Source organism: Methylobacterium oryzae (genome assembly GCF_036441375.1).
In the GTDB taxonomy this organism is placed as follows: Bacteria; Pseudomonadota; Alphaproteobacteria; order Rhizobiales; family Beijerinckiaceae; genus Methylobacterium; species Methylobacterium oryzae_A.
Genome location: NZ_MLCA01000011.1, coordinates 54,543 through 108,269, shown reverse-complemented (window position 1 = coordinate 108,269; position 53,727 = coordinate 54,543). Strand labels below are relative to the sequence as shown.

The 53,727-nt window shown below is 71.1% G+C and carries 58 protein-coding genes, 1 tRNA gene and 1 pseudogene (1 of these 60 cut by a window edge); 28 read left to right on the top strand and 32 right to left on the bottom strand.

Annotated elements, in window-relative coordinates:
• Positions 1-400: 400 nt before the first annotated feature.
• Positions 401-1,096 carry a DUF4142 domain-containing protein gene (locus MOTC310_RS23225; protein ID WP_331293200.1) on the bottom strand — a complete coding sequence of 232 codons (696 nt, stop codon included), beginning with the start codon at positions 1,094-1,096 and terminating at the stop codon, positions 401-403.
• A 333-nt stretch (positions 1,097-1,429) separates the two neighbouring features.
• On the opposite strand from MOTC310_RS23225, the gene MOTC310_RS23220 reads away from it, so the two are divergent.
• Positions 1,430-2,494: a LacI family DNA-binding transcriptional regulator gene (locus MOTC310_RS23220; protein WP_331303447.1), complete on the top strand. Its 1,065-nt coding sequence runs from the start codon at positions 1,430-1,432 to the stop codon at positions 2,492-2,494.
• 43 nt (positions 2,495-2,537) lie between these two features.
• Here the strand turns inward: MOTC310_RS23220 and MOTC310_RS23215 are convergent, their stop codons facing one another.
• The 3 genes from MOTC310_RS23215 to MOTC310_RS23205 are packed head-to-tail and all read right to left on the bottom strand — an operon-like array spanning position 2,538 to position 6,374.
• Positions 2,538-4,286: an ABC transporter ATP-binding protein gene (locus MOTC310_RS23215; RefSeq protein WP_331303446.1), complete on the bottom strand. Its 1,749-nt coding sequence runs from the start codon at positions 4,284-4,286 to the stop codon at positions 2,538-2,540.
• 13 nt (positions 4,287-4,299) lie between these two features.
• A complete protein-coding gene (gene fhuF, locus MOTC310_RS23210) occupies positions 4,300-5,118 on the bottom strand; it encodes a siderophore-iron reductase FhuF (protein WP_331303445.1) in 819 nt (272 codons plus the stop codon).
• The gene (locus MOTC310_RS23205; RefSeq protein WP_331303452.1) at positions 5,115-6,374 is read right to left on the bottom strand and encodes an MFS transporter; all 1,260 of its coding nucleotides are present in this window, start codon (positions 6,372-6,374) and stop codon (positions 5,115-5,117) included. Before MOTC310_RS23205 ends, fhuF begins: the two co-directional genes overlap by 4 nt.
• 246 nt (positions 6,375-6,620) lie before the next feature.
• Between MOTC310_RS23205 and MOTC310_RS23200 the strand changes: the two genes are divergently transcribed.
• The 3 genes from MOTC310_RS23200 to MOTC310_RS23190 all read left to right on the top strand — a co-directional run bounded on the left by MOTC310_RS23200 (position 6,621) and on the right by MOTC310_RS23190 (position 11,660).
• Positions 6,621-6,839 carry a hypothetical protein gene (locus MOTC310_RS23200; protein WP_331293205.1) on the top strand — a complete coding sequence of 73 codons (219 nt, stop codon included), beginning with the start codon at positions 6,621-6,623 and terminating at the stop codon, positions 6,837-6,839.
• A 153-nt stretch (positions 6,840-6,992) separates the two neighbouring features.
• On the top strand, positions 6,993-9,881 hold the full coding sequence (locus MOTC310_RS23195; protein ID WP_331303444.1) for a hybrid sensor histidine kinase/response regulator: 2,889 nt from the start codon (positions 6,993-6,995) through the stop codon (positions 9,879-9,881).
• 48 nt (positions 9,882-9,929) lie between these two features.
• Complete coding sequence (locus MOTC310_RS23190) at positions 9,930-11,660, top strand: sensor histidine kinase (RefSeq protein ID WP_331303443.1); 1,731 nt, start codon at positions 9,930-9,932, stop codon at positions 11,658-11,660.
• Positions 11,661-11,836: 176 nt separating this feature from the next.
• Here the strand turns inward: MOTC310_RS23190 and MOTC310_RS23185 are convergent, their stop codons facing one another.
• From MOTC310_RS23185 to MOTC310_RS23175, 3 genes are all read right to left on the bottom strand, one after another.
• The gene (locus MOTC310_RS23185) at positions 11,837-12,226 is read right to left on the bottom strand and encodes a phage holin family protein (protein ID WP_331303442.1); all 390 of its coding nucleotides are present in this window, start codon (positions 12,224-12,226) and stop codon (positions 11,837-11,839) included.
• Positions 12,227-12,305: 79 nt separating this feature from the next.
• Positions 12,306-12,728 carry an RNA polymerase sigma factor region1.1 domain-containing protein gene (locus MOTC310_RS23180; RefSeq protein ID WP_331303441.1) on the bottom strand — a complete coding sequence of 141 codons (423 nt, stop codon included), beginning with the start codon at positions 12,726-12,728 and terminating at the stop codon, positions 12,306-12,308.
• An 86-nt stretch (positions 12,729-12,814) separates the two neighbouring features.
• Entirely contained in the window at positions 12,815-13,909 is a 1,095-nt protein-coding gene (locus tag MOTC310_RS23175) for an acyltransferase family protein (protein WP_331294173.1), read from the bottom strand.
• Positions 13,910-14,086: 177 nt separating this feature from the next.
• Between MOTC310_RS23175 and MOTC310_RS23170 the strand changes: the two genes are divergently transcribed.
• From MOTC310_RS23170 to MOTC310_RS23160, 3 genes are all read left to right on the top strand, one after another.
• Positions 14,087-14,163, top strand: a tRNA-Arg gene (locus MOTC310_RS23170).
• Between the two features lie 184 nt (positions 14,164-14,347).
• The gene (locus MOTC310_RS23165; protein ID WP_331303440.1) at positions 14,348-15,034 is read left to right on the top strand and encodes a transporter substrate-binding domain-containing protein; all 687 of its coding nucleotides are present in this window, start codon (positions 14,348-14,350) and stop codon (positions 15,032-15,034) included.
• Positions 15,035-15,458: 424 nt separating this feature from the next.
• Positions 15,459-15,977, top strand: a complete 519-nt coding sequence (locus MOTC310_RS23160) for a hypothetical protein (RefSeq protein ID WP_331291484.1) — start codon at positions 15,459-15,461, stop codon at positions 15,975-15,977.
• 324 nt (positions 15,978-16,301) lie between these two features.
• Here the strand turns inward: MOTC310_RS23160 and MOTC310_RS23155 are convergent, their stop codons facing one another.
• From MOTC310_RS23155 to MOTC310_RS23145, 3 genes are read right to left on the bottom strand one after another with little or no spacing between them, the layout of a single operon-like run.
• On the bottom strand, positions 16,302-17,081 hold the full coding sequence (locus tag MOTC310_RS23155; protein WP_331291414.1) for an alpha/beta fold hydrolase: 780 nt from the start codon (positions 17,079-17,081) through the stop codon (positions 16,302-16,304).
• 56 nt (positions 17,082-17,137) lie between these two features.
• On the bottom strand, positions 17,138-17,911 hold the full coding sequence (locus tag MOTC310_RS23150; RefSeq protein ID WP_331303439.1) for an SDR family NAD(P)-dependent oxidoreductase: 774 nt from the start codon (positions 17,909-17,911) through the stop codon (positions 17,138-17,140).
• A gap of 31 nt (positions 17,912-17,942) precedes the next feature.
• Complete coding sequence (locus MOTC310_RS23145; RefSeq protein WP_331303438.1) at positions 17,943-18,635, bottom strand: SDR family NAD(P)-dependent oxidoreductase; 693 nt, start codon at positions 18,633-18,635, stop codon at positions 17,943-17,945.
• A gap of 110 nt (positions 18,636-18,745) precedes the next feature.
• Here MOTC310_RS23145 and MOTC310_RS23140 point away from each other — a divergent pair, with 110 nt between their 5' ends.
• Positions 18,746-19,663 carry a LysR family transcriptional regulator gene (locus MOTC310_RS23140; RefSeq protein WP_056529446.1) on the top strand — a complete coding sequence of 306 codons (918 nt, stop codon included), beginning with the start codon at positions 18,746-18,748 and terminating at the stop codon, positions 19,661-19,663.
• Here MOTC310_RS23140 and MOTC310_RS23135 read toward each other — a convergent pair.
• Entirely contained in the window at positions 19,660-20,376 is a 717-nt protein-coding gene (locus MOTC310_RS23135; protein WP_331291411.1) for an SDR family oxidoreductase, read from the bottom strand. The two genes, MOTC310_RS23140 and MOTC310_RS23135, sit on opposite strands and share 4 nt — an antisense overlap.
• A 37-nt stretch (positions 20,377-20,413) precedes the next feature.
• Complete coding sequence (locus MOTC310_RS23130) at positions 20,414-21,088, bottom strand: peroxiredoxin-like family protein (protein ID WP_331291409.1); 675 nt, start codon at positions 21,086-21,088, stop codon at positions 20,414-20,416.
• 120 nt (positions 21,089-21,208) lie between these two features.
• On the opposite strand from MOTC310_RS23130, the gene MOTC310_RS23125 reads away from it, so the two are divergent.
• Both MOTC310_RS23125 and MOTC310_RS23120 read left to right on the top strand, forming a co-directional pair.
• Positions 21,209-22,114 carry a LysR family transcriptional regulator gene (locus MOTC310_RS23125; RefSeq protein ID WP_331291408.1) on the top strand — a complete coding sequence of 302 codons (906 nt, stop codon included), beginning with the start codon at positions 21,209-21,211 and terminating at the stop codon, positions 22,112-22,114.
• Between the two features lie 97 nt (positions 22,115-22,211).
• Positions 22,212-22,982, top strand: a complete 771-nt coding sequence (locus tag MOTC310_RS23120; RefSeq protein WP_331303437.1) for an enoyl-CoA hydratase/isomerase family protein — start codon at positions 22,212-22,214, stop codon at positions 22,980-22,982.
• 68 nt (positions 22,983-23,050) lie between these two features.
• Here MOTC310_RS23120 and MOTC310_RS23115 read toward each other — a convergent pair whose 3' ends face one another.
• Both MOTC310_RS23115 and MOTC310_RS23110 read right to left on the bottom strand, forming a co-directional pair.
• Positions 23,051-24,031, bottom strand: coding sequence for an alpha/beta fold hydrolase (locus MOTC310_RS23115; RefSeq protein WP_331303436.1), 981 nt, complete (start codon positions 24,029-24,031; stop codon positions 23,051-23,053).
• Positions 24,032-24,333: 302 nt separating this feature from the next.
• Positions 24,334-25,251, bottom strand: coding sequence for a LysR family transcriptional regulator (locus tag MOTC310_RS23110; RefSeq protein WP_331303435.1), 918 nt, complete (start codon positions 25,249-25,251; stop codon positions 24,334-24,336).
• Between the two features lie 129 nt (positions 25,252-25,380).
• Between MOTC310_RS23110 and MOTC310_RS23105 the strand changes: the two genes are divergently transcribed.
• Positions 25,381-26,235: an alpha/beta fold hydrolase gene (locus tag MOTC310_RS23105; protein ID WP_331303434.1), complete on the top strand. Its 855-nt coding sequence runs from the start codon at positions 25,381-25,383 to the stop codon at positions 26,233-26,235.
• A gap of 216 nt (positions 26,236-26,451) precedes the next feature.
• Here the strand turns inward: MOTC310_RS23105 and MOTC310_RS23100 are convergent, their stop codons facing one another.
• Positions 26,452-27,027: a TetR/AcrR family transcriptional regulator gene (locus MOTC310_RS23100; protein WP_331303433.1), complete on the bottom strand. Its 576-nt coding sequence runs from the start codon at positions 27,025-27,027 to the stop codon at positions 26,452-26,454.
• Between the two features lie 109 nt (positions 27,028-27,136).
• Between MOTC310_RS23100 and MOTC310_RS23095 the strand changes: the two genes are divergently transcribed.
• The gene (locus MOTC310_RS23095; RefSeq protein WP_331303432.1) at positions 27,137-27,835 is read left to right on the top strand and encodes a glutathione S-transferase family protein; all 699 of its coding nucleotides are present in this window, start codon (positions 27,137-27,139) and stop codon (positions 27,833-27,835) included.
• 253 nt (positions 27,836-28,088) lie between these two features.
• On the opposite strand, the gene MOTC310_RS23090 is transcribed toward MOTC310_RS23095, so the two are convergent.
• The gene (locus MOTC310_RS23090; protein WP_331291482.1) at positions 28,089-29,672 is read right to left on the bottom strand and encodes an MATE family efflux transporter; all 1,584 of its coding nucleotides are present in this window, start codon (positions 29,670-29,672) and stop codon (positions 28,089-28,091) included.
• A gap of 125 nt (positions 29,673-29,797) precedes the next feature.
• Complete coding sequence (locus tag MOTC310_RS23085; protein ID WP_331303431.1) at positions 29,798-30,088, bottom strand: PaaI family thioesterase; 291 nt, start codon at positions 30,086-30,088, stop codon at positions 29,798-29,800.
• 136 nt (positions 30,089-30,224) lie between these two features.
• Between MOTC310_RS23085 and MOTC310_RS23080 the strand changes: the two genes are divergently transcribed.
• Positions 30,225-30,458 carry a hypothetical protein gene (locus tag MOTC310_RS23080; RefSeq protein WP_331291400.1) on the top strand — a complete coding sequence of 78 codons (234 nt, stop codon included), beginning with the start codon at positions 30,225-30,227 and terminating at the stop codon, positions 30,456-30,458.
• Positions 30,459-30,655: 197 nt separating this feature from the next.
• Here the strand turns inward: MOTC310_RS23080 and MOTC310_RS23075 are convergent, their stop codons facing one another.
• Together MOTC310_RS23075 and MOTC310_RS23070 are read right to left on the bottom strand one after the other, a co-directional pair.
• Positions 30,656-31,177, bottom strand: coding sequence for a DUF1993 domain-containing protein (locus tag MOTC310_RS23075; protein WP_331291399.1), 522 nt, complete (start codon positions 31,175-31,177; stop codon positions 30,656-30,658).
• Between the two features lie 275 nt (positions 31,178-31,452).
• Entirely contained in the window at positions 31,453-32,016 is a 564-nt protein-coding gene (locus MOTC310_RS23070) for a TetR/AcrR family transcriptional regulator (RefSeq protein WP_331303430.1), read from the bottom strand.
• 112 nt (positions 32,017-32,128) lie between these two features.
• On the opposite strand from MOTC310_RS23070, the gene MOTC310_RS23065 reads away from it, so the two are divergent.
• The gene (locus MOTC310_RS23065) at positions 32,129-33,535 is read left to right on the top strand and encodes an amidase (RefSeq protein WP_331291397.1); all 1,407 of its coding nucleotides are present in this window, start codon (positions 32,129-32,131) and stop codon (positions 33,533-33,535) included.
• Between the two features lie 207 nt (positions 33,536-33,742).
• Here MOTC310_RS23065 and MOTC310_RS23060 read toward each other — a convergent pair.
• Positions 33,743-33,920: pseudogene (locus tag MOTC310_RS23060) on the bottom strand (helix-turn-helix transcriptional regulator); the annotation flags it as partial.
• On the opposite strand from MOTC310_RS23060, the gene MOTC310_RS23055 reads away from it, so the two are divergent.
• Positions 33,920-34,171 carry a 3',5'-cyclic-nucleotide phosphodiesterase gene (locus MOTC310_RS23055; RefSeq protein ID WP_331303429.1) on the top strand — a complete coding sequence of 84 codons (252 nt, stop codon included), beginning with the start codon at positions 33,920-33,922 and terminating at the stop codon, positions 34,169-34,171. The pseudogene MOTC310_RS23060 and the gene MOTC310_RS23055 sit on opposite strands and share 1 nt — an antisense overlap.
• 291 nt (positions 34,172-34,462) lie before the next feature.
• Positions 34,463-34,711 (top strand): hypothetical protein, encoded by a 249-nt coding sequence (locus tag MOTC310_RS23050; RefSeq protein WP_331291396.1) that lies wholly within the window; start codon positions 34,463-34,465, stop codon positions 34,709-34,711.
• 27 nt (positions 34,712-34,738) lie between these two features.
• Here the strand turns inward: MOTC310_RS23050 and MOTC310_RS23045 are convergent, their stop codons facing one another.
• Both MOTC310_RS23045 and MOTC310_RS23040 read right to left on the bottom strand, forming a co-directional pair.
• The gene (locus MOTC310_RS23045; protein ID WP_331303428.1) at positions 34,739-35,128 is read right to left on the bottom strand and encodes a heme utilization protein; all 390 of its coding nucleotides are present in this window, start codon (positions 35,126-35,128) and stop codon (positions 34,739-34,741) included.
• 611 nt (positions 35,129-35,739) lie between these two features.
• Positions 35,740-35,919 carry a hypothetical protein gene (locus MOTC310_RS23040; RefSeq protein WP_331303453.1) on the bottom strand — a complete coding sequence of 60 codons (180 nt, stop codon included), beginning with the start codon at positions 35,917-35,919 and terminating at the stop codon, positions 35,740-35,742.
• Between the two features lie 206 nt (positions 35,920-36,125).
• Here MOTC310_RS23040 and MOTC310_RS23035 point away from each other — a divergent pair, with 206 nt between their 5' ends.
• On the top strand, positions 36,126-36,356 hold the full coding sequence (locus tag MOTC310_RS23035; RefSeq protein WP_331303427.1) for a hypothetical protein: 231 nt from the start codon (positions 36,126-36,128) through the stop codon (positions 36,354-36,356).
• Between the two features lie 144 nt (positions 36,357-36,500).
• Positions 36,501-38,720, top strand: coding sequence for an SF1B family DNA helicase RecD2 (gene recD2, locus MOTC310_RS23030; protein WP_331291393.1), 2,220 nt, complete (start codon positions 36,501-36,503; stop codon positions 38,718-38,720).
• 249 nt (positions 38,721-38,969) lie between these two features.
• Here recD2 and MOTC310_RS23025 read toward each other — a convergent pair whose 3' ends face one another.
• On the bottom strand, positions 38,970-39,161 hold the full coding sequence (locus MOTC310_RS23025; RefSeq protein ID WP_331291392.1) for a hypothetical protein: 192 nt from the start codon (positions 39,159-39,161) through the stop codon (positions 38,970-38,972).
• 508 nt (positions 39,162-39,669) lie between these two features.
• Between MOTC310_RS23025 and MOTC310_RS23020 the strand changes: the two genes are divergently transcribed.
• The 7 genes from MOTC310_RS23020 (at position 39,670) to MOTC310_RS22990 (ending at position 43,361) form a co-directional block, all read left to right on the top strand.
• Positions 39,670-40,041: a hypothetical protein gene (locus tag MOTC310_RS23020; protein ID WP_331303426.1), complete on the top strand. Its 372-nt coding sequence runs from the start codon at positions 39,670-39,672 to the stop codon at positions 40,039-40,041.
• Positions 40,042-40,180: 139 nt separating this feature from the next.
• Complete coding sequence (locus MOTC310_RS23015; RefSeq protein ID WP_331291390.1) at positions 40,181-40,378, top strand: hypothetical protein; 198 nt, start codon at positions 40,181-40,183, stop codon at positions 40,376-40,378.
• Positions 40,379-40,421: 43 nt separating this feature from the next.
• Complete coding sequence (locus MOTC310_RS23010; RefSeq protein WP_331303425.1) at positions 40,422-41,168, top strand: transporter substrate-binding domain-containing protein; 747 nt, start codon at positions 40,422-40,424, stop codon at positions 41,166-41,168.
• A gap of 270 nt (positions 41,169-41,438) precedes the next feature.
• Positions 41,439-41,615, top strand: coding sequence for a flagellar basal body-associated FliL family protein (locus MOTC310_RS23005; protein WP_331291388.1), 177 nt, complete (start codon positions 41,439-41,441; stop codon positions 41,613-41,615).
• 191 nt (positions 41,616-41,806) lie between these two features.
• Positions 41,807-42,310 carry a hypothetical protein gene (locus MOTC310_RS23000; RefSeq protein ID WP_331303424.1) on the top strand — a complete coding sequence of 168 codons (504 nt, stop codon included), beginning with the start codon at positions 41,807-41,809 and terminating at the stop codon, positions 42,308-42,310.
• A gap of 25 nt (positions 42,311-42,335) precedes the next feature.
• The gene (locus tag MOTC310_RS22995; protein ID WP_331291386.1) at positions 42,336-42,776 is read left to right on the top strand and encodes a DUF421 domain-containing protein; all 441 of its coding nucleotides are present in this window, start codon (positions 42,336-42,338) and stop codon (positions 42,774-42,776) included.
• A gap of 315 nt (positions 42,777-43,091) precedes the next feature.
• Positions 43,092-43,361 carry a GCG_CRPN prefix-to-repeats domain-containing protein gene (locus tag MOTC310_RS22990; RefSeq protein WP_331291385.1) on the top strand — a complete coding sequence of 90 codons (270 nt, stop codon included), beginning with the start codon at positions 43,092-43,094 and terminating at the stop codon, positions 43,359-43,361.
• A 454-nt stretch (positions 43,362-43,815) separates the two neighbouring features.
• On the opposite strand, the gene MOTC310_RS22985 is transcribed toward MOTC310_RS22990, so the two are convergent.
• The 6 genes from MOTC310_RS22985 to MOTC310_RS22960 form a co-directional block, all read right to left on the bottom strand.
• Positions 43,816-44,682, bottom strand: a complete 867-nt coding sequence (locus MOTC310_RS22985; protein ID WP_331303423.1) for an outer membrane protein — start codon at positions 44,680-44,682, stop codon at positions 43,816-43,818.
• Between the two features lie 481 nt (positions 44,683-45,163).
• Complete coding sequence (locus MOTC310_RS22980) at positions 45,164-45,358, bottom strand: hypothetical protein (protein ID WP_331291383.1); 195 nt, start codon at positions 45,356-45,358, stop codon at positions 45,164-45,166.
• A gap of 381 nt (positions 45,359-45,739) precedes the next feature.
• Entirely contained in the window at positions 45,740-45,949 is a 210-nt protein-coding gene (locus MOTC310_RS22975; protein WP_029359298.1) for a hypothetical protein, read from the bottom strand.
• Positions 45,950-46,078: 129 nt separating this feature from the next.
• Positions 46,079-46,402: a polyhydroxyalkanoic acid system family protein gene (locus tag MOTC310_RS22970; RefSeq protein ID WP_331303422.1), complete on the bottom strand. Its 324-nt coding sequence runs from the start codon at positions 46,400-46,402 to the stop codon at positions 46,079-46,081.
• Positions 46,403-46,519: 117 nt separating this feature from the next.
• A complete protein-coding gene (locus MOTC310_RS22965) occupies positions 46,520-46,828 on the bottom strand; it encodes a hypothetical protein (RefSeq protein WP_331303421.1) in 309 nt (102 codons plus the stop codon).
• 157 nt (positions 46,829-46,985) lie between these two features.
• Complete coding sequence (locus MOTC310_RS22960; protein ID WP_331303420.1) at positions 46,986-47,216, bottom strand: hypothetical protein; 231 nt, start codon at positions 47,214-47,216, stop codon at positions 46,986-46,988.
• A 625-nt stretch (positions 47,217-47,841) separates the two neighbouring features.
• Between MOTC310_RS22960 and MOTC310_RS22955 the strand changes: the two genes are divergently transcribed.
• Complete coding sequence (locus MOTC310_RS22955; RefSeq protein ID WP_331291379.1) at positions 47,842-48,159, top strand: hypothetical protein; 318 nt, start codon at positions 47,842-47,844, stop codon at positions 48,157-48,159.
• Between the two features lie 139 nt (positions 48,160-48,298).
• Here MOTC310_RS22955 and MOTC310_RS22950 read toward each other — a convergent pair whose 3' ends face one another.
• Positions 48,299-48,553: a hypothetical protein gene (locus MOTC310_RS22950; RefSeq protein ID WP_331303419.1), complete on the bottom strand. Its 255-nt coding sequence runs from the start codon at positions 48,551-48,553 to the stop codon at positions 48,299-48,301.
• 32 nt (positions 48,554-48,585) lie between these two features.
• On the bottom strand, positions 48,586-48,840 hold the full coding sequence (locus MOTC310_RS22945) for a hypothetical protein (protein WP_331303418.1): 255 nt from the start codon (positions 48,838-48,840) through the stop codon (positions 48,586-48,588).
• Positions 48,841-49,268: 428 nt separating this feature from the next.
• Between MOTC310_RS22945 and MOTC310_RS22940 the strand changes: the two genes are divergently transcribed.
• A complete protein-coding gene (locus MOTC310_RS22940; protein WP_331303417.1) occupies positions 49,269-50,084 on the top strand; it encodes an SDR family NAD(P)-dependent oxidoreductase in 816 nt (271 codons plus the stop codon).
• 672 nt (positions 50,085-50,756) lie between these two features.
• Positions 50,757-52,139: a mercuric reductase gene (locus MOTC310_RS22935; RefSeq protein WP_331303416.1), complete on the top strand. Its 1,383-nt coding sequence runs from the start codon at positions 50,757-50,759 to the stop codon at positions 52,137-52,139.
• Between the two features lie 3 nt (positions 52,140-52,142).
• On the opposite strand, the gene MOTC310_RS22930 is transcribed toward MOTC310_RS22935, so the two are convergent.
• A protein-coding gene (locus MOTC310_RS22930; protein WP_331303415.1) for an MFS transporter crosses the window boundary here: on the bottom strand, positions 52,143-53,727 show its 3' portion. 941 nt of this gene lie beyond the right edge of the window; 1,585 of the gene's 2,526 nt are visible here — the last part of the coding sequence; its start codon lies off the right edge, out of view; it ends in the stop codon at positions 52,143-52,145.

The following is a 53,727-nucleotide window of genomic DNA, read 5'->3' as shown; positions in this document are numbered from 1 at the left end:
CACCCGAGCGCCGAGACGGCGGCGCTCCGCAAGGACAAGCTGCGCGCGCACATCCGGGGCGTTCTGTCGACGATCCGGTCCCATCATAGGGGCCGCGGGGCGTCGTCGATCCGGGCCACCGGCTACGTCTTTGGAGGGTGGTTCTGCGGCGCCGCCGCGGCATCGATCCCACTTTTTACGTAGCAACGGTCCGTCCAAGGGATGTGTTTCATGAGGCGCCGCAATCCGGCGCTTCGAACGGCGTCCCATGGCAGAGAACACCCAGCTCCGATCCCATATCCGCGGCGTGCTGCTCAGGTTGATGCAGAGGCTGCGCGAGCGGGCCGGCTGACGGGGACCTCTCGGAACCTGGCCGGAGCCCGGTCCGCCGGGCGGCGGACCGGGCGCGTCGGCCGGTGGCTCAGCCCGCCTGACCGCCCATCATCGCCTGCATCCGCGTGAGCCGGGCGATGTGGAGGTTGATCAGCGGCAGGGCGCCGCGGGCGATCGCGCGCAGGCCGGGATCCTCGCCCGACTGGGCGTAGGAGCCGTGGATGCCGAGCGCCTCCTGATGGCCCTGGAGCGAGGCGTTCACGAAGGTGGCGTCGTATTGCGGTCCCGGCGGCATGGCGCTGAGCTGTGCCAGGATCTGCGCCTTCTGCGCGTCGGTGGTCATGCGCTGGGCCGGGGCCGGGCCCCCGAGCACGCCGCCCGCGACGCCGCCCGCGATCCCGGTCGCCGCGTTCACGGCGGTGCCGGCCACCGCCACCGGCGCCGCGACGAGGCCGCCGATCAGGCCGCCCGGGCCCGCCGCGGCCGGGCCGGGAATCGGGGCGCCGCCCGTATAGGCGTTGATCTTGCGGGCGAGATTCACCTGCTCGACCACCTCGGCGCGGGCGAACTTCTTGACGCCGGGATTGCCGGTCTTCGCGTGGGCGTCGCGGGCCGTGTTCTCCAGGAACAGGCCGCCGCTGGTGGCCATCTGGAGATAGGCGCCGGTCGGGATCGCGCCGGCCGGCGTGACTTGCGCGATGGCAGTGCGCGTGACCGCAAGGGCCGCGGTGGCCCCCAGCATCGTGGTGAGGAGATCGCGGCGGTGCAGGCGACGGTGCATCATGGGATTGGCTTCCGGATTGGGTGAGGCACCCGACGCCCCGATCATCGCTTGAGGTGCTGCCCGGCGAACCGCACAGGGCGGACAAGGTTCCTGCCCGGCGGACCTGCCGAACCGCGGGACCGGGGCTCCTGAAGACCGCCGGACAGACCGGATTTCGCCCGCAAATGATCGGTCTTGCTAAGCCTTGGCGCCGGAAGGTGCCGTCTTCGCTGCCCTGCCCGCGGCTTTATCTCCGATCGATACAGATCTAGATTGTCGCACCGGACGAGGTGGCGCTGCGCGCCCCGCCGGGCTGCGGCCGTGCGGCCGGGCGGACCGGCTCTCGAGGTGACGATGGGCCAGACGACGATCAAGGACGTCGCCCGACGGGCCGGCGTGAGCTTCCAGACGGTCTCGCTGGTCCTGAACCACCCGCAGAAGGTCGCCCGGACCACGCGCGAGACCATCGAGACGGCCATGCGCGACCTGGACTTCGTGCCCAGCCTCGCCGCCCGGTCCCTGCGCAAGAAGCCCAGTCGCAGCATCGCCTGCGTGTTCCCCCTCGCGCCGGAGCCAGCCGCCGACGCGTTCCGCGCGCACGCGGAGGCCGAGCACGGCCACGTCCTGCAGACCTTCGGCACCGTCACCGACGAGCAGGGCTACACCCTGGTCCACCGCTGCCGCCGCGGCGACGACCCGGACGGCCTGAGTCGGATCGCCAGCCTCGTCAGCGAGGCCCGGGTCGACGGCCTCGCGGTCTTCGCCGAGGGCCGGGACGACCCGCTGATCGGCCTGCTCCAGGCCAAGCGGTGCCCGTTCGTCGTGTTCGGCCTGGACGTGCCCGGCACGCACTTCGCCGCGCGGGCCGAGCGCGACGCGGTCCACGGGGCCGTCCGCCACCTGATCGCGGCGGGGAGCCGGTCGATCTGCCTGCTCGCGGGCGACGGCCGCTGCCCGCCCGCCGTCACCGAGCGGTTCCGCGGCTACCGGGACGCCCTCGCGGAGGCCGGGCTGCCGCTGCGCGACGATCTCGTGGTTCCTTGCGACGGCACGTCCGCGGGCGGCTACCGGGCCGCGCGGGCGCTGCTGGAGCGGCCGGAGATCGGGGCCGGCTCCCGGCCGGACGCCGTCGTGGCCGCCAGCGACCGGGCGGCGTTCGGCGTGCTGAAGGCGCTGCACGAGGGCGGCGTGCGGGTTCCCGCGGAGATCCGCGTCGTCGGCTTCGGCAACCTCACCCAGGCGGCCTACGCGGTCCCGAGCCTGACCTCGGTCGATGTCCCGACCCTCGACATGGTGCGCTTCGCCTTCGCGACCCTGGTCGAGCTGATCGAGGGGACGCGCGCGCCGGACGACCTCGCCCAGAAGCTGTTTCCCACGCGCCTCGTCGTGCGCGAGTCGAGCGGGGCGCCGCCGCCCTAGCGGGGCCCGCGGCCGGTTCTCGCTTCGGTTCCTACCCCGGCTCTCACTCCGCCGCGAGGACGCCCGCCCCGGCTTCGCCCCGCCCGAACTGCGCCGCGTGCAGGCGGCTGTAGGGGCCGCCGGCGGCGAGCAGCGCCGCGTGCCGGCCCTCCTCGACCACGCCGCCCTCCCCCAGGACCACGATGCGGTCGGCGTCCCGGATGGTGGCGAGGCGGTGGGCGATCACCAGGGTCGTGCGCCCGCGGGCGAGTTCGGCGAGCGCCCGCTGGATCTCCCGCTCGGTCTCGGTGTCCAGCGCAGAGGTCGCCTCGTCGAGGATCAGGATCGGCGGGTTCTTGAGGAAGACCCGCGCGATGGCGATGCGCTGCTTCTGCCCGCCCGACAGGCGCACGCCGCGCTCGCCCACCACCGTGTCGAGCCCCTCGGCCAAGCTGTCGATCAGCCCGCCGAGCCGGGCGCGCCGCGCGGCGGCGTCGATCTCGGCCTCGGTGGCGTCGAGGCGGCCGTAGGCGATGTTCTCCCGGATCGTGCCGGCGAACAGGAACACGTCCTGCTGCACGATGCCGATCTGGCGGCGCAGGCTCGCGAGCGTCAGGTCGCGGATGTCGATGCCGTCGACCGTGATCCGCCCCGCCTCGACCTCGTAGAAGCGCGGCAGCAGGGCGCAGAGGGTGGTCTTGCCGACCCCCGAGGGGCCGACGAACGCCACCGTCTCGCCGGCCGCCACCGCGAGGTCGAGGCCGCTGAAGACCGGGCGGCCGGGGCCGTAGCCGAAGCCCACGCCCGCGAAGCGGATGTCGCCGCGCAGGGATTCCGCCGCGCGGGCGTCCGCCCGGTCGGTGATGTCGGGCGCTGTGGCCAGCAGTTCCTGGTAGCGGCGGAAGCCCGCGACCCCTTTCGGATAGGTCTCGACCACGGCGCCGATCTTCTCCAGCGGCCGGTAGAACACGCCCACCAGCAGCAGGAAGCCCACGAAGCCGCCGGGCGTCAGGTCGCCCCGGACCACGAAGGCGGCGCCCCCGAGCAGCACCGCGATCTGGACGAGGCGCAGGCCGAGATAGTTGATCGACAGGCCCGCCGCCATCAGCCGGTAGGCCTCGAGCTTGGTGTCGCGGTAGCGGGCATTGTCGAGGGCGAACAGGGCGCGCTCGTGCGGCTCGTTGGCGAAGGCCTGCACGACCCGCATCCCGCCGACATTCTCCTCGATCCGCGCGTTGAAGGCGCCGACCCTTCCGTACTGGGCCTGCCAGTTGCGGGTCATGCGGCCGCCGTAGCGGAGCGACACGAAGGCGATCAGCGGCAGGATCGCCGCGGTGATCAGCGCCAGCGGCGCGTGGACGTAGAGCATCAGCGCGAAGGCGCCGAACAGCGTCATCACGGCGATGAACAGGTCCTCGGGGCCGTGATGGGCGACCTCGCCGATCTCCTCCAGGTCCTTGGTCACCCGGGCGACGAGGTGGCCGGTCTTCTGGCCGTCGTAGAAGCGGAACGAGAGCTTCTGCAGGTGGTCGAAGGCCCGGGCCCGCATGGTGGTCTCGATGTTGATGCCGAGCACGTGGCCCCAGTAGGTGACCACCACCATCAGGCCGGCATTGGCGACGTAGACCAGCGCCAGCGCCGCCGCGGCGAGCAGGATCAGGCCCCAGTCCTGCCGCGGCAGCAGGCTGTCGATGAAGCCCTTCACCGCGACGGGAAAGCCGAGCTCCAGCAGCCCCGACAGCACCGCGCAGCCGAAATCGACCAGGAACAGCGTCCGGTACGGCCGGTAATAGGCGAGGAAGGCCTTCAGCATCGCGCGGCTCGGATCAGCGTTGGGCGGCGCACTCGACGGGGCAGAGCGCGCCGCAGGACGGGACCCCCGGCAGGCGGTGGCGCAGGCAGCAGACGCGACGCCGACGGCAGCCCGACGCCCCCGGGCAGAGCGCCTGCGCAAGAGGACTCTCAAGCGGGCTCCTAGCGCAGCCGGGGCCGGCGCGCCATCCGAGGCAGGCCGCGACGTCGTCACAGGCGGCGGCGCGGGCGGTGGGGCAGGCCGTGGGGCCAGCGGTAGCACATGCGCTCGCGCAGGTGGTGCCGGCCCTCTCCCCGTCCCCAGCCGGCCCGGCGAGCGGGTCCCCGAGTTCCCGGGCGACGTAGTCGAGGATCACCGCGGCGTTGCCCCAGAGGACCCGGGGCGCGATCCCGCACCGGGCGTGGCACAGCTCCACGAACGGGCGCAGATGCGCCTCCACCAGCCCGGTCAGGCCGGGCGCCGGGCAGGCCGCGCAGCCGGACCCGTCCGCGGGCAGGCGGAAGCGGCACGGGCGGCCGGCCGCGTCGAGTTCGAGGCTCACCGCGTCGAAGGCGAGCGGCAGCGGCCGGCCGAGGCGGACCAGGGCGGTCAGCGCCGGCGTCGCCAGGGCCGCGAGGTAGAACTGGCTCCAGTACGAGACCCGGACCCGCGGGTCCGCACGCTGGAACTCCGCGCCGAACCCGGCCCCGAAGGCCGCGAGCGTCGCGTCGAACACGTCCGGGTCGCGCAGGGCGCCGAGGGGCAGCGCCTCCGGGCCGCCGGGGCCCTCGGCGATCCCGTCCCGGTAGGCCGCGAGCGTGTCGGGGACCTGGGCGGCGACCGCGGCGATCATCGCGCCGCCCCGTCGGCCCGCAGGGTCCGGTCGACCGCGACGGCGAGCCACGCCACCGCGGCCGCGTAGAGCGGCAGGGTGGCGGCGAAGTAGCCCGGCCAGCCGATCCAGCCGGCGAGCGCCGGGGCGGCCACCCGCAGCGGCATCGCGGCGAAGAAGGCGGCGCCGAACAGGAGCGCGTAGTCGGTGGCGGGCTTCGGCCCCTGGGCCCAGCGGTAGATCATGTTGAAGACCGGCACGCCCAGGAGCCCGCCCGCGACGAAGCTCAGCACCGCGGCGGCGATGCCGAGTTCCGCCGTCCGGCCCGCGCAGGCGACGGCCATCAGCCCCCCGGAGGCCAGGACGCCGACGGCGCCGACGGCGATCAGCCGGACCGTGCCGAACCGGGCGGCGAGCCACCCGGCCGCCAGCGCCATGACCAGGTTCACGGCCGGGAGCACGGTGCCGGTGAGCGTCCCGACCTGCCCGAGCGAGGCGCCGAGATCGAGGAGCGCCAGGGTGTTGGGCCCGGCCACGAGGTAGGAGGCGGCGAAGTAGGCCCCGAGCACGAGCACGCGCCCGGCCAGGCGGCGCAGCCGCCCCAGCGAGCCCGGCCAGCGCTCCGGGCCTCCCCCATCCCCGCTCCCCCCTGCCCCGCGCGGGCGCGCCTCCCCGTAGCCCAGGATCGGCAGGAGGCAGAGGGCGTCGAGGGCCGCGCAGGCCAGGACCGCCCCGCGCCAGCCCAGGCTGTCGTAGGAGCCGACCAGCACGCCGACCCCCAGGATCCCGCCGAGGGAGGCGCCGCACAGCTTGGCCGAGGCCACGAAGGCGCGCCGTTCCGCCGGCACGGTCTCGACCACCAGGGCCTCGAGGGCGATGTCCATGGTCGCCACGCCGGCGCAGGCGGCGATCGCCAGGGCGAGCAGTGCCGGGAGCGGCCACGTCTCGCCGAAACTCAGGACGACCAGCAGGAGCACGGAGGCGGCCTGCGCGGCCGCGATCCAGCCGATCCGATGGCCGAGGACCGGCAGGCGGAGCCGGTCGAGCAGCGGCGCCCACAGGAAGGTGAGCCCGACCGGCAGGTTGATCAGCTGCAGCAGCCCGACCTCGGCCAGTTCCACGCCCCGCGCCCGCAGGATCAGCGGCGCCCCGCCGGACAGGAAGCCGAGCGTCGCCCCGAAAGTCACGTACAGGCAGAAGAACGGCGCCAGCGGCCGCAGGCCCGCCAGGGCGTCGACGACCCGGGTGCCGATGGCAGGTCCGGCGGATCCGGTCACCGCGACGCGCACGCTGCGCCGAGATCCGCGCCGGCCCGGAGGCTGCAGTTTATAATCACACTAATCTATTGATTTGCCTCGGTTTTTGCTGTTTAGAGAGCTCGGTCTCCGGGATCAAGCCGGCGGATTTCCGCCGCGGTGGGGCCGCCGCGGACGCGGCGCGCCGTCACGCCCCCGACCGGCGGATACCCCGTTAACCTTTCGTCAACCATGCCCCCGACAGAGTCTCCGGCGGAGGGCTGAGCCATGACCCGACGCCGGGATTTCGACGCGCTGAGCGAGGCGCAGATCGCCGCGGGACGCACGCAGGGGCGCTGGGTCGAGCCGAAGGCGGGATTCCGTCCGGCCGCGCCGCAGGCCGTGGCCGATCTGCTCGACACGATCCAGCACGTGGCCGAGGCCGCGACCGGCGAGCGCAGCTTCCTGCACCTGCGACCGGAGGCCGGCCGGCCCCGCGGCCGCTGAGACGATCCGTCCCACGGTCCCGCCGCCCCGGCGGCGCGGCGCACTGGCAAGGGCCGGTCGGTTCTGCAACAACGCCGGTATGAGACGGCGTCCCGCCATCGAATCCGCCCGCCCGCGCCCGTCGATCGCGTCGGTTCGATCCGGCGGCGCTTCATGAGCGCCGACGAGGCGGCGGAACTCCGGCAGCGCAACCGCGCACTCGCTGAGGAGGTCGAGCGCCTGCGCGCCGCCCTCGTGGCGACCGGCGCTGCGACCGACCCTGTTACCGGCGCTCTCACCGGCACCCCGGACGCGGCGGCGGACGAGACCGCCTTCGGCCGCGCCTTCTGGCGCGCGCCCGCGCGGATCGCCGCGTCCCTGCCCGATCCGGACCCGGCACGGCTCGACGATTCCGAGTTCCGCCACCTCGCCGACCACCTGCCGATCCTGTGCTGGCTCGCCCGCAGCGACGGCTACCTGTTCTGGTACAATCGCCGCTGGCTGGACTATTGCGGCACCACCCAGGAGGCCATGGCGGGCTGGGGCTGGCAGACGGTCCACGATCCCGCCGAACTGCCCCGCGTCACGGCGGTCTGGGCCGCCTCGATCGCCACCGGCGAGCCGTTCGAGATGGTCTTCCCCCTGCGGGGGGCAGACGGCGTGTTCCGACCGTTCCTCACCCGCATCATCCCGCTCCGGGATGCCAGCGGCCGGGTGGTGCGCTGGTTCGGGGTCAATGCCGAGATCGGCGCGCAGGCCCAGGCCGAGGCGGCTCTCCGCGGCTCCGAGGCCCGCCTGCGCCGGGCGCAGGAGGCCGGCGGGGTCGGCGTCTTCTCCGTCGACATCGCCAGCGACAAAGTCCACGCGACGCCGAACTTCTTCCGCCTGTACGGCCTTCCGGAGGTCGACCGGCTGCCCGTCGACGCCGTCACGGGCCTCGTCAGCCCGGAGGATCTCGGCCTCATCGCCCGGCAGGCCGACCGCGCCGCCGGCCGCGCCGCCCGGGACGTCGCCTACCGGATCCGCCGGGCCGATACCGGCGCGGAGCGCTGGATCGCCCGCCGCGGCGAGTTCGAGCGCGACGGCGAAGGCCGCGCCGTCCGGTTCGTCGGGGCGGTGCGCGACATCACCGACCACAAGGAAGCGGAGCGGCGCGCCGAGGCGAACGAGCGGGAGCTGCGCCTCGTCACCGACGCCCTGCCGGTGCTGATCGCCTTCATCGGCCGGGACTACGTCTACCGCTTCGCGAACGCGGCCTACGAGGACTGGTTCTTCCGTCCGGCCTCCGAGATCGTCGGCCGGGACGTGCGCGACCTCCTGACCCCGGCGAATGCCGAGGTGCGCCGGGCCTCCATGGCGCGCGCGCTCGCCGGCGAGACCGTCCTGTTCGAGACGCCGTGGCCCCACGCGGACGGGCGCCACCGGGACGCCGAGATCCGCTACCTGCCCCGGCGCGACGCTGACGGGGCGGTCGACGGATTCCACGTGTTCGTCCAGGACATCACCGACCGCAAGCGGGTCGAGGCGGCGCTGGTCTCCGAGGTCACGCAGCGCACCCGCGAGCGCGACCGGCTGTGGGAGACCACCAACGACCTGATGGGCACCGCGGGGCTCGACGGTTTCCTCAAGAGCGTCAACCCGGCCTGGGCGCGCATGCTCGGCTGGACCGAGGCGGAGCTCCTCGGGCGCCCGTTCGCGCACCTCATCGATCCGGACGACCACGCCGAGGCGGCCGCCACGGTGGGGCGCCTCGCCGCCGGCGAGACGGTGACGGGCTTCGTCGACCGGATCCTGACCCGCGACGGCGACCGCCGCATCGTGATGTGGACCGCGGTGCCCGAGCCGGGGGCCGGGCTGTTCTACGTCGTCGGGCGGGACCTCACCGAGCAGCGCCGCGCCGAGGAGCAGTTGCTGCAGGCGCAGAAGATGGAGGCGATCGGCCAGCTCACCGGCGGCATCGCCCACGATTTCAACAACCTGCTCACCGGCATCATCGGCTCCCTCGACCTGATGCAGACGCGCATCCGGCAGGGACGCTCCGACGCGGTCGAGCGCTACGCCCGCGCCGCGACGGCCTCGGCCAACCGGGCCGCGGCCCTGACCCACCGGCTGCTCGCCTTCGCCCGGCGCCAGCCGCTGGCGCCGCAGCCCACCGCCGCCAACCCGCTGATCACCGGCATGGAGGATCTCCTGCGCCGCACCCTGGGCGAGCGGGTGCAGCTCGCGCTGATCACGGCGCCCGACCTGTGGCTGACCCTGTGCGACCCGCACCAGCTCGAGAACGCGGTCCTCAACCTCGCCATCAACGCCCGGGACGCGATGCCGGAGGGCGGCCGCCTCGTGATCGAGACCGGCAACACCCATCTCGACGCCGTCGACGCCCGGCTCCAGGCCGGCGCGAAGGCCGGCCCCTACGTCAGCGTCAGCGTCAGCGACACCGGGACCGGCATGAGCCCGGAAGTCGCCGCCCGGGCCTTCGACCCGTTCTTCACCACGAAGCCGCTGGGCCAGGGCACCGGCCTCGGCCTGTCGATGATCTACGGCTTCGCCCAGCAATCCGAGGGGCATGTCCGGATCGACTCGGGCCTGGGTCGCGGCACGACGGTGACGCTCCACCTGCCGCGGCATCACGGCCTCGCGTCGCCCGAATCCGCGGCCTCCGGCCTCGGCGCCTTGCACCGGGCCGCGCGGGGCGACACCGTGCTGGTCGTGGAGGACGAGCCGGTGGTGCGCGACCTGATCGTGGAGGTGCTGACCGACCTCGGCTACGCGGCGCTCCAGGCCGCGGATGCGCGCGCGGGCCTCGACCGGCTCCGCGCGCCGGGCCGGATCGACCTGCTGATCAGCGATGTCGGCCTGCCCGGCGGCCTCAGCGGCCGGGAGATGGTGGAGGCGGCCCGCCCGCACCGCCCGGATCTGAAGGTCCTGTTCATCACCGGCTACGCGGAGAACGCGACCTTCGGCACCGGTGCCCTGGAGCCGGGGACGCGGATGATCACCAAGCCGTTCTCCGTGGAGGCCCTGGCCGCGCGGGTGCGCGCGATGATCGCCGGTCTCGACTGACCGCCGATGTCGCCGCGCTTCCGGTTCCCTACCCCGCTTCCTCGCCCATTGCTGCGCCGGTTTCCGCGCTCGCTGCCCCTGTCGCTGACGACCCGCATCCTGCTGCTCGTCCTGCTCGCCCTCGCCCCGGCGCTGGCGATCCAGGGCTACAACGAGGTCGCCCTGCGGGCGAGCCGCGACGCGGCCGTGCGGGCCGACGCCCGCGCCACCGCGCGGGACGTCGCGGAGGATTTCGCGCAGGTCGCCGACCGGATGCAGCAGGCCCTCGACCTGATCTCCGGGGACGCCACCGTGCAGGCGCGGGAGCCGGCGGCCTGCACCGCCTACCTGCGGCGCGCGGCCGCGCGTCTGCCGCACGTGCTGCTGATCGCCCTCACCGATCCCGAGGGGGCGGTGATCTGCGACAGCGCCGGCGCGCCCTCGGGCTCCTACTCGAGCCGCGGCCGGACCTATCACCGCCGCGCCCTTGAGCGGGGCGGCTACGCGATCGGCGGCTACGCGGTCGGCTTCCAGACGAAGCGACCGTCGATCCACTTCGCCCGGGCCGTCCATGTCGGCGACTCGGCGGGCGCCCCCGCGGGCGTCCTGCTCGCCGCCGTCGACCTCGACTGGCTCTCCGGCCACCTGGAGCAGGCGCTCCATCAGGCCGAGACGGCGATCACCGTGACGGACCGCGACGGCCTGATCATCGCCCGCCGCCCGGACGAGGCGGATTGGATCGGCCGGCCGATCCCGCCCGACCGGGTCGCCATGCTGGAGGCGCAGGGGAGCGACGTCCGCGTCGCCGCGGGCCTCGACGGCCGCCTGCGGATCATCGCGACCGCGATGCCGGACGGCCCGCTGACGGGGGTGCGCGTCGTCGTCGGGCGCGACTACGCCACCGCCTTCGCGGATATCGACGCCGCCACCCGCCGGGGGCTGGTTTTGATCGCCTTGGGGGCGGCCCTGGCGCTCGCCGCCGCCCTCGTGGCCGGGCGGGTGTTCATCCGCCGCCCGGTCGACCGGCTCCTGCGCACCGCGGCGGCGTGGCAGGCCGGCGACCTCGCCGCCCGCACCGGCCTGCGCGGCGCCGCGGAGTTCGACCGGCTCGGCAGCAAGCTCGACGCCATGGCCGGAACCCTCCAGCGCAGCACCGCCGCGCTGCACGCGGAGATCCAGCGCGGGCGCGCCCTGCAGACGCAGCAGGGCACGATGCTGCACGAGCTGAACCACCGGGTGAAGAACACCCTGGCCACCGTCCAGGCCCTCGCCCGCCAGTCCCGCGGCTCCGCGGACGTCCTGGAGGCGCGGATCCTGGCGCTGTCCAAGACCCACGACCTGCTGACCCGCGAGGACTGGAGCGGCGCCGCCCTGCGCGAGGTGCTGGAGAACGAGCTCGGCCCCTACCGGACCGGCGCGGAACAGATCTGCCTCGACGGGCCGGACGTGTCGCTGAGCCCGCGCGAGGTGCTGGCCCTCGGCATGACGATCCACGAGCTGACCACCAACGCCGCCAAGTACGGCGCGCTCTCGGTCCGCGAGGGCCGCGTCCGGGTGGTGTGGTCGCTCGGCCCCGGCGCGGCGGGCGAGCGGCGCCTGCGGCTCAGCTGGGAGGAGCGCGGGGGCCCGCCGGTGCGGGCGCCGACCCGCGTGGGGTTCGGGACGCGGCTGATCGCCGGCGGCGTCCGGCGCGAACTCGCCGGAACCGTCGACCTCGCCTTCGAGGACGAAGGCCTGCGCTGCCGCCTCGACGTGCCGCTGGATCCGGGCCTCGGCGCGATGCTGGCGCCGACGGGCTAGAGCCGGCGCGGCTGGGCCGAATCTGTCCATGCCGGCAAGAGCTTGGGCCCGGAACCTGTTGGATTGGTTGAGCGCGCCGGGACCGGTCTCACGCGGCGCGCGGCCGGCCCTCGCTCACAGCGTGCGCGAGAATCCCCCCGCATCCTCCTGAGCGGATTAGATGTCCCGGCATAGTGTCAGGCGCCGGCGCGCGTCACCTCGCGGACGTCCTGCTTGACCTGCCGCCACGTCCGCCAGGGCTCGAGATTCGAGAGCGCCATCCGGCGGGCGCCCATCCAGCCGAGGCCGAGCGCGATGACCAGGAACGGCGCGGCGACGATCAGCGCGGCCGGCGCCTCGGCGCCGAGCGGCACGGCCAGCAGCTTCACCGCGGCGTCGAGGCCGAGGAAGAAGGTGACGATCAGGAGCACCGGGATCGTGCCGACGATGGCGATCAGCGACACGATCGCCCGGAAATTGCCGTCGACCTCCGTCCGCGCCAGCGTGAGCAGCGCCTCGACATGCGCCGTCCCCTCGCGCAGGGCCGCGATCAGCAGGGCGAGGGTTCCGTCGGGAGGCTGACGCATGGATACGAGGGTCCTCGGGGCCGTCTCGGGCCGGCTCACGCCAACGGGGCCGCGGCCCGAGTCGTTCCGCGCCGGGCGCTCACAGCAGCAGGAGCGCGGCGCCGAGGATCAGCACGGTCGCCAGACCGGCCAGGAGGACGGCCCCGCCGGCATCGGCCCCGTCCTCCGGGATCGGCTCCCGGGCGGCCGGCGCGGCGGGTGCCGGTGCCGCGAAGGCCGCGCTCGGCCCCGCCTGCGCTTCCCGGACCGGCGGTGCCGCGCCGGGCCCCGGGTTCGGGAGGGTGATCGAGACCGGGACGGGCCGGTCGGTCGGGGGACCGAAGGCCTCCGGCTCGACGCTCACGCCCGCCGCCTCCAGCTCGAGCATCACCAGGACCAGGGCGTCGACATCCATGCGCTCGACGGGCAGCGCGGCGCGCAGATCGTCGGCGGTGAGGGTGCCCCGGGCCTGGCCGAGGGCGACCAGCCGGTCGAGCGTCCCGCGATCCAGACCCTGTGTCATGTTCCGCCTCCGCGGCCGCGTCCCGAATGTCCGTCGAGAACGCGCCCGGGCGGCACAGGTTACCGGCGGCCGCGGGCGGTCCGGCGCTAGGCGCTGAGGGCGGGACCGGTCGCCGGGATCGCGCCCGGCTCGGGGAGCGCGGCGGCGCCCGGCCCGGGCCGGAACTGGAGCATCGGCCGCTCGATCAGGTACCAGCTCAGCAGGCCGAGGGGGATGGCGGCCGCGAGGGCCAGGGCGGCGACCGCCCAGGGGGAGATCCCGGGGATCCGCGCGACCAGCAGGTTCTGCACCGGCCACGCGTAGAGGTAGAGCCCGTAGGACGGGTCGACCTGGGCGGTGGCGCGGCTGAGGGCGGTGGGGCGCACCGCGAAGGCGAACCAGAAGATCAGGTAGCCGCCGAGGATCGCGAAGGCCGGCTCGGCCAGCGGCCGGCTGAACATCAGCGGCAGGAGCAGCAGGGCGGCGACGGCGGCGCCGCGCCGCGTGTAGGCGATCCGGTCGGCGAACAGCCGGAAGGCGCCGCCGCAGCAGAACACGAAGGTGAGGCGGATCATCTCCGACATGGATCCGAGGGTGTCGCCCGGATGCCCGACGGGCAGGAACAGCCAGCGCAGGGCGAGCAGGGTGGCGAGCCCCGCGAGCAGGCCGAGATAGCGCCCGCGGCGGCGCAGGGCGCGGGCGGTGCCGACGAGGCCCAGCAGCAGGTAGCAGCCGAACTCGCAGGGGATCGTCCACATCGAGCCGTTGAGCAGCGGGTAGGGCAGCTCCGCGAAGGCGCCCGGGACCACCGGCATCAGCAGCAGCGACAGCCGCAGCAGGGTCTCCAGCGGCGAGGCGGCCGCGGGGTCGCCGCCGCCGAGGGGCGCGACGACGGCGATGCAGAGCAGGGACGCGACCACGAAGGCCGGGTAGATCCGGAGCGCCCGCCGCGCGAGATAGTCGCCGAAGGAGCGCTTGGCGCGGTAGCTCGCGGTGATCAGGTAGCCGCTCACGAGGAAGAAGCCGTCGACGGCGACCTCCCCCAGGGACAGGGTCCCGAAGACCTGCGTCAGCAACTCTCGCGACCGGTTCCCGTCCACGAGTTCGGGGGCGTGGGCGAGGATCACCAGGCCCGCGAACAGGAGGCGCAGGGACCCGAAATTGTTCGCCCGCGGATCCCGCCCGCCCGCCGCCTCCGCCACCGCTGCCCGCTCCGCGACCCCTCTGCCCGGCGATTAGGGGCCGGCAAACGGTGCGGGAAGGCAAGGACGCCGGGGCAACACCCGCCGGGCATCTGGCCGCGCGGCCGGTCGCGTCGCGCGAGGGCGCGGGCGCCGTTGCGCTCCCCGCGCGGTTGGGTTAGGGAATGGCCACGGCATGCACCCGTAGCTCAGCTGGATAGAGCGTTGCCCTCCGAAGGCAAAGGTCACACGTTCGAATCGTGTCGGGTGCGCCAGTCTTCTCAATGACTTAGGGGGCTAAGCCCTGCAGTTGAGAGATTGCCGCGGAAGCACTGCGGAAGCGAACGGCTCGAAATGCTCGTTCAGCCCCTCCTCTCCGCGGCTGCCGTTTCCGCCAGCATGACGCTTTCTAGCCACGCTCAGGACGCGACCTCAAGAGCCGAACTGGCTCCGACCGGCATGCTCCGGGTCGGTCTCGTCGAGGCGCCGTCCGCTGGCCTGATCTTCGTCTGCCGTGCCGCCGACGGAGGGCTCGACGGCGTGACGGCCGATCTGAGCGCGGATCTCGCCCGGCAGGTCGGCCTGCCGCTGGCCGTCACCCTGTTCCCGAACTCGGGGGCCGCGGCCGCCGCCCTCGAGGCCGCGGCGATCGATGTCAGCTTCATGCCGGCCGACGCGACCCGCCGGCAGGTGATCGATTTCGGGCCGGGCTACTACGACCTGGAGAGCACCTATCTGGTCAGCGCCGGGTTGGGCATCACCGACGTGGCGCAGGTGGACCGACCGGGTCTCCGGGTCGTGGCGATCGAGGGCACGACGACGTTCCGCGCCTCCGCCCGCACGCTGACCCGGACGCAGCCCCGCCCCGTCCCGTCCGTGGCCGAGGCGGTCGCGCGCATGCGCGCCGGGCAGGCGGACGCCTTCGCGCTCTCGCGCGACACGTTGCGGCCGGTGCTCCCGCAGGTCCCGGGCTCCCGCATCGTGGCGGGCGGCTTCCAGCAGACGCAGGTCGCGGTCGCCGTTCCGAAGGGCCGCCCCGCCGCCCTTGCCTGCGTCACGGCGTGGCTCGATGAGGCGAAGCGCACAGGCGTCGTCCGGCGGACCTTCGATGCCCGCGGCTTCCGCGACGACGCGGTCGCGCGTTAACGGATCAATCTACGTCAGAGCAATTTGCGGCGCTCAAGGACTCGCAGCAGAGGCGCTGAGGGCGAAGTGCTGGTGACGGCCCGAGTCAGTGCCCTATCTCGGCCGGACATTGGCTAATGAAGAGGGCATATGTCTCACTTCCCAACAACCCGCTACGCTGACCGCACGAGCCATCAGGTTAGAACGGAGATCCGCGAGGCGACTTCGAGCGAGGTTTGGGAGGAGATCGAGGAAGAACGCCAAGCCTTAGATGAACGGACTGAGCTGTTACGGGCGCAACGCCTCGCGCAAGAACGCGAGGAGGCATGAAACACTCCTGCCAAGGCTGCGTTCGGTATCGCGCGGATCCAGCGGGGGGGCGATGATACGTTTCTCGACTGCGCCCCAAGGCGCTGGTCCCGAGAACAAGGAAGACGATTCACCGATGGCAAATGACGACACGCTCGCGAAGGCGCTTGCTAACGTGAGGCAGCAGCGCGCGACCCTTGAGGCTGATTTTGAACGGGTTGGCGCCGAGCTGACGAAACTCCGCCTTGCCGAGCGGTCGCTCGCATCGATCGTGGAGGGCACGCCGCTGGACGAGCCTGCAGACGATCTGCCGACACGCCGTCGCGCTCCGGCTGCCGAGGATCGACCTCGTGGTAGCCGTGGCCCCCGCGGACCGCGTGCCAACTCTGCGAAGGGGCGACTGAAGGCGCTCCTTGAAGAGGCTGGCTCTGAAGGCTTGACGCACACCGAGCTCAGCGAGCGTCTCACGGACGTGGCCGCCAACACCCTGAACACGTACCTCAGCGTGATGGCCAACAGCGGCGAGTTGGAGCGGCACGGAGATAAGTACCGGGCCGGTGCTCAGGCGGTAAGCGCAGCGGCCGAAGGCGCGGTTGAGGACGATCGGAATGAAGACGATCAGGAAGACAGCGAGAGGGCTGAGGCTGCCGAGTAGGCCCACGAGTCCTACGCTATCCTGTCGACAGGTTGCGCCTGCAGGACAGCGAAGGCTATGCGGGCTCGGGGGGCCTGTAGCTCAATGGTTAGAGCCGACCGCTCATAACGGTCCGTCCAAACCATCGATCCCCTGGGCGGGACTCAGCTTTTTTCCGGTGAGGCACGAGAAACGGCACGAAGAACCACACTTCGGCGACGTTTCGTGAGCTTACGCATGCGGGGGGGCAGCACCCACTTCGGGAGCGAGTTTCACGGCGCTGCCGCCCCCCTTCGCCAGTCTCAGGTCGTGTAGTTACCCGTGAAGACCGCATGCTCGCCCGGCCTACGGGTGACCGTGCCTATGGCCGGCGGCCTCAAGGATGAGGTCCGCTACGGCCTGCGGCTGCGAGATCAGGGACAGGTGGCTCGCCTTGAGCTCCACGGTCCTCGCGTTCATCCGCTTGGCCATGAACCGTTCGAGCTCCGGGTCGATGGTCCGGTCCTCGGTCGACACCGCGTAGAAGCTCGGCTTCGACCGCCATGCCGCCTGGGTGGTCTTCCCCGCCAGCAACGCCTTGTGGAACGGTTGCTGGACCGCGAACAGCACCCGGGCCTTGTCCGCCGGCAGGTCGCCCGCGAAATCCTTCAGGAAGGCCGCCTCGCCCAGGCGCCCCTCGTCGCCGTCAAACACGATGCCGGCCGAGGCGGGTGGCGTCGGGTAGGTCTTGGCCAGCGCCGTGTAGTCCTCCCCGGCGTCCGGCGCCCGGGCCGCGACGTAGACCAGCGCGGACACCTTAGGGTCGACGCCGGCCTCGGTCACGATCATGCCGGAGAACGAGTGGCCGACTAGAACCGTCGGCCCCTCCTGGCGCGCCAGGACGCGCTTCGCGGAGGCGACCGCGTCCTCGAAGGTGGTCAAAGGGTTCTGCACCGAGGTGACGTTCAGGCCCGCCGCCTGCAGCTTCGGGATCACCTCGGACCAGCACGACCCATCGGCGAAGAGGCCGTGGACGAGCACGACGTTGCGCGCCCGCGGCAGGTCCTGCGCGACCGCCGTTCCCGGGAGCAGTGCCGCCGCGGCGCCCGCCGCGAGCGCGCGGCTTAGGTCTCGTCTGGTCATCATGGGTGCATGTCTCCGTCCGGGGTCCGGGAGCTGCGGGGCTCACGGCTGTTCGAAGGTCAACGTGCAAGCGTTACGCCCGAGAGCCGGGCGCAGGCGTCCAACAGCGCCTCCTGGGTGGCCTCGTCCCGCGTGTCCGGGTGCGGATCGCGCAAGGCCTCGTGGTAGAAGTACCGGCCGGTGGATCGGGCGAGCGGGTCGTCGCTGGTGGCGAGCCACGCCTGCGTGACGGGCGCGGCGGCCAGGTCGTCCGGCGCACCCGGGCCGCCCATCCGGGTCGGCACCCAACCCGGCTCCAGGGCGTTCGACAGCACGTCCGGCCATCTCCGGGCGATCCCGAAGGCCAGCAGCACGTCGAGGAACTTGCTCTCGGCGTAGGCCTGCGCCCCGTTCCAGCGCCGCCTCTCCCACTGCAGGTCGTCCATGTCCGGCCGTCCACCCGGATGCATGCCGGAACTGAGGTAGACGAGCCGGCCCGGGCGTTCGATCAAGGCGGTCAGGAGATAGGGCGCGAGCACGTTGACCGCGAACAGGTGGGACAGCCCGTCCTCGGTCACTGTCCGGCGGGGCTCGCGGTAGCCGATCCCGACGTTGTGGATCACGGCGTCGAAGCGGCCCATCCCGTTCGCCTGCTCCGCCACGGCGCGCATCCCGGCGAGGGTGACAACGTCCCCGACCACCACGCCCTGAGCCTCTGGAAGCGCCCGGCGCGCGGCCTCCGCGCGATGCTCGTCCCGGGCGTGGAGGGTCACCCCGTGCCCGTCCCGGGCGAGCAGCTGCCCCGCCATGAGGCCGAGACCGTCCGACGAACCGGTGATCAGGATGCGGGCCATGTCGAAATCTCTCCGGCGTCCGTCGGCGACCTTACCAAGGCAGGGTCGTGTTGAACCGGTCGAGATAGCGCAGGCCCGGCCTGCCCCGGTTGGCATCGACGGTGTCGACGACATGCGGGATGCTCTCCTCGACCGACAGCGCGGCGTCGCTGCCACCCATCTCGGTCCTGACCCATCCGGGCGCCAGCAGCAGCAACGCCCGGGGATCGCCCGGATGGCGGGTGGCATAGCCCTTCATCAGCATGTTCAGGGCGGCCTTGCTGGCCGCGTAGCCCTGCCACGCGGGGTTGTCGTTCTGCGCGATGCTGCCGAGCTCCGAGCTCATCACCGCCACGACGCCGTCGGCGGCCACCAAGCCTTCCAGGATCTCGATGGCCCGCACCGGAGCGAGTGCGTTGGTCCGCATCATGTCCACGAAGTCGGCTTCGGGAAGCGTCGTGGGTGTCGCCTCGATGGAGCGGGCGATGCCGGCGTTGATGAACAGGACGTCGATGCGCCGCCCGTCGAGCCGCCCGCGAAGGGCCTCGATGCTATCGGGATCGAGGATGTCCGCCGTCTCGACCTCAAGCCGACCGGGATGCTCGCTTCTCAGCGCCTCCAACTGCTTCGACGGGGTTCGGACCGTCCCCACGACGTGCCAGCCACGAACGCACCACTCCGCCGCCAGGGCTAGACCCAAGCCGCGCGAGGCGCCGACCACCAAAACCGTCCGATGCTGTCCCATCTCCGCCTTTCCCATGCGTTCGCCTCGTCGAGCGTGATCATGCGCCCTCGACGCTTGGGATTGCAGCGCCGATCTGTCACAACATTCCGGACCTGAGATCCGGAATGGCCATGCCCTACGATGGACGGCTGCTGGCCGGCGTGACGGTGTTGATGGCGGTCGTCGAGGCGGGCTCCATCACCCGGGCCGCGGAGGCGTTGTCGTTGACCCCGTCCGGGGTCGGCAGGGCCGTGCAGCGCCTGGAGACGCGGATCGGGGTGCGCCTGCTGGACCGCACCACCCGCTCCCTCCGGCTCACCGACGAGGGACGCCGCTTCTGGGAACGGGTCGGGCCGCTGCTCGACGGGATCTCCGAGGCCGCCGTCGAGGCGGCGGGCACGGCACAGCGCGTCCGCGGCCGGCTGCGGGTCAACGTCGATCCGTTCGTCTCGCGTCTCGTGCTCGCGGACCGCCTCGCCGGCTTCCTGTCCACGCACCGCGAACTCAGGCTCGAACTCGTCATGCGCGACCATGTCGGCGACCTCGTCGCGGACGGCTTCGACATGGCCCTGCGGTTCGGGGACCCGCCGACCGACAGCTTCACGGTCCGCAAGCTGCTGGACACGCGCATCCTGACGGTCGCCTCCCCGGCATACCTGGCCGACCACGGGCGGCCCAGGCATCCCTCGGACCTCCGGGACCATGAGTGCATCGACTACCGGGACCCGACCACGGGCAGGCCGTTCGCCTGGGAGTTCCGGCGCGGCCCCGAGGTCGTCCCGGTCGCCGTATCGTCGCGTCTGATGGTGTCCGACGTCGACACCATGCTCCACGCCTGCGTCGCCGGCGTGGGGATCGCGCAGGTGATGGCGCTGGGCAGCGCGGGCTTGAGACGCTCCGGCGAGCTCGAAGAGCTCTTTCCGGACTGGCCCGACGAACGCTTCCCGCTCCACGCCATCTACCCGACGCGCCGACACCGGACCGCCAAGGTCCGGGCGTTCACCGAGTTCTGCACGGCGCTGCTCGCCGGGCACGAAGGCCCGGGCTAGACGGCCGCCCTGCCGATGGAGGCTCCGCCGTCGACGTAGAGCGTCTGCCCCGTCATGAAGGCCGCCCCGTCCGACATCAGGAACGCGATGGCGGCGGCGATCTCCTCCGGCCGGCCGAAGCGGCCCATCGGCACCCCGGAGAGGTAGCGCTTCTCGCCCTCGCTGCCCGGCGGGTTGTTGCCCCGGAACAGCTCGGTCTCGGTCGGTCCCGGCGCCACGGCGTTCACGGTGATCCCGGTCGTGGCGAGTTCGAGCGCCCAGGAGCGGGTGAAGCTGACGAGCGCCGCCTTCGCGGCCGCATAGGCCGTGCGCTCGACGCTGCCGAGCACGGTCAGGCTGGCGATGTTGACGACCCGGCCCCAGCCGCGCTGCCGCATGCCCGGCAGGATGGCCTGCACGGCCTGCACCGCCGGGTGGAGGTTGACGCGAAGGACCTCGTCGAGCGCGGGGATCTCGACCGCCCCGAGCCGCTGCGGCCGCACCAGGCCGACGTTGTTGACCACGCCGTCGAAGGCGAAGCGTCCGGTCAGGTCCGCGAGGACCGCGGTAGTGGCCTCGCCGTCGCCGAGGTCGACCGGCACGAGCGTGCCTGGGAAGCCGTCGACACCGCCGCGGGCGAGGCCGACGACGTGGTGGCCCTCACCGGCGAGACGGTGCACCAACGCCAGCCCGATGCCCTTGCTGGCACCGGTCACGAGAAAGGTACGGGACATCCTGGATCTCCTCGGGGTCGTGGGTCCGTCGACCGAGTCAGGCGGCGATTAAGGCGGAGCGGCGGAGCGCCGGCAGCATGTCCGCGGGCTCGGGGCGGCGCGTGTAGTCCGGGTTCACCTCGGCGTAGAGGATCACGCCGTCCTGCCCGACGACGAAGCGCCCGGGCATCGGCAGGGTCCAGCTCGGGTCGCCGTTGAACGCCGGCAGGTCGTTCCTCAGGCCCTTGTAGAGGTCGACCAGGTAGTCGGGCAGCGCGAAGCGCAGGCCGAACGCGGCCGCGACGTCGTTGTGCGGGTCCGACAGGATCGGGAAAGCGAGCCCGTTCTGGCGGACCGACTTCCGGCTGTTGGCCCCCGTCTGCGGCGAGACGGCGACGAGGCTCGCCCCGAGCCGCTCGAAGCTCGGCAGCGCCTCCTGGAGCGCCTGGAGCTCCATGTTGCAGTAGGGGCACCAGACGCCCCGGTAGAAGCTGATCACGAGCGGTCCGCGCGCCAGCAGGTCGGCGGACGAGACGGGCTGGCCGTCCGGGTCCCGCAGTGTGAACGCCGGGGCCCGGTCGCCGGCCTTCAGGGTGCGGGTCGCGGCACCGGAGGCGATCAGCTCCGCGGTGGCCCGGTGCATCGTCGCGATAACCGACGGGGGCACGTTGTAGGGGGGCTTGCCGGCCTCGAAGTCGGCCTTGAACGCGTCGAGCTTGGATTGCAGGGTCATGGTGTAGCTCCCGGAAACATCACCGCGACTGCACGGCGGGGATATCCGGATTGATGCCCCCTCCCCGATGGACAGGGCAGGCAGCCCAGGGCGATAACGCTCATTCCAGGGAGGAATGGCGTGGACCGGTACCAGGCGATGGCGACCTTCGTGCGGGTCGTGGAATCGGGCTCGTTCTCGGGGGCCGCCCGGCTCCTGAACGTCGGCCAGCCCGCCGTCTCGAAGACGGTTGCGCAGCTTGAAAACAGGCTGCAGGTCAGCCTGCTCGTGCGCTCGACGCACGGACTGAGCCCCACGGAGGCGGGCCTGCGTTTCTACGAGCGGGCCCGGGCGGCCATCGCCGAGGCCGACGAGGCCGAGCTCGCCGCCCGGGGCGCGGGCGCCGGGCTCTCGGGGCGGCTGCGGGTCTCGGCGGCGACGACCTTCGCGCGGCTCCACTTGGTGCCGCTGCTGCCGCGCTTCCTCGCCGAGCACCCCGACCTCGACATCGAGATCGTCCTCGACGACCGGGTGATCGACCTCGTCGGCGAGGGGATCGACCTGTCCTTGCGCATGGGGACCCTGCCGGACTCGGCCGCCGTCGCCCGCAAGCTCGCCACCGGGGGCCGTTCGGTGCTCGCCACGCCCGCCTATCTCGACCGCGCGGGCGAGCCGCGCAGTCCCGCGGACCTCGCCGGCCACGAGGCGGTGGTCTACAGCCGGCAGCCCGATGCCTGGTCCTTCACCCGGGACGGCGCCGAGGTCTCGGTCGCGGTCCACGGCCGCGTTCGTGTCAGCGCGGCCGAGGGCCTGAGGGCGGCCGTGCTGGCCGATATCGGGCTCACCATCGCCTCGGACTGGATGTTCGCCCCGGAACTCGCGAGCGGCGCGGTCCGGCGGTTGCTGCAACCCTGGGCCTTGCCCGAGATCGATCTCTGGGCGGTCTTCCCCACCGGCCGCATGGCCAGCGCCAAGGCGCGCCGCTTCGCCGACTTCGTCCAGGCGGCCATGGCCGGGACACGGGAGGCCCATTCCGCGGCGGCATAAGCCTTATCGCCACGCGCCGTCGTCCGTCGCGGGACCGATCCGGCTACCTCGTCCCCATGCCGACCGAACGGGGCCGGCCACCACGAGGACAGCACCGATGGCCCGTTTCGACAACTACCGCGACGCCTTCCCCAACGCCCGCCTGACCCGCAAGCCGAACGGCGTGCTGGAGGTCATGCTCCACACCGAGGGCGGCAAGCTCGTCTTCGACGGCCACACCCACGAGCAGTTCGTCGACCTGTTCCACGCCATCGGCGAGGACCGCGACAACCGGGCGGTGATCCTGACCGGGGCGGGCGACGCGTTCATGGACGCGATCAGCCCCGAGGGCTTCGATTTCTTCACGCCGCAGGGCTACGACAAGATCCTGCGGGAGGGCCGCAAGGTGCTCGGCAACATCCTCGACATCGAGGTGCCGATGATCGCCGCGCTGAACGGCCCGGTCCTGCTGCATAGCGAGTACGCGCTGCTCACCGACATCGTGCTCGCGACGCCCGAGACGGTGTTCCAGGACAAGCCGCACTTCGAGTTCGGCATCGTGCCCGGCGACGGAGTTCACATCCTGTGGCCCGAGGTGATCGGCTCGATCCGTGGGCGGTACTTCCTGCTGACGCGGCAGGTGCTGGACGCCCGGACCGCCCAGGACTGGGGCGTGGTCAACGAGATCGTGCCGCGGGACCGGCTGCTGGCCCGGGCGCACGAGATCGCGGACGGCATCGCCTCCCTGCCGCCGCTCACCGGCCGCTACACCCGGATCGCGCTGACGCAGCGCCTGCGCCGGCTAGTCGAGGAGGGCACCGGCTACGGGCTGGCCCTGGAGGGCATCAGCGCCGCCGACGTGGCCCGGACCATGGCCGCCCAGGCCTGAGCGCACAGCCACTGCGAACCACCCCACGGCGTGCCGGGCGCGCGAGGATGGCCCGGCGCGCCGGAGGCTCAGAAGTAGGCCCGGATCTCCCGGGCGATGTCGTCCACGTTCGTTTCCAGTGCGAAGTGGCCGGTGTCGAGGAAGCACACCCGTGCGTTCGGGATGTCGCGCTTGAACGCTTCGGCTCCGGGCGGGATGAAGAACGGGTCGTTGCGGCCCCAAATCGCGAGGAGCTTCGGGCGGCGCTCGCGGAAGAAGGCCTGGACCAGCGGGTAGCGTTCCAAGTTGCGCTTGTAGTCGAGCTTGAGCGCGACTTGGCGGTCGGCGTTGCCGTGCCGGGCCAGGATGGCGGCGTCGAGCGTGTATGCCTCGGGCTCGATGACGGACGGGTCGGGGACGCCATGGACGTACGGCGCCTTGACCCCGTCGAGGGTCATGCGGGCGCGGATGGCCTCCACGGCGGCCTCGTTCGGCTTCGCCCAGTAGGCCCGGAGCGGTGCCCAGGCCGCCTCGCCGAGACCCTCAAGGTAGGCGTTGCCGTTCTGGGACACGATGCCGGCGATGCGGTCGGGATGGGCGAGGGCCAGGTCCCATCCCACCGGAGCCCCGTAGTCGAAGGTGTAGAGGAGGTAGCGTCGGAGGCCGAGGGCGTCGACGAAGGCCTCGATTGTTCGCGACAGCGACGTGAAGTCGTAGACGTAGCCGCGGTCGTCCGGGACAACCGTGAAGCCGAACGACGGCAGGTCCGGCGCGATCAGGCGGAACCGGTCCGCGAGCCTCGGCATGAGATGGCGGAAGTAAAAGGACGAATTCGCGAAGCCGTGCAGCAGCAGGAACACCGGGGCGTCGGCCCGGCCGGCCTCGCGATAGAAGACGTCCACGCCGTCGGCCCGGACCGTGCCGTGGCGGACCTCTGCGAGGCCGGCGGGCCGCGTTTCCGCCGCGTCGGCGCCGACCTGGCCTAGGCCGGCCGCCATGACGCTGCCAGCGAGAATGCTCCGCCGCGTCGCCCGGGCAGGCCCCTCTTGGAATGCCGTGTCCTGTCTCATTGCTCCACTCGCATCCATGGGGGCCGGGGAACGTCCGGATGGCTCGCCTCGCGACCGCGGATATTGCGCATGGCGGGGAGAGGTGTACGCGCCGTCGCCGCGATCCCCCGACCGTGCCGCGGCTTCCAGGCTCGGGACCGGACAGTGGGATCACAATGAACTCTCTCGGCAATCGCGAGAACACGGAGTTTTTGAAACTCAGCCTTACGGATTCCGAGAGGTGGATGGCTTGGCCTCCCTGACGTGGCCGGCCTTTCCTCATCCGGTGGACGGTCGTCCCAAGCCGACGGGTGCGCCGGCGTTCAGGCGGGTTGGACGGCGCCGCCTAGGGACGCGCGGATGCGGGGCGTCGCGAAATCGAGGAACGCCCGAAGCTTCAGCGGCAGGCGTCCGTGCCCGACATGGACGACGCTGACCGGGACGGGGTCGAGCTCGAACGACCGCAGCACGAGGACTTGGCGCCCGGCGGAAACGAGGGGTGCCGCCTGGTATGACAGGACCTGCGTGAGCCCGACGCCGGCCGCCGCCGCGTCGAGCGCCGCCTCGGCCGTGTTGACCTGGAGGCGGGAGCGCACCCGGACCACCTGCACTGCCTTCCTGTCGGGCGTGGCGAAGTGCCAGGCCGGGCCGGCGGCCAGGTCGCTGAAGGTCACGCACGGGATGTCGGCGAGGTCCGACAGGGTTCGGGGCGTCCCGTGGGCGGCGAGGAAGTCGGGACTGCCGCAGACCACGCGCGTGACCGTGCCAAGCCGCGCCGTCACCAGGTCGCTGTCCGGCAGGTGCGAGATGCGGACCGCCAAGTCCACGTGATCCTCCACGAGGTCCAGGGCTCGGTCGGTGAGGACGAGGCGCACGGTGATGTCGGGGAACCGGGACAGGAAGGCCGAGACCACCGGCAGGACGTGCAGCCGCCCGAAGACCAGCGGGGCCGTCATCGTCAGTTCACCGCGGGGCTCGGTGTACTCGCCCTTCACCGCCCGCTCGGTCTCCTCGACCTCGTTAAGCAGGCGTCGGCACGCCTCTACGTAGGCGGCCCCCGCGTCGGTCGGGGTGAGCTTGCGGGTGGTGCGCACGAGGAGCCTTGCGCCGAGGTGGGCTTCCAGGTCCGCGATCTTGCGGCTCACGCTGGGCAGGGGGATGCCGAGCCTGCGTCCGGCGGCCGACAGGCTTCCGGCCTCCACGGCGGCGACCAGCAGGGTCATGGCCTCCAGCCGGTCCATTTCATCCTCTCGTTTTCGGCAACGTTCACTCTCGGATAAGCCCGATTATACCGAAGATCGCAAGGCGGTATCCATGCCTCACCGACGGCGTGCGGCACGGGCCGCATTGCCGGCACAGGAGGACAAGCGATGACCCAGACCGCCTACCGCACCGTCGACGTCGACGGCCTCAACGTCTTCTACCGGGAAGCGGGAGACCCGGCGAAGCCGGCGCTCCTGCTGCTGCACGGCTTCCCCTCGTCCGGCCACATGTTCCGCGACCTGATCCCGCTGCTGGCCGACCGCTTCCACCTCGTCGCCCCCGACCTGCCGGGCTTCGGCCTGTCGGAGATCAAGCCGCGCGATGCCTTCGCCTACACCTTCGACGCGCTGGCGAAGGTCGTCGGGCGCTTCACCGAGGTCATCGGGCTGAAGACCTACGGTCTCTACGTCTTCGACTACGGTGCCCCCACCGGCTTCCGGGTCGCCATGGCGCATCCGGAGCGGGTGACCGCCATCGTCTCGCAGAACGGAAACGCCTACGAGGAAGGGCTGAGCGAAGGTTGGAACCCGATCCAGCGCTACTGGCGCGACCGGAGCGACGCCAACCGGCAGGCGCTGCGCGAACTTCTGACGCCCGCCTCGATCCGCTGGCAGTACGAGCACGGCGTGCCGGACACGTCGTTGGTCTCGCCGGACGGCAGCGCCCTCGACGCGTGGTACATCCAGCGTCCGGGGGTCGACGAGATCCAGCTTGACCTGTTCGGCGACTACGCCAGCAACGTGGCGCTCTATCCGGAATTCCAGGCCTACTTCCGCACGCATCGGCCGCGGCTGCTGGCGATCTGGGGCCGGAACGACCCATTCTTCCTGCCGGCCGGCGCGGAGGCGTTCCGCCGCGACATCCCGGACGCCCAGGTCCGGTTCCTCGACACGGGGCACTTCGCCCTGGAGACGCATGCCGGCGAGATCGCCGGGGCCATCGCGGGCTTTCTGCGATCCTGAGCCCCGGTCCGCGCTCCTGCACTGCGGATGACCGCCGTTCACGGTTGCCCGACAGGCGGCGGTCCATCAGCAGGAGCGTCATCGGGCGGTGGCGGGGGCAGATGCGAGGCAGCACCCGGCCGAGGCTCGGCGGGGTGGGCAGGCCGAGATCCTCGGTCGGCTGGGGTGCTTCGTCGTTCCTGTCCTTGTCGTCGCCCATCCAGATGACAAACTTCGCTAGCTCGGGAGCAAGCCCATTCGGCGGTAGCTCTCGATCAACTCGTCGAACAGTTTCACATCCGCTCGGCTGCGGGCGATGATCTGCGCCCCGGCGACGGCGGCATAGATGGCGCGGGCCCTCGACTCACCCTCGGCCGGCGAGGCGAGTTCGGCGGCGACCAAATGCTCGCGGAGCCAAGCGGTGTTCACGTCGGCGAACGCTTGGACCTCCTTCAGCACCGGCTCAGGCAACTCGTCACGTTCCGTCGCCATGAAGCTGCTCAGGCACATCCGATTGTCGCGCTCCAGGGATAGCCGGAAGATGCTCGGGTACCGCTGCAACGCCTCGGCCGGGTTTCGGGCATTCGTCGAGATGGCTTCGAGATCGCGGGCGATGTCTTCCCAGTAGCGCTGGGCGACCGCCTCGCCGAGTTGGGCCTTGGTGGCGAAGTGGTAGGTGATGCTGGCCGCCTTGATGCCGACGATCTCCGCGAGGTCGCGGAAGTTGAGGCCGCCGTAGCCATAGGCCATCGCCGCCTCCCTGGCGGCCACGAGGATGGCCTCCCTCACGTTCCCCTTCGATGTCGCTGCCATGTCCAACCTCCGTCTGTCATATGGCAGACAGGGGTTGACGGCACAAGATCCTCGCCATAGCTTGATACCTGTCATCTGACAGACAGGCAGCTAGGAAAGCGAGACGACGATGGCCGACAAGCTCAAGCTCTTCACCTCCCCCTCGGCGTTCCCGAACCCGCAGCGCCTGCGGATCTTCATGCACGAGAAGGGCATCGCCGACCGCTTCGACGAGACGGTCTACGACATGTCGCCGGTGGGCGAGCAGCGGGGCTGGCGGCACCTGAAGATGAACCCGTGGGGCGAGACGCCGACCCTCGCGCTCGCGGATGGCTCCTACCTCAGCGAGACCTCCGCCATCGCCCGCTACCTCGACGACACGTTCGAGGGCCGCAAGATCATGGGGGCGACGGCGCACGAGCGCGGTCTCGATCAGATGTGGGACAACCGCGTGTGGGTTCACGTCCTCTATCCCATCGTCACCGCCTTCCACGTCCTGCACCAGGGATTGGGCCCGAAGCTCGAACTGACCAGCAACCCGGCCTGGGGCGAGCATTCCCGCAAGGTGGCGCTGGCGCATGCCGGTCTCGTGGACCGGCATCTCGCGGACGGCCGCGCGTGGCTGCTGGGTGGCGATCAGCCGACGTTCTCCGACATCACGTTGGCGACGGCGATTGCGTTCTCCAAGTTCCCCGTCAACGCCACCCCGCTCGACGAGCGGTTCGAACATCTCGATGCCTTCTGGCGGCGCTGGCAGGCTCGGCCGGCCTTCGTCGCCGCGTATGCCGACCGTAGCAGCGGTGTGCCGGAGATCGACAATCGCACGTGAGCGTTCCGCGGTCGGGCTGGCAACCGCCCGACCGCACTACCGCTCGGACCGACTTCGAGTGGCGCTCTGCGATGGCTGCTTCGGGGATGCGACAGCGAAGGTCCCTACGACCGGCTCGGGCGGAAGCCGCTGGTCCGCTGACCGGGAAGCATGCGTGGAAGCGGACGTCGCCGCTGCGCCGGCTTGCCAGCGCCCTCCGACGGTCAGAGCGTCCGCTTCTCGGCCATAGCTACCGCCAGGAGTCCGCCGCGCGTCAGTCGCTAGCCGGGCTCAAACCGGCGAGCAGGGGAGCGTGGGCCACAAGCCTGCGGACCAGGAAATCGTTGAACAGCCGCACGCGCTTCGTCTTCCGCGCTTCCCCCTGGGTGAGGAGCCAGAGCGTCCCGTACATGTGCAGGTCGGTCCCCGGCACCCTGACAAGGAGGGGGTCGGCATCCCCGACGAAACACGGCAGCGTCGTGATCCCGAGCCCTTGCCGGACCGCCGCGAGCTGGGACCCGGCATCCGTGACCCTGAACGGGACTACGGCGGTGCGAACCTCGCCCTCGCCGGCCCAGTCCGGGACCCCATGGGCGCTGATGACGATCCAGCGTATGGGTTCGGACGCGCCTGCACTCCGCGCGGCGATGCAGTCGCGGGAGACGTAGACGCCCCCGAACAGGTCGGGCCCCTTCAGGCCGTGGAGATTGAGCGGCAGGCTCTTGCGGTCGTAGACGACCCGGATCGCGACGTCGGCTTCCCGGTTCGTCAGGTTCGCCAACTCGCCGGACGACAAGATGTCCATCTCGATGTCCGGATGCAGGCGCGCGAATTCGGCGAGGTCGGGCATGAGGAGGTGGGTCGAGAGGAACGGCGCGAGCGTCACCCGCAGGAGCCCGCGCACGCCCTGGTCCCGTCCGAAGACGCGGCCCTCCAGCAGGTTCGAGGTCGCCTCCATCCGGTCCGCGAGTTCGAGGACCTCCTCGCCCGCGCCCGTGATGCGGTAGCCTGACGGCAGCTTCTCGAACACCATGGGCACGAGGAGGTACTCCAACCGCGCCCCCGTGCCGTACCCGGCGACCGCCGCCGGCCCGGCCACGCCCACGAGGCCGGTCGCCGTGGCGATGGTCACGTTCGTGGTGGCGCTGACGACGGCCGAGACGGCGCCGATCCGGAGGATCGACGCCAGCGCGGCCCGGGAAAGGGCCGGCGGCCGGACCGGAGGATGCAGGACCCCGCGGCCGGACCAAAGGTAAGCGGCGAAGACGACGATCCCGGCCACGTAGTAGGCCAGGACGGCGACCGCTCCGCCGACCACGCCGAGTTGCGGCAGAGGCCCGATGCCGAAGATCAAGGCGGGGGAGAGCGGGATGAGGGCGACCGTGCCCGCGCACATCACCCCGGCCGGGAGCAGCATGTTGCCGGTGCCCCGGATCACGGCGGCCAGCGCGTTGAACAGCCAGAGCAGCACGGCGCCCGCGAAGACCACGTCCGAATAGGCCAGCGCGGCCACGAGCGAGGCGCCGCTTCCTCCCATGGCGGCATAGAGTTGCGGGCCGGCTAGCAGGGCCGCGACGGTGGTAAGCGCACCGAGCCCGACCGAGATCGCCACCGCGTGCCAGACCAGACCGTTCGCCTCCGCCAGCCGACCGCCGCCGAGCGCCCGCGAGACGGCCGAGAGCATGCCACCCCCGACCGCACCGGCCGAGACCATCTGGATCAGCATCAGCATCGGGAAGACGAGGGCCATGCCGGCCAGGGCATCGGTGCCGAGGCGGGCGATGAAGTAGGTCTCGATCAGGCCCGTCGAGGCCTGGGCGGTGGTCGTCAGGACGTTGGGTCCCGCGAGGCGCAGCAAGGTCCCGAGGACCGAGCCCCTTAGCAGGCGTTCCGTGCGGGCATCCCGTGGGGGCGGCCCGCTCCCGAGGCGGGGCGGGTCGAGATCGAGCGCCGAGACCGCCGGCCGGGCGGGACGAGCGGCCGTCACGAGACTCGCGTCCGGGCCGCCACGACCGGTTCGGTCGCCGGGGGCGGCAGGTCGATCAGCAGGCAGGTGGTGCTCGCCGTGGCGCAGAGTCGTCCCGCCCCGTCGGAGAGCCGCGCCTCGGCCACCGCCTGCCGGCGTCCGGCATGGACGACCTCTCCCACCGCCGTGAGCGGGCCGGACGCGGCCGTGACCGCGCGCAGGTAGTTCACCTTGATCTCCAGCGTGGTGTAGCCCCGGCCCAGGGGCAGCGTCGCATGCACGGCGCAGCTCACTTCGACCACGGTCACGGTCGAGCACACGACCGGCTGGGCGCTTCTGTGCTTCGACGGAAGGTCGCCCGAGGCAGGTGCTTCGCTGCTAGACGCCATCGAGGCCGTGACGCCCTGGCCTTGGGTGCGGCCGCGCCTAGTGCTGGCGGGCCCGATGGCCGATGGCACGGCCACCCCCGTCCTCTCGGACATGGACGGCAAGGCGCACGGGGCCTACGGCCTGGAGGGACGACCTGAGCTCGTTTGGGTGCGTCCGGACGGGCACATCGCCTTTCGTGGCGAAGCCGACCGCGCCGACCGGTTGGCGGCCTACTGCCGAAAAGTTTTCGGCGCGTTGTCGGATGCAGAGCATCTTGCCATGCCAGTGGAAGCTGCCCTCGTCCCGTAAGTGGGCCCAGGCCGACCGGCACGCACCTCACCGGCAATCGACCGAACAACACCCGCCGGCGATCCACCGTGAGGCCGAGGTTCGGCGGCGCTTAGTGCCGACGTGGCTGCGTCGGGCGATCCGGCCCGGTGCCGTCAGACGACACCCGTGACATCGCATCGTGCCTGTCCGATCCTTAAGTCGAAAGGCGTCGACGCCTACTCCGAAGCCTGGATGTTCGGCGGCCCGAGATGCTGTAGGAAATCCGGCTTACCGAGGCTCACGCCGGCGCTGCGCAGGATCGCGTAGGCGGTGGTGACGTGAAAGAAGAAGTTCGGAAGGGCGAAACCGGTGAGATAGGCCTGCCCGCTGAAGCGGTAACCCATACCGTTCGGAAACTTCAGCTCCACCTCCCGCTCCGCGCCTGAGGCCAAAGCCGCCGGATCTATGCCTTCAACGAAGGCAATCGTCCTGGCACAGCGCTCCTTGAGTTCGGCAAAGGTCGCCTCGACGTCCGGCATCGCAGGCGCCTCGATTCCGGCGATCCGCGCCACGGCGTTTTTCGCGCTGTCGGATGCCATCTGGTACTGGGCCGGCAAGGCCCGCATGTCCGGCGCAAGACGGCCGAGGAGCAACTCAGCCTCCGGCTTCTCCGATGCCGCCTTGTCTAGCCACACGCTCATGTTGCGCAGCGAGTTGACAAAGACGGGGACGCTGACGGCATGGATGCTGATGCTCATCTGGGCTGGCTAATGCACCAGTCCACAAAGACACGGTGAGAAAGCGCACACCGCGTAGGGGTGGGTCGAACGAAATCGCCAGGCTCCCGGCGAACGTCCGGTGTCGAGAAGCGACGGGAGCGGTCCGGACGGCCTCTGAGGTCGAATGCGGCTCGCCCCCTCCGCGTTTGCAGGCTGATGCCCTTCCCCCGGTCCGATCTCGACTGACGGATGCGATGTCCGACGCGGTCGTGGTTGGGACGCTACGCTTGCTCGGCCGCGGGTGACCCCGGCCCCTAGGCCGGCAGGAGCCCCGAGGTGCGGTAGCCCTCGATAAGGGCATCGAACTGCGAGATGTCCGAACGGCTCCGTGCGTAGAGTTGGGCTCCGGACACCGCGGCGAAGATCGCCCGCGCCCGCGCCTCCGCGTCCCCGGGCTTCACCGCCTTGGCCATCACCAGCACCTTGGCAAGCCAGGCGACGTTGACGTCGGCGAAGCGCTGAGCCTCCCGCTGCACGGCCTCCGGCAGGTTGGCGAACTCCGCCGACATGAAGCTGCACAGGCAGAGCCTGTTCCCGTCCTCCAGTGAGCGCCGGAAGGTGCCCGGGTAGAGCCGCAGACATTCCTTCGGGTCGCCGGTCGTCTCCAGCATGGCTTCGAGCTCGACCGCGATGTCCTCCCAGTAGCGCCGGGCCACGGCCGCGCCGAGGTCCGCCTTGCTGGCAAAGTGATGGTAGATGCTCGCCGCCTTGATGCCGACCTCCGCGGCGAGGTCGCGGTAGCTCAACCCGCCGTAGCCATGCGCCTGCGCGGTCTTCCGTGCGGCGGCCAGGATCGTCTCCTTCGCGTTCGTGCCCACTCCTGCCCCCCACCCCCGAATCAGACACCTACCAATCGTTAGTTAGGGGTTGACGGCCTGGAAATCCAGCCCTAGCTGTCTGCCTACCGAACGTTAGGCAGGGGAAACGGACATGACCCAGGACATCATCTTCTCCGACGCGACCCGGCTCGCCGAATTGGTCCGCACGAAGCAACTCTCGCCCGTCGAGGTCGTAAAGGCGCACCTCGACCGCATCGAGGCGGTCGACCCGCAGGTCAACGCCATCGTCACCGTGGCGGAAGGTGCGCTCGCCGCCGCGAAGGAAGCCGAGGCGGCGGTCATGGAGGGTCGCGAACTCGGCCCGCTGCACGGCGTGCCTTTCACCGTGAAGGACTCCATCGACACCGCCGGGGTGATGACCCAGCGCGGGTCGCCGATCTTCAAGGGCCGCACCCCCGACGCCGACGCCACCAGCGTCGCCCGCATGAAGAAGGCTGGCGGCATCCTGCTCGCCAAGACCAACCTGCCGGAGTTCTCCTACTGGATCGAGAGCGACAACCTGCTCTCCGGACGCTCGAACAACCCCTGGGACCTCGACCGCACGCCCGGCGGGTCGAGCGGCGGCGAGTCGGCGGCCATCGCGGCGGGCATGTCGCCGCTCGGCCTCGGCACCGACCTCGCCATCTCGGTGCGCGGCCCGGCCGCCCAGACCGGCATCGTCTCACTGAAGGCGACCCACGGGCGCGTGCCGATGACCGGCATCTGGCCCCGGGCGCCCCGCCGCTTCTGGCATGTCGGCCCGATGGCGCGCTCGATCCGCGACCTCGCGCTCGCCTTCGCGCAGCTCGCCGGCCCCGACGGGCAGGACGCGTTCGCCACCAGCACCGTCCCGTTCGATGCCGGCCTCGGCGCCGCGCCGGACCGCAAGCTCCGCGTCGGCTGGATGGTCGGGCCGGGCTTCGGCCCCATCGACACGGAGGTCGCCGCCACGGTGCGGGCCGCCGCCGAGGCCCTCACGGGCGAGGGCCACCACGCGGAGGAGGTGCGCATCCCGGCGCTGGAGCGCGACTTCGCCCTGGACGTGTTCAACAAGCTCCACGTCATGGAGATGAAGCCCGCCTTCCGCGAGGCGGTCGCCGGGCACGAGGACCAGATGTACAGGATGGCCAAGACGATGCTGTCGCTCCCCGACACGTCGGTGGAGGACTACGTGGCGGCCGAGCAGGCGGCGGAGCGGCTCTGGGACGGCTATGCCGCCTACTTCCGGGACTTCGACGTGCTCCTGACCCCCGTGCTGCCGGTTCCGGCGCACAAGCACGGCATCAGCGAACTTGTGGTCAACGGCGAGACGGTCGACCTGACCTACCTGCAGGGCGCGACCGTGCCGCTGAACGTCACCGGCCTGCCGGGCCTGTCGATGCGGTTCGGGACGAGCCGCGAGGGCTTGCCGATCAACGTGCAACTGGTGGGCAGCTGGCAGGCGGAGACGACCCTCCTGCGCGCCGCCTCGGTGCTGGAGGCGGTGAGCCCGGTTCGGGGGCTACATCCGAGCATCTGACATCTGTGACTGGGGCCGAAGATTTGTTCGGCCCCGGACCGCTGTGACGGTAAAATCGTACGGCGGCCGACTATGACGTGACGAGCGGCATTGACCGAAGCGGGTTCGGGCACATTAGCTCCCCGACCCACGAAGCCGTGCTCGATGTCGAACCTGCACCGCGCACGAACATGCCTATGCTGAGCGCCCTTGTAGCAAGTTGCAGTCCTACTCGCGTGATCTGGGCCCGCTCGGCGGCGCAGGTTCGTCTCGCGGCGGGTGCCCGAACATGGCCTTGTAGGCGCGGCTGAAGGCTGCCTCCGACGCGTAATGCGACCTCTCCGACACGCGCCTCGCGGGCGACCAGCATGTCCCGGGCGAGCGTGAGCCGCCACTCGTTCTGGTATGCGGAACATCATCCTGGCAGTCGGCCTTATCGCCGTCGCAGCTCCTGTTCTTGGGGGCCCAGACGCGTTGGCCGCAGAGCGTGGCAACAAAGATCTGAAGACCTACTGCTCCGGCGATGCGGTCACATTCTGCAGCGGCAAAGATCCGGATAGCCCGGAGATGGACGATTGCTTCAAGACGAACATGGACAAGCTCTCAGAGAACTGCCGGAGGGCGATCACGGCCTACAAGGGTGGTGGAGGCAAGTAGCCCTCGCATTCCGCGGCCGAGGCTGATGTTCACACCTGGGCGATGGTTCTCGACCTGAGATCCAGGCACATGCTCTCGTTGAACCTCAGCTACCACCCTCCCCCATTCTACGTCTCGGGCCGCGTTTCGTATTGGCCCCGGCCGTGAGGAACGGCACCAAGCCCCGTCAGCCCGTGATCAGCTCGAGCTGACGGGGCCAAGACGCAGGGCGGGCATGCGACCGATCGCCGGATCTCTCTCACGATGTGATGTGTTCAAGCTCCGCCGCGCCCCAGCGGCCAGGAGTGTGCCGTGTACAATCCCTTCTTCTCGTCGCTGATGCTGGCCTTTGAGGCGCAGCGCGTCATCGAACTGCGGTTGGTTCGTCTGGCCTGGGGCGGAAGCGAGGGACTGGCTGAGGCGCAGTCCATGGTGATTGAGAAGGTTCACGCCGCCGGCGAGGCAATGACGACACTGATGTTCGGCGGCTCCCCCGAAACGGTCATCGCCCGCTACCGTGAGCACGTGGCTGCGAACACGAAGCGCCTCTCCGCTTCCTGAGGGCCGTGCGGCTTCGCCATAGAAAGCCTAGCTAGAACGCTTCGCGCTCCAGCTACCGCTGCACTCGACCAAGCCGCCAGACGTGCGCCAAGTGCCGCTGCCGCCGCCCTTCGCGGTCAGACTGCCGGCGATCGGCACCTTGTTCGAGCCTTGGGTGATCGTGGCCTGCACGGCGCCGGCCGCCGAGACGCCGCCATCGATGTCGACCTCCTCCCCAGGGATCGACGCGTCGCTGTCCTTGATCTGTACCTTGTAGCTCGTGCTGGCCGAGCAGGGTCCCTCGGCAGTGGTGGCCACGATGGTCCAGGAGCCGTCGAACTGGTTCGGTACCTGCACCTTCTTCGTCGCGGCATCCGCTGTGAGGAACGCGCCTGCCGTCAGGACAGCCGCGAGGATCAGGGTAAGGGTACGTGACACCGATGGCTCCGGAGATTGCGGCGCCATGATCGGCCACGCCTTCGCAGAACGGAGGTCTCGGCTCGATAGTTTCAGCGGCTACGCAGATCCTTCTGCAGCCGTAAGACAAGGTGCTCCGGCGGCTCTTCGGAAAGCACCCCTCCCACGAGTGGTTCGACCTTCGGCAACCTTCTGTTAACTATACCGGGCGAGGTGGCTCCCGCGATCGGCTGGGGGCTGAGCGCCGGAAGAGCAGCGCCCAAATCCCGGGTGCGGCCTCGTTGGTGCAGTCGCAACAAGCCCGCACCTGGAACACCAGGGCGGGCTTCTATCGTCATATCACGGGACGGACCCACCCATCTCGGGTGAGCGCCTGTGGATGCAGCGACGGCGTGCCGGTGTAAGTGTCCGGCTTTAGCGGGCAGCCCCCATCGATTTCCGATGGGACATCGACCGGCGGACATCAGGCCTGCTGTAGGTGCCAAGGATCATCACCCGGCCGTGACAGGCGGGGCAGCGCTTCAGCGCGGCAGAGTAGGAAACGGCGGCTTCGTTCAAGCTGACGGCTTGCCATAACCCGTCGACCTTCACCTCGCAGGTGAGCGGCTCATCCACCGGCATGTTCTGCGCCGTCAGACGCGGATTTCTTCCGCGGACAGGCCACCGGCCCGCAGGTGATCGGGGATGTCGCCGTGGTCGTAGTACCCGGCCTCGTGTGCCATGGCGTCGAGAGCAGCGATCGGGTCGGCGGCCGAGCCGGTCCAGAGAATTGCACCCGTCGCGGCCTGACGGATCTGGAAAACCTTCATCATCGGACCCTCAAGCTTCGGCGTATGGTTAAGCGCCATTGCCGCTGCTCGTTCCGAGGCCGCTTGCCGAACCAGAGTGAGCAACGGTGCGCCCGATCATAGGCTGGACCGATTGGCATCCCGGACAGGCGCGCTGCTGTGTAGGGTGGTGCTCAACTGAATTTTGAATGCAAATGTGGGCCACTTCACCGCTCGGCACGTTGCCAAGCATGGCCATTGACGATCGATCCGCCCGCACCATCGCGACGCTGAAACAGCTCGCCCATGAGCTCAATGTCCCGGTTGAGGCGTTCCTCCGAGCCCCCGCGGAAGGCGAAGCAGGAGACCTGCTGACCCTCGTGCGCCTGTGGTCAGCGATACCGGACACACAGGGCCGACGCCGGGTCCTCAGCATAGCGCGTCAGGAAGCGGAGCGATCCGAGAGCAAGGCGCGCGCTTGATCCGTCCCAATCCATGTCGGGCAACCCCGCTTCTGGTCGCATGGTCTGGCTGCGCCGATCTGCTCACGGCTGACGAGCTCGCGTTGCCGCGTATGTGATAGAGTTGACGGACCCAGTTGTCGGTATGCCCTCTGGACGTATTCCATGACCGAGCGGGGGCGACCGCAGCAGTTCGAACGCGGTCAACCTGTCGAGGCTCTCGCTGGCACGATCGAGCGCGTCACCTTCCACAGCCCCGAGACCGGCTTCTGCGTGCTCAAAGTCCAGGCGCGCGGCAAGCGCGACCTCGTGCCGGTGATCGGCCACGCCCCCACGATAAGCGCCGGCGAGTGGATCACCGCCACCGGCATTTGGCACACGGACCGCCAGCACGGCCTGCAATTCAAGGCCGACACCCTTAAGGTCACGCCGCCAACGGGAACCGAGGGCATCGAAAAGTACCTCGCTTCCGGCCACATGCGCGGCATCGGCCCTGCTATGGCCAAGCGCATCGTCGCTGCCTTTGGGGAAGGCACGTTCGAGATCATCGAGGCCGAGCCCGCCCGCCTGATCGAGGTCGGCGGCATCGGGCCGAAGCGCGCCGCCCGCATCGTCGCCGGCTGGGCCGAGCAGAAGGCCGTGCGCGAGATCATGCTGTTCCTGCACGCTCACGGCGTCGGGACAGCCCGGGCGGTGCGCATCTTCAAGACCTACGGCCACGAGGCCATCGCGGTCATGACCGAGGATCCCTACCGTCTTGCCAGGGACATCCGGGGCATCGGCTTCAAGACCGCCGATGCCATCGCGATGAAGCTCGGCCTGACCAAAGAGGCGCCGCAGCGCCTGCGCGCTGGGATCTCGTTCGCGCTGCAGACTGCCACTGATGCGGGCCACTGCGCCCTTCCCGTGGCAGAGCTCGTCGCGCTGGCGGTCGACCTCCTCGGGGTTGAAGCGCCCCTGCTTCGTTCGGCGCTCCTCGACGTGCTGGAGACCGGCGAGGTCGTCCAGGACATCGTCGGCGACAAGGCCTGCATCTTCCTCGCCGGCCTGCATGCCGCAGAGCGCGCCATCGCCGAGCGGCTCAGGCGCCGCGCGCAGGGTATGCCGCCTTGGCCGGAGATCGACCTCACCCGGGCGCTGCCCTGGGTGGCGGAAAAGACGGGCAAGACACTCTCGCCCTCGCAGGAGGCCGCCGTGCGCCTCGTGCTCGGTACGAAGCTCGCGGTGGTCACCGGTGGCCCAGGCGTGGGCAAGACCTCAACCCTCGACACGATCCTGCGGATCGTGCGCGCCAAGGGTGTGCGGGTTCTGCTCGCAGCGCCCACTGGCCGGGCCGCCAAGCGGATGAGCGAGCAGACCGGGCTAGAGGCCAAGACCCTGCATCGCCTTCTCGAGATTGACCCCAAGCACGGCGGTTTCTCGCGCAACGAGGAGAACCCCCTCCCCTGCGATCTGCTCGTCATCGACGAGACCTCGATGGTCGACGTGCCGCTCATGAACGCGCTGACGAAGGCGGTGCCAGACCATGCGGCGTTGCTCCTCGTTGGCGATGTCGATCAGCTGCCCTCGGTCGGGCCCGGTCAGGTGCTGGCCGACGTGATCGGCTCCGGCGCTGTGCCGGTGGCGCGGCTCACAGAGGTCTTTCGGCAGGCGGCCGAGAGCCGGATCGTGGTCAACGCTCACCGGATCAACGCGGGTAAGATGCCCGAGGCGGCACCGCGCGGCACTGAGAGTGACTTCCACTGGATCGAGATCGACGAACCCGAGCCGGCCGTGCAGACGCTGATCGAGGTGGTGACGCGTCGGATCCCGGTCCGGTACGGCCTCGATCCGGTCCGGGACGTACAGGTCCTTACCCCGATGCAACGCGGCGTTCTGGGCGCGCGCAACCTCAACCACGAACTCCAGGCGGTGCTGAACCCGAACCCGCTGGTCTCGGTGGAGCGGTTCGGGTGGCGCTTCTCGCCTGGCGACCGGGTGATGGAGAGCCAGAACGACTACGATCGGGAAGTGTTTAACGGGGACCTTGGCACCGTGGCGCGCATTGATGAGGACGAGGGCGCCGTGATCGTCGAGTTCGAGGGACGGGAGGTGATCTATCCCTACGGCGAACTCGACACGCTGGTGCCGGCCTACGCCACGACCATCCACAAATCGCAGGGCTCGGAGTACCCCGCAGTGGTGATCCCGCTGGCTATGCAGCACTGGACGATGCTCGCGCGCAACCTCCTCTACACAGGCGTGACGCGCGGCAAGCGCCTGGTGGTGCTCCTCGGGCAGCGAAAGGCAGTTGCCATCGCGGTCCGCGGTGGCACGATGAAGCCTCGCTGGACGAAGCTGCGGGAGTGGCTGGCGCAGCGCCCTCAAAGCTTGAACCGACCTTAACCGCCAGGCTCCGGCTGTGTGGTTTTTCGTGACGCTCGACCCTCAAATGAGGGATTACAATCCGAGATTGGCCGCTACGGTGGCAGCAGCCCGAGACCCAAGCCTTCAGCCCCGCCGGCACCGCCGCGCGGGGCTTTTTCGTTAACCCGTGGCCGGCATCCTGGCGTCGGATCCAGGCGCATGCCCCCGATTGCCTCGGATCTGGGAAGGCCCGCCCGGTCCGCCGGCGCGGGCTTTCTTGTCTCGGCTCTACCCCTTCATCTCGGCGAGCATCGTGGCGCCTTCGGTCAGGAAGAACGCTTTGATCTTCGGGTGGCGGACCCGCAACACGCAGTGTTTTGCGATCTCGCTCATTGACCGGTTCTTCGGGTTCTTGAGGAGATCGGCCAGATACCTCTGGGCTTCGGCCTCGGTCTCGATGGTGACGGACTGAGGGTTCATGGCGCACCTCCGGCTCTGACCTGGCCGGTCCACCGGCGAGGGCTTGTTCACGACCTACCTACCAACCGACCAGCTGTGAAAGCGCGGGACGCGCCTCTAGCGCGTTGCCTGCAAATCGATAATGGGCCCGCCGATCTCGAAGAACTCGTCTTCGTTAAGATCTGCCAACTCGATCTCTACTCTCGGCTGCCGTAGCGGCACGAGCGCAGAGATCATCCCGAGACACACTGCCCCAGCGATCAAGACAGTCAATAGTGCGAGGGTCATGGTCGGCATCGAAGCGTAACGCGATATCGGACATATAGACCGGTAAGCTTAAGGCTTGCTTCCGCCTAGCCGGGCACAATTCGGTAACCGCCGGCCGCCATCCTGTCCCCGAGCCAAGTTGCGTATCGGCTCGGCTCACTCGCTGGTGAGATCGGACGCTCCGCCGCCCCGTGAGCAGATCGGGGCGGGGCTGAGCGGACAGTTAGCGGACCGGCAACCATTCGGCCGTACCCCACCGGTCATGTCCGACCTCCCGCCCGCCGTCGCCTCCTGGCGCGATCAGATTGAGCGCCTGTCCGAGCACGCCTTGCCGTGCCGCTACCTGACCCCGACGCGGTGGGCCGCGATGCGAGCGAACGCGTTGGCCTTCCTCAACCAGCACGGCGCCGAGGCGCACCGGCTCGGCTGGACCGCACCGCAGCTCTTCGGCGTCCACCCGGAGCACGGCTTCCTGCGCGTCGAGTATGCCGGCGCGCTGATGGTCAACGACAGCAAGGTCGTCGCCGTCGAGCCCGACCGGATCGTGTTCGACCGGTTCTCCGGCTACCGGACGAAGCTCGGGCAGACCTGGGGGCCGCCGGTTTGGGAGTTCGCGGCCAAGGGGCGCGGCTGATCGCGCCTGTGATCTGCGAGGATGTCGGAGGCAAGCCCGATGTGAGCCGGCGCAGGATGTTGCGCCAGCCAAGCCATTAACGCGTCGGGCCTTTTCGGGGTGCATGGTGCGGTATGTCCAGTTGCATACTGAGCCAGCCATGCATTTCGAGATCCGCTCCACCGGCCGCCACCTCTGGACCTGGGTGCTGCTCGACGAGGCGCATCTGACCGTGATGGAATCGGACCGGACCTTCCCGTCCGAGGCGCAGGCGTCGGCCGCCGCGCTGGCTTTCTCGAAGCTAGTCACCCGCGCGGGCAAGTCGCTGACTGCGCCGACGTCCGGTGGGCTACTCTAGCCGCTGCCCGGCCGTCAGCCGCGCGGCTGCCCCTCCTTCCAGCATGACGCGTCGCAGCCACGCTCAGGACGCGGCCACGAAGGCCGAGCTCGCCCCGACCGGCACGCTCCGAGTCGGTCTCGTCGAGGCCCCGTCCGCCGGCCTGATCTTCGTCAGCCGCGCCGCGGATGGAAGGCTCGACGGCGTGACGACCGATCTGAGCGCGGACCTCGCCCGCTATGTCGACCTGCTGCCGGCCGTCACGCTGTTCCCGAATTTGGGGGGCGCGGCGACGGCCCTCCAGGCCGCGGCGATCGATGTCAGTTTCATGCCGATCGACGCGACCCGGCGGCAGGTGATCGATTTCGGGCCGACCTATTACGACCTGGAGAGCACCTATCTGGCCAGCGCCGGGTCGGGCATCACCGACGTGGCGCGGGTGGATCGAACGGGCCTCCGGGTCGTGGCGATCGAGGACACGACGACCTTCCGCGCCGCCACCCGCACGCTGACCCGGACGCAGCTCATCCCCGTCCCGTCCGTGGCCGAGGCGGTCGCGCGCATGCGCGCCGGGCAGGCGGACGCCTTCGCCCTCTCGCGGGACACGCTGCGGCCGGTCGTCGCGCAGATCCCGGTCTCCCGGATCGTCGCGGGCGGCTTCCAGCACATGCAGGTCGCCGTCGCCGTCCCGAAAGGCCGGCCCGCCGCCCTCGCCTGCGTCACGGCGTGGCTGGACGGCGCGAAACGCACGGGTGCCGTCCGGCGGATCTTCGATGCCCGCGGCTTCCGCGACGACGCGGTCGCGCCCTGACCGGCCCTCCGGGCGGGACCTCCGGCGCGGCGGACGGTTGGGCCCCTGAGATGCGTCGGCCACGGGCCGCTCTGACCCGGAAGCCACGGATCCGCACGGCAGGAGACCGGCGATCGGCGGACACGGCTCGACGATGCCCGTACTGACGCCCGCTCGGCCGCGCCGCCCCGGATCCGCGCCGCCGTCCGGCCGATTGACCCTGGTGAGGCGGGCTGCGCACCGATCGTTTCCGGCACGCAGACCGCCCGATGCCAGCCAAGAGGAGGCTTCGTGAACGGATCCAGGGACCGGGAAAAGCGCGACCTCAAGCCTCTGGTGATCGCGCTCGCCGTCTTGGGGCTCGTCTTCGCCGGGGCCATCGCGGGCTACTGGACTTGGCAGACCGGCAGCCAGCAGCACACCGCCTCGCAACAGAGCGACGGATCGGCGATCGCGGTCCCGAAGTGATCGGCTGACCGACAGCGCTGCCCCGGTCGGCGATCGTGCCGCCGGCCCGGGGAAGCTGCCGGCCGCCCGGACCGCGGCGGTGGCCCCCAGCCCGAGACGCCGGAGCCCGGCCCGGCGTGGGGGATCGTTGTCCCGGCGTGACATTCCGCGCCTCACGGTGTTGGCGCTGTGAGGCGAGGCGCGCGGCGGCAATGGTCAGCGATCCCGAAGGCAGCGACATCGAGATCGAAGCCAACCAGGGTTTCGAGAGCGTCTGGAGCCGCGCGCAGTTTCTCCTGCAGGTGGTGATCGGCGCCGTCGTCTGCGCCGGCCTGCTGGGGATGTTCGGTAACGGCTGGATGTCGACGTCGACGCGCCATTTCTCCGGCATGCCGCTCGCCGTCACCTATCAGCGCCTGATGCGCGCCAACGCTCCGGCCGACCTGATCGTGGCGATCACCGGGCGCCTGCCCGGCGACGTCCTCGAGCTGGGCGTCGGGTCCGAGCTTCTCGACCGCGCCTCGATCGGGAGCACGCGGCCCGGCGCGGCCGCGATCAGCGCGACGGCGAAGGGGGAGACCTTCACCTTCCGCCTCGGCCCCGACCATGCCGGACACATCACGCTGAAGCTCTCGGTCCGCCGGCCAGGGCCGGTCGGGATGACACTCCTGGCCAACGGTGAGCGGCTGGAGCTGCCACTGTTCGTCTATCCCTGAGCCCCGGCCGACACGTCAGGAAGCCATGGACATCGTCCTGCGCACCGCCCTCATGTACCTCGTCGTCCTGATCCTTCTGCGGATCACGACGCGTCGGATCATGCGTTCGGCCACGCCGCTCGACATGGTGGTCATCTTCTTCTTCGGCGGGATCGCGACGCCGCCGATCCTGGGTGACGACCGGTCGATCACGGGCGCCCTCCTGGCGGCCTGCACGCTCGCGGGCCTCCACACCATGCTGTCTCACCTAAAGCGCGTCTGGCCGGTGGTCGGGATGATAACGGAGGGAAATCCCGTGGTCGTCTTCGCGAACGGCGACTGGGACCGGACCGCGTTGCGGCGCATGCGCGTCGACCCGCGCGACGTGATGGCCGAGATGCGCCAGCAGGGGATCTCGCGCATCGACGACGTGCAGTCGGCGATCGTGGAGCACAGCGGGGCGATCACGGTGGTGCCCAAGCGGTAGGGCGCGGCGATCGCGGGCGGGCCCGCTGCCCGCGGGCCGATCATCGGGTGGTGACCGCGGGCGAGGCGGGGCCCGGCTCGGTTCCGGCTTGGCCCCGCGCCGGCGGCCGCCGGGCTGCGGGTCCGGCCGGTACCGTCATCGCTGCCGAGGCCCGCGCGACTGCGCCGGCGGATCGGCAGTATCGAGACGGATCTTAAAGAAAAGCTCCTCCAATACCGGCAATCAAGGCAGTCTGTGACACCCGACCTTGAGCGGCATCAGGTATTCGGGCGGCGCCGACGGAGGTCGGCTCAGCCAAGACCTGGAGATGCGTTGATGCTCAAATCTCTTGCCGCCGCGTCGCTGCTCGCCGTCGGGATCGCCGCGCCGGCCGCGGCGCTGCCGTTCGCGGGCTCGCCGCTCCCCGCCGCGCAGGACGGACTGCTCCAGCACGTCTACGGCGGATGCGGGCCCTACGGCCATCGCGGGCCGTATGGCGGGTGCCGCTCCGGCGGTCAGTGGGGCGGGTATGTCGGTCGTGCCTGCCCGCGCGGCTTCCACCTCGGTCGCGGCGGGCGGCGCTGCTGGCCGAACCGCTACTGGTAGCGGCGCCCCAGGCACCTGTGGCGCGGCCGCGACACGGGCCGACGAACCCCTGTGGACGGCGCGGACTGCCCCCGATCCGTCAAGGTTCAGGGGTGAGCGTGGCGTCCTCGCTCCCGACCCGGCCGTGCCATGTTCGCCAGCTCCCACGCCTTCGTTCTCGACCATCGCGAGCGCCTCGCCGTGCTCGTCTCCTCGGCCCTGTTCCTGGCCGGCGCGCTCCCGCTGTTCTGGGCGATCGGCTGATCGCCGCCGCCTTCCGCCCCGGAACGCAGAAACACCCCGGGAGCGCGCTCCCAGGGTGCTGCCGACCTCGCGGCCAGTTTGATCGGGCTGGGGATGCGAAGGTCAACCGGACGGCTGCACTTCGGCGGCGGCGCGCGATGAGGCGGACCAGCGCCCCCTCGCCCGCCGCCGCGTCTCCCGGCTCGGAAGCCGGGAGCGACGCGGCCCGATCTCAGTAGGAGCCGAACTTGTAGTTCAGGCCGGCGCGGACGACGGCGAACTCGGTCTTGGCGGCGGCGCCGTTGAGGTAGGCGGTGCCGTTCGGGGGCAGGAGGTTGCCGTAGAACACGCCGCCGGCCGAGTTCTTCTGGCGGTCGAGGCTGACGTACAGGCCTTCGACCTTGAGCGTCACGGCCGAGGAGCGGAAGAAGTTCAGGAACGAGTCGGTCGGCAGGGCGTACTCGACACCGCCGCCGGCGGCCCAGCCGGTGCGGAAGCTGTCGCGGAAGCGGTTGCCGGAGAAGTTCTGGTCGTCCTGGCCCGAGCCGTAGGCGAAGCCGCCGGTGCCGTACACGAGGGTGCGGTCGAAGGCGTAGCCGAGGCGGCCGCGCACCGTGCCGAAGTAGTCGAGGCCGTTGCCGCTGGTGGCGACGAAGGCGGGCGGGTTGCTGAAGGCGACGCCGGGGAAGCCCAGGAAGCTGTAGTTCTGGGTGGCGTTGGCGCGGCGGGCGAAGTCGACGTACTGGGCGTCGGCCTCGAAGCCGATCACGACGCCGGAGCCCGGGGTGAACTGGTAGTTGTAGCCGATCTGGGCGCCGCCCGAGAAGCCGTCGTTGTTGTTGCGGTTGCTGACGCTGACGACGCCGGCGGTGCCGGGGGAGTTGATCAGCGAGCCGCCCGGCAGGGCGTAGCTGGTGGTGTTGCGGCTGTTGGCGTCGAAGCCGTAGCCGGCGTTCACGCCGACGTAGAAGCCGGTCCAGGTGAACACCGGCACCGGGGTGAACACCGGCGGCGGCGCGGCGCGGCGCGGCAGGTCGGCGGCGGACGCCGCGGCGGTCAGGGCGGTGAAGGCGGTCAGCGAGGCGAGAAGCTTGGTCATCACGGGCGATCCGGGTTTCGATCTGGTGATAAGACTACCGGGATCTGAGCAAAATAGCTGTAGTTTTACGGACACACGGCGCGATCATGTCGGAGAAAACATAGTAAATGTTCGATTAACTTCAGTCGGGTCAATTAAATACTGGTGAAGTTCTGGCGAGGTGCCCGGAGACGTCTGGATCCTGCGGCGACCGAGTCGGCCCGTGGCGGTGCCGTGCACCGACGGCCCGAGGGCGACGCGCCGACATTTCTGAACTCGAGGGAGGGCAGGGCCACCGTGGCCGCCCGGGCAAGTCCGGCCTGAACGCGCCGAGGGCAGCGGCGCGGGCTGCGCCGCGGACCATCCGGGCGCAGCCCGCGACGGATCGATCCCGCCGTGCCGCGGGATCGAGGGCCGTCCGGCGCAGTGGCGTCGGTGGGGGGCGCCGGGCCGGCTCGCGGCCGCGGGGACCCGTTCGGTGATCCCCGCGCCCGGGACCGCGCTAACCCGTCTGGTCGCGCCGGGTGATGTGCTTGACCAACTCGGCCAGCTTCTCTTCGGCCCTCTTCAGCGCCACGCGCGAACCGTGTCCAGGCGGCGTTCCGTCGGCGGCCTCGCGAAGCTTCGCGATGGTGCCCTGGGTGTCCTCAACCTCGGCATCGAGCGCGGCACGCTCACCGGATCTATCGATGGCCATATCGATCCTCCAGGTGTTCTGCCCCTGGCGGCCGCCAGGGCGCCAAGCCCTGAGGTAGGCGGCGTTCCGACGGTGACGAGCCCTGCGGCCGGGGCCGGCGCCCCCGTCGCCGACGCGTCGCCGACTGTGCGCCGCGGCACCCCGAGGCGTGATCCCGGCGCCCTCGCCCGGCGTTCTCCCGGCAGATCCACCGGAGACGGCAGCCATGCTGATCCTCAATCCCCTGACCGGCCAGACGGTCGACGTGCGCGTGCCCCGGCCCCAGCCCAGGAAGGCGTGAGTCCGCCGGGAGCGGGTGCCTCGCGGAGGCGGCCCCCGGGCCGAGCGCGCCGCGGCTTGCCCGTCCCGCCCCGCCGGCGAGAGGCCGGACCGCGCGACGGCTCACACGGAGCGCGGGGGGCGTCGCGCCAGCCGCTCGGCCTCCGCCTGCCACGCGTCGCGCTCGGCCTGAAGCGCCTCGATGCGGGCGTGGAGGTGACCGGCATCGATGGCGGTCTCCATCAGCATGTCCTGCGCGGTGGCGAGCTGCTGGCGCAGCTCGGCGTTCTCGGTCGCGAGCGCGAGGAGCAGGGCCGCCACGTCGTCGCTCATCCAGGCCCCTGCGCCGCCACCGAGCCGGCGCGTGTAGACCTGCCGCGACCGGGCCACAACCGCCCCTCGGACGCCCGCGGACCGATCCCCGTCCCGGTCCGGCCCGCCCGGTCGAACGGCTGCCGCGCGTCAGGAGGCGCCCGCGTCGGACAGGAGACGCCCGACGTAGTGGCGTCCGACCGACTCGATGACGGGCGCGAACATGCTGACCATCCAGGGCACCAGCGCCTCGATCTCGAGCGCGTCATCCGCCACCTGGATCGCGACGCGCGCCCTCTGCCCGTAGCCGCTGCCCGAGAAGACGCGGCGATTGCCGACCCAGTCCTCGGCCTCGACCTGGATCTTCTCTGCCTCCAGGCGACGGAAGGCCCAGTCCATGTGCAGGTCGATGCGGCGGCGAACCTCGGCGGCCCCGAGGTCGTGCGGGACAGTGATGGTCAGGCGCTTCGGCACCGGGATCTCCTCGCGAGCGGAGCCCGTGGGGTGCGGCCGGAGGGTTAACGGTCGGTGATCGGCGCCGGGGAACCGCGCCCCGCCCGATCCCTGCACCGGGCAGGCGCCGTCGCGGTCTCAGTACCGGACGTTGCGGACGCCGCCCCCGCCGCCCACGACACTCCGGATGACCTCCTTGGTCGACGGGCTGATCCCGCCATCGCCGCGCAGCCGGCGCCCGTCCGCCCGCTCGAGGCGCGCGACGTCGTCGGAGCACCGATCCAGCGCGGAGCGGACCTTGGACGAGAGCGGCCCGCCGCCTCGCGCCTGGGCGCCGCCCATCTCGAACCGCAGGCAGGAGGCCAGGTAGCCTTTGAGGTCGTCGAACGCGGCGGCCTGGGCCCCCGATGTCAGGACGACGAAGAGCAGGGCGGATCGGGCGAGCATCACGCGCTCCGGGGAAAGCGGTCCGCGCCGACAACGCGCGAGCCGGGCGTTGGTCCCCGAGGCGGCGTCTCGCGGCCGCCGGGGCTTCCCGCCGCGGCCGGATCCGGGAAAGCCGGGGGCCTCGGGCCCCGGCAGGATCGCGCTGCCGACGCCGCGCTCAGCCGCTGCGGCGCGGCGCCTGGGCGGCGTCGCGCCGCTGATCCTGGGTGCCCCGACACTGCACGTATTCCGGCGTTCCCGGCTCGGCGCCGTAGCTCCGGCAGATCGCGTCGTCCTTCGCGGCGATGTCCGCCTCGCTCATGAAGAGTTCGCCGCGGCCGGGCCGGTTGGCCGCGTTGCAGGCCGTCAGGGCTGTGGCCGCGATCGCCAGAATGATGATGTGCTTCATGGAACTCCTCGCCGCCGATCAGCACCACAGCGGCGAGACGCTGTCGATGACGCCGCCGCGGCATCCACAGGCCGGCGGTCGACATGGTTATCCAAGGATGGCCAGAGGGTTAGCGCGGCGCCCCGCCTCGTCCGCGGCCGCCGCCCGATCGCGCCGGCCCCGCACGAAGCCCCGGTCCGCGAAGCGTCCGCCGGCTCGGCGGCGTTCTCGATCCTTTCGGGGCACGGCCCGCGCCGGCTGTCCGCCGCACGGGCTCGGAAGTGTCCGGGCCTGATTGTCCGGGCCTGAGTGTCCGGGCCTGAGTGTCGGGCATGCAAGCGTAACGCCGTCGTGACCGGCAGCCCCTGCGTGGCCGGCATGTCGTGCCGCCAGTGCAGCCGCGGCGCAACGCCGGCTAAGCATCCGCCCCTGCATCCTCCCAAGGCAGACCCACCTTCAGCCCCGCCGGCAGCGCCGCGCGGGGCCTTTTCGTGCGCCTGCCTGGGCATCGGCGCCGCGCCCGCGGGCGAGACCCTGCGCGCCGGGAACGAGGATGGGCGGCGTCGGAAACCCTGCCCGCGCTCCCGCGTTCGGGCACGGAGGCCCGTGCGTGAGGCACAATCAGGGCCGAGATGCCAGGGAGCACATGATGCGTCATGCCCTCTTCGCCATCTTCGCGCTGGTCGCAGCATCGCCGAGTTCGGCGCAAACCAGCACCGGTCCCGCACCGATCCGGCAGCCTGGGCCGCCCCAGCAGGTGACGCCGGGCACGCCGGCCGGAACCGTCGTCGTTCCCGGCGGCAGCCGGAACAGTGGTCCGGGCAGCACCGCCGTCGTCGCGCCCACCGGCACGGGGGCCACGACCCTAACGACGGACTCGGCTGCGGGCGGGAATGCCGGCCAGCCGGAGCGCGGCGTTCCCCAGGTCGGCAAGGGGAGCGGGGACGGCGGCGGCGGCAGCTGATCGCCGACCCGCGTCCCGGGACATCAGGCCGGGTCGATCTCTCGCGGCGAGCCCGGCGAGTGCGCGGGATCGGGCGTCGCGGCCGAGATCGGAGGCCACAGTCACGGCGCGGGTCCGCGGGTCGGCGGCCCGCGGCGGCCTAGAACGGCCACGGCTCCTCCTGCGGCTCCGGTGCCGGTGCCGGCGCCGTCCGCTCGCCCGGCGCCACCAGGCCCACGATCTCGTCGAGCGGCTGCGTCACCCGGATGGTCCGTCCCGCCGCGGTGATGAAGGTCTCGTTGCGCATCAGGTCCGTGTCGCTCAGCGCCTGGACGCTGGTGACGCGCAGCAGGTGGCGGCAGCCGTCGCCGTCCTGCACCTCGAGGAAGTTCCCGACCCGCCGAACCGCCGACATGGCGCTCTCCCGCCCCGCTGGTGATCTGCGGCCTAGCCGCCCTGCAGGCTCTCGGCGAAGTCGTCGGGGATCTCGCCCCACTGGCCGAGGATGGTGATGCCCTCCAGCTCGCCGGTCTCATCGTCGGCCACCACCTTCAGCGCCGCCGCGCCCGGCATCCGCTTGGCCAGGTTCTCGGCCTTCTTCACCGCTCCGCTCTCGGTCTGCGCCGGCTCCTGCCGGGCCGGCCGCAGCCGCTTCCGGTGCACCTCGAAGGGCTGCACCACGAACGCCGTCTTCATCGCCATCGTCGCCCCACACCCCGGTTTGTCACAGGTTCTCCACCGATCGCGCGCGCCGGCCAAGACCGCGCCGCGACAGGTGTTTTCGAGCCGTATTCACATTCGTCCACCGGTCCGGAAGAAACTTCTCGCCCGCAGATTGTGCCCGGCTCGCCCGCATACTCTGTTCCATTTTCGTTCTATCACGGCGATGCCGCGGGCGCACCTCTCGCGGATCGATGCGCGGCCGGTCCCGAAGCCCCGACGCCGTCCGCGTGCGACCGGGCCGGCGCCGCGTCCGACCGCCCTCGCCCGCTGACGACTGCCGGATGCGGGCGGGAACCGCTCGGCCGGCTCATACCAAGGTATGTCGCCGACCCGCCTCGGTATAAATGTCGGGCGCAGTCCCGGTCGCTACCCTTTCCGTCATTCAGCAGCACACACGGAGAGGTGTCATGACGGATCACGCGAAGGGCGTTGCCCTGATCACGGGCGCGTCGGGCGGTATCGGTGCGGTCTATGCCGAACGGCTCGCCGCGCGCGGCTACGATCTCATCCTGACCGCCAGGAACAGGGATCGCCTGGAGGCGGTCGCGGAGACGGTGCGCGGGGCCTCCGGCCGCACCGTCGAGGCGGTCGCGGCGGACATGGCCGACGGACCGGGCCTCCGGCGCGTCGAGGACAGGCTCCGGGGCGACGCGGCGATCACCCTGCTGGTCAACAATGCCGGCTTCGGCTCGGCGGCCCCGATGCTCCAGGCGGATCCGGACGCGATGGAGCGCATGATCGGCGTGAACGTCACGGCCGTGACGCGCCTCGCCTGCGCGGCGGCGCCGGCCTTCGTCGCGCGGGGGCACGGGGCGATCATCAACGTCGCCTCGACCGTCGCCCTCAATCCCGAGCTGCTCAACGGCGTCTACGGGGCGAGCAAGGCTTACGTCCTGGCCTTCACCCAGTCGCTGCAGCACGAGCTCGCTCCCAAGGGGGTGCGGATCCAGGCGGTCCTGCCCGGCGCCACGGCGACGGAGTTCTGGAACGTGGCCGGCGTCGGCGGCCACCGGAACCTCCCGGCCAGCATCGTCATGACGCCGGCCGACCTGGTCGCGGCCGCGCTGGCCGGGTTCGATGCCGGCGAGGTCATCACGATCCCGCCCCTGGAGAACGGCGACGCTTGGTCCGCGCTGGACGCCGCGCGCCTCGAACTCGCCGCCCAGCTCGGCGCGGCGATTCCGGCGAGCCGGTACCGGGTCGCGCGCGCCGCGGCGGCCTGAAGATTCTCGCGGTGGCGGCCCGGCCGGAGTGCCCCTGCCCGTTCCCCGCGGCGGATCGGTCAGGTCCGGGCGAGCGGCAGGCACACCGGGAGCCGGGCGCCCGGCGCGGGCGCGTCGATCGAACTCCCGTCGGCCGCCACGATGGTCAAGACGAGGCCGGGATCGAGGCCCGTTATCGACGCCGTCGATCGTGATCGATCCATCCCGGCAGGTGGTCGGCGCTCACGATCACGTCCGGACGAAGACAGGCCGCCGCCACGGGCATCGGCCCCGAAGGCTGCGGCCCCGAAGGCTGCCCGCGACCGGTCGCGCCTCCGCGGCCGGGGCGGGCGCTGTCGGCCGGGCGGGACGGACGATCGCGCGGCGAGGGGAGGAACTTCGATGATGGGCCGGTCCGGCTCGGTCATACCCGGATTGGGCCGGAATATCCGGTATCCGATCGGACCGATGCCGTAGAGTCGGGGAAACATCTGTGTTCATTCGGCGGACGACGGCATGCGGGCCCCTGCCGGGCCTGTCTCCGGCAGAGATCGCGCGGCCGCACGCGGCCAAGGGCGCACGAGATCTGCGCACCGGCCGGTCGGGACCGGTCTATCATGCCGACGCATGATATCCGGCCGATCGTGATGCCTTTACGTGTTCTGAAGATCTCGGATTCACGGAGGATGTACGATGGACGACCACTACGATGCGCTCGTGATCGGCAGCGGCGAGGGCGGCAAGTTCCTGGCGTGGCATCTGGCCAAGGTCGGGCAGCGGGTCGCGGTGGTCGAGCGCCGCTGGATCGGGGGCTCCTGTCCCAATACCAACTGCCTGCCGAGCAAGAACGAGATCTGGAGCGCCGAGATCGCCCATCTCGCCCGGCACGCCGACCGGTACGGCATCGAGACCGGCCCCGTCGCGGTGGACATGGCCCGGGTGGTCGAGCGCAAGCGGGCAATGGTCCGCGGCCTCGTCGACATGCACCTCGACCGCTACCGCGAGAGCGGCGCGGAGCTCATCATGGGAACGGCCGGCTTCACGGGTCCCAAGGCGGTCACGGTCGCGCTGAACGCGGGCGGGTCGCGCGCGCTGACGGCCGAGCGGGTCTTCCTCAACCTCGGCACGCGCCCGACCATCCCCGACGTCCCGGGCCTGCGCGACGCACAACCGCTGACGAATATCGAGGCGCTCGAACTCGACGCCGTGCCCGCCCACCTCGTCGTCCTCGGCGGCGGCTACGTGGGCCTCGAGCTGGCGCAGGCCTACCGCCGGTTCGGCAGCCGGGTGACGGTGATCGAGCACGGGCCCCGGATCGCGGGCCGCGAGGATCCGGACGTGGCGTCCGCCCTCGCGCAGCTCCTCGAGGCCGAGGGGCTGAACATCCGCACCGGCACGGAGGTCGTGCGCGTGAGCGGCCGCTCGGGCGAGGCCGTGGCGATCACGGTCCGCGGCGGCGACGGCGAGGCGGTCGTCGCCGCGAGCCACATCCTCGTCGCGGCGGGGCGCGCGCCGAACACCGACGGGATCGGCCTCGACCGCGCGGGGGTGGACCTCACCGAGCGGGGCGTGATCAAGGTCGACGACCGCCTGCGGACGACCGCGCCGGGCGTCTGGGCCATCGGCGAGTGCGCGGGCAGCCCGGCCTTCACCCACGCCTCCGCGGACGATTTCCGCGTGATCCGCGACAATCTCGCGGGGATCCCGCGCTCGACCGCGGGGCGGCTGATGCCCGCCTGCCTGTTCACGGACCCGCCGCTGGCGCGGGTCGGAGCGACCGAGACCGAGGCGCGCGCCCGCGGCGACGCCGTCCGGGTCGCGACGCTGCCGATGGCGGCCGTGCTGCGCACGCGGACGACCGGGCAGACCAGCGGCTTCATGAAGGCCGTGATCGGACCGGACGACCGGATCCTCGGCTTCACGATGCTCGGCGCGGATGCCGGCGAGGTCATGGCCGCGGTCCAGGTCGCGATGCTCGCCGGCCTGACCTACACGGCCTTGCGCGACGCGGTCCTCGCCCACCCGACCACCGCGGAGGGGCTGAACAGCCTGTTCGCGGCCGTGCCCGCCCGCTGAGACTCAGGTGCCCGCGGCGGCGGGCTCGAACGCCGCGCGGCTCTCCCGGCCCGGCTCGGCCGCCGGCAGCTCGACCGCGAAGGTCGCGCCCGGGCCGTCGTTGTTCCGGCCGGTCAGCGTGCCGCCGTGGGACTCGACGATGGTCCGGCAGATCGCGAGCCCGATGCCCATCCCGTCGCGCTTCGTGGTGAAGAACGGGCTGAACAGCTTGGGCAGCTGCTCCGGATCGATGCCGGTGCCGCTGTCGGACACCGCGATCCGAAGCCGACCGGGCGCGGGAGCGCTGAGCGCGATCCGCAGCTCGCGGCGGGTCTCGGGCACCGCCAGCATGGCGTGCAGGCCGTTCGTCACGAGGTTGACCACGACCTGCTGCATCTCGACGCGATCGGCCAGGACACGCGCCTCGGTCGCGGCGATCAGAACCCGCACCGTCGCCCCGGCCGCCAGGATCTCCCGGTCGAGCAGGGCCACGACCTCCGCCAGGAGGGGCTGAAGGTCGACGAGCTCGGGCTGGCTCCGGTCGCGGCGGAGCTGCTCGCGCGTCCGCTGCACGATCCGGCTCGCCCGCATGCCGTCGCGGACGGCGCGCTCGGCCGCCCGCGCGGCCGCCTCGAGATCCGGCGTCTCGCGCCGCAGCCAGCGCAGGCAGGCCTCGGCGCTCATCACCATGGCGCCGATCGGCTGGTTGACCTCGTGGGCGATGGAGGCGGAGATCGCCCCGACGGTCGAGACCCGGCCCGCGCGGGCCAGCTCGGCCTGGGCCGCGAGCAGCGCCTCCTTCGCGCGCTCCCGCTCGGTCACGTCGATCATCGCGCAGGCGACCCGGTCGAACGCCACCGGGTCGTCCGGCAGCGCCACGACGAGGATCACGGTCACCTCCCGCCCGTCGGCGCGAACGAGGCGGCCCTGGGCCTCGAAGCGCCCGCCTCCCCGGTCGATCCGCTGCAGGAGCGGCAGGACGAGGCCGGAGCCCGGCGGCAGGAAGCGGCTCATCGAGCCGAGGACGGCGTCGCGCGATCCGCAGCCGAGGAGCCGCACGGTCGCGTCGTTGACGTCGATCAGCGCGATCTCCCGCGCGCAGGCGGCGGCGAGCGCGGCATCTTCCTGTCCGCGAAGCTCGGTCCCGGGTCTTCCGGCAGCCCGCGCCTCGGCGAGGCGGGCCTGCGCCCCGGAGAGATCGACCTCGCACAGCGCGACGTGGCTCTGCTCGAACAGCGCGCGGTAGCGCCGCTCGCTCCGCGCGAGTGCCCCCAGCGCGCGCTGACGGGCGCTCGTGTCGAAGGCGATCAGGCTGATCCCGCCGGTCAGCGCGAGGTAGAAGCCGACCGCGGTCAGTCCGCTCTGCGCGGCGAGCGCCTGCGCGATCATCGGCGAGAAGGCGCCCCCGATGATGCCGCCGACATTGAACGCCACGGAGGTGCCGGTGTAGCGCACCTGCGGCGGGAACAGGCTCGGCAGCCACGCGCCGAGCGGCCCGTTGACGAAGCCCATCACCCATAGGGCGAAGGCCAGGAAGACGAAGATCGTCGCGAGGGAGCCGCTGCCGAGCATCGGCGCCAGCAGGATCCCCGACACGATGGTCCCGGCG

Excerpts from the sequence above, each read along its gene's own strand:
- MOTC310_RS23065 (WP_331291397.1), top strand. The coding sequence starts at position 32,129 with ATGACCCAGGACATCATCTTCTCCGACGCGACCCGGCTCGCCGAATTG.
- MOTC310_RS22960 (WP_331303420.1), bottom strand. The coding sequence starts at position 47,216 with ATGAAGCACATCATCATTCTGGCGATCGCGGCCACAGCCCTGACGGCC.
- MOTC310_RS22990 (WP_331291385.1), top strand. The coding sequence starts at position 43,092 with ATGCTCAAATCTCTTGCCGCCGCGTCGCTGCTCGCCGTCGGGATCGCC.
- MOTC310_RS23055 (WP_331303429.1), top strand. The coding sequence starts at position 33,920 with ATGCGGAACATCATCCTGGCAGTCGGCCTTATCGCCGTCGCAGCTCCT.
- MOTC310_RS22955 (WP_331291379.1), top strand. The coding sequence starts at position 47,842 with ATGATGCGTCATGCCCTCTTCGCCATCTTCGCGCTGGTCGCAGCATCG.
- MOTC310_RS23140 (WP_056529446.1), top strand. The coding sequence starts at position 18,746 with ATGCCCTACGATGGACGGCTGCTGGCCGGCGTGACGGTGTTGATGGCG.
- MOTC310_RS23225 (WP_331293200.1), bottom strand. The coding sequence starts at position 1,096 with ATGATGCACCGTCGCCTGCACCGCCGCGATCTCCTCACCACGATGCTG.
- MOTC310_RS23200 (WP_331293205.1), top strand. The coding sequence starts at position 6,621 with ATGACCCGACGCCGGGATTTCGACGCGCTGAGCGAGGCGCAGATCGCC.
- MOTC310_RS23215 (WP_331303446.1), bottom strand. The coding sequence starts at position 4,286 with ATGCTGAAGGCCTTCCTCGCCTATTACCGGCCGTACCGGACGCTGTTC.
- MOTC310_RS22965 (WP_331303421.1), bottom strand. The coding sequence starts at position 46,828 with ATGCTCGCCCGATCCGCCCTGCTCTTCGTCGTCCTGACATCGGGGGCC.
- MOTC310_RS23025 (WP_331291392.1), bottom strand. The coding sequence starts at position 39,161 with ATGAACCCTCAGTCCGTCACCATCGAGACCGAGGCCGAAGCCCAGAGG.
- MOTC310_RS23130 (WP_331291409.1), bottom strand. The coding sequence starts at position 21,088 with ATGACCCTGCAATCCAAGCTCGACGCGTTCAAGGCCGACTTCGAGGCC.
- MOTC310_RS23105 (WP_331303434.1), top strand. The coding sequence starts at position 25,381 with ATGACCCAGACCGCCTACCGCACCGTCGACGTCGACGGCCTCAACGTC.
- fhuF (WP_331303445.1), bottom strand. The coding sequence starts at position 5,118 with ATGATCGCCGCGGTCGCCGCCCAGGTCCCCGACACGCTCGCGGCCTAC.
- MOTC310_RS23115 (WP_331303436.1), bottom strand. The coding sequence starts at position 24,031 with ATGAGACAGGACACGGCATTCCAAGAGGGGCCTGCCCGGGCGACGCGG.
- MOTC310_RS23120 (WP_331303437.1), top strand. The coding sequence starts at position 22,212 with ATGGCCCGTTTCGACAACTACCGCGACGCCTTCCCCAACGCCCGCCTG.
- MOTC310_RS22975 (WP_029359298.1), bottom strand. The coding sequence starts at position 45,949 with ATGAGCGACGACGTGGCGGCCCTGCTCCTCGCGCTCGCGACCGAGAAC.
- MOTC310_RS22945 (WP_331303418.1), bottom strand. The coding sequence starts at position 48,840 with ATGGCGATGAAGACGGCGTTCGTGGTGCAGCCCTTCGAGGTGCACCGG.
- MOTC310_RS22940 (WP_331303417.1), top strand. The coding sequence starts at position 49,269 with ATGACGGATCACGCGAAGGGCGTTGCCCTGATCACGGGCGCGTCGGGC.
- MOTC310_RS23165 (WP_331303440.1), top strand. The coding sequence starts at position 14,348 with ATGCTCCGGGTCGGTCTCGTCGAGGCGCCGTCCGCTGGCCTGATCTTC.
- MOTC310_RS23020 (WP_331303426.1), top strand. The coding sequence starts at position 39,670 with ATGTCCGACCTCCCGCCCGCCGTCGCCTCCTGGCGCGATCAGATTGAG.
- recD2 (WP_331291393.1), top strand. The coding sequence starts at position 36,501 with ATGACCGAGCGGGGGCGACCGCAGCAGTTCGAACGCGGTCAACCTGTC.
- MOTC310_RS23185 (WP_331303442.1), bottom strand. The coding sequence starts at position 12,226 with ATGCGTCAGCCTCCCGACGGAACCCTCGCCCTGCTGATCGCGGCCCTG.
- MOTC310_RS23040 (WP_331303453.1), bottom strand. The coding sequence starts at position 35,919 with ATGATGAAGGTTTTCCAGATCCGTCAGGCCGCGACGGGTGCAATTCTC.
- MOTC310_RS23010 (WP_331303425.1), top strand. The coding sequence starts at position 40,422 with ATGACGCGTCGCAGCCACGCTCAGGACGCGGCCACGAAGGCCGAGCTC.
- MOTC310_RS23180 (WP_331303441.1), bottom strand. The coding sequence starts at position 12,728 with ATGACACAGGGTCTGGATCGCGGGACGCTCGACCGGCTGGTCGCCCTC.
- MOTC310_RS23160 (WP_331291484.1), top strand. The coding sequence starts at position 15,459 with ATGGCAAATGACGACACGCTCGCGAAGGCGCTTGCTAACGTGAGGCAG.
- MOTC310_RS23100 (WP_331303433.1), bottom strand. The coding sequence starts at position 27,027 with ATGGCAGCGACATCGAAGGGGAACGTGAGGGAGGCCATCCTCGTGGCC.
- MOTC310_RS23145 (WP_331303438.1), bottom strand. The coding sequence starts at position 18,635 with ATGGGACAGCATCGGACGGTTTTGGTGGTCGGCGCCTCGCGCGGCTTG.
- MOTC310_RS23080 (WP_331291400.1), top strand. The coding sequence starts at position 30,225 with ATGGCCGATGGCACGGCCACCCCCGTCCTCTCGGACATGGACGGCAAG.
- MOTC310_RS23110 (WP_331303435.1), bottom strand. The coding sequence starts at position 25,251 with ATGGACCGGCTGGAGGCCATGACCCTGCTGGTCGCCGCCGTGGAGGCC.
- MOTC310_RS22935 (WP_331303416.1), top strand. The coding sequence starts at position 50,757 with ATGGACGACCACTACGATGCGCTCGTGATCGGCAGCGGCGAGGGCGGC.
- MOTC310_RS23015 (WP_331291390.1), top strand. The coding sequence starts at position 40,181 with ATGCATTTCGAGATCCGCTCCACCGGCCGCCACCTCTGGACCTGGGTG.
- MOTC310_RS23155 (WP_331291414.1), bottom strand. The coding sequence starts at position 17,081 with ATGATGACCAGACGAGACCTAAGCCGCGCGCTCGCGGCGGGCGCCGCG.
- MOTC310_RS23000 (WP_331303424.1), top strand. The coding sequence starts at position 41,807 with ATGGTCAGCGATCCCGAAGGCAGCGACATCGAGATCGAAGCCAACCAG.
- MOTC310_RS22985 (WP_331303423.1), bottom strand. The coding sequence starts at position 44,682 with ATGACCAAGCTTCTCGCCTCGCTGACCGCCTTCACCGCCCTGACCGCC.
- MOTC310_RS22980 (WP_331291383.1), bottom strand. The coding sequence starts at position 45,358 with ATGGCCATCGATAGATCCGGTGAGCGTGCCGCGCTCGATGCCGAGGTT.
- MOTC310_RS22950 (WP_331303419.1), bottom strand. The coding sequence starts at position 48,553 with ATGTCGGCGGTTCGGCGGGTCGGGAACTTCCTCGAGGTGCAGGACGGC.
- MOTC310_RS22995 (WP_331291386.1), top strand. The coding sequence starts at position 42,336 with ATGGACATCGTCCTGCGCACCGCCCTCATGTACCTCGTCGTCCTGATC.
- MOTC310_RS23220 (WP_331303447.1), top strand. The coding sequence starts at position 1,430 with ATGGGCCAGACGACGATCAAGGACGTCGCCCGACGGGCCGGCGTGAGC.
- MOTC310_RS23075 (WP_331291399.1), bottom strand. The coding sequence starts at position 31,177 with ATGAGCATCAGCATCCATGCCGTCAGCGTCCCCGTCTTTGTCAACTCG.
- MOTC310_RS23195 (WP_331303444.1), top strand. The coding sequence starts at position 6,993 with ATGAGCGCCGACGAGGCGGCGGAACTCCGGCAGCGCAACCGCGCACTC.
- MOTC310_RS23035 (WP_331303427.1), top strand. The coding sequence starts at position 36,126 with ATGGCCATTGACGATCGATCCGCCCGCACCATCGCGACGCTGAAACAG.
- MOTC310_RS23150 (WP_331303439.1), bottom strand. The coding sequence starts at position 17,911 with ATGGCCCGCATCCTGATCACCGGTTCGTCGGACGGTCTCGGCCTCATG.
- MOTC310_RS23135 (WP_331291411.1), bottom strand. The coding sequence starts at position 20,376 with ATGTCCCGTACCTTTCTCGTGACCGGTGCCAGCAAGGGCATCGGGCTG.
- MOTC310_RS23095 (WP_331303432.1), top strand. The coding sequence starts at position 27,137 with ATGGCCGACAAGCTCAAGCTCTTCACCTCCCCCTCGGCGTTCCCGAAC.